At 57.9% G+C, this 55,293-nt stretch carries 58 protein-coding genes and 2 pseudogenes (1 of these 60 only partly in view); 31 read left to right on the top strand and 29 right to left on the bottom strand.

From position 1 onward, the window contains the following. The 3 genes in view from AC2FH8_RS18630 to AC2FH8_RS18620 are tightly spaced (at most 3 nt apart) and all read right to left on the bottom strand, a layout consistent with a single transcriptional unit that may run on beyond the window. Positions 1–99: the beginning of a metal ABC transporter permease gene (locus AC2FH8_RS18630; protein ID WP_496690441.1), read on the bottom strand. 1,107 nt of this gene lie to the left of the window's left edge; only the first 99 of its 1,206 coding nucleotides appear in the window; its start codon is at positions 97–99; its stop codon lies off the left edge, out of view. Between the two features lie 3 nt (positions 100–102). After that, positions 103–906 carry a metal ABC transporter ATP-binding protein gene (locus AC2FH8_RS18625; protein ID WP_281996044.1) on the bottom strand — a complete coding sequence of 268 codons (804 nt, stop codon included), beginning with the start codon at positions 904–906 and terminating at the stop codon, positions 103–105. Between the two features lie 3 nt (positions 907–909). Then, positions 910–1,863 (bottom strand): metal ABC transporter solute-binding protein, Zn/Mn family, encoded by a 954-nt coding sequence (locus AC2FH8_RS18620; protein WP_271952144.1) that lies wholly within the window; start codon positions 1,861–1,863, stop codon positions 910–912. Positions 1,864–2,061: 198 nt separating this feature from the next. On the opposite strand from AC2FH8_RS18620, the gene deoC reads away from it, so the two are divergent. The 3 genes from deoC (at position 2,062) to AC2FH8_RS18605 (ending at position 6,313) form a co-directional block, all read left to right on the top strand. Continuing rightward, positions 2,062–3,060, top strand: a complete 999-nt coding sequence (deoC, locus tag AC2FH8_RS18615; RefSeq protein WP_271952143.1) for a deoxyribose-phosphate aldolase — start codon at positions 2,062–2,064, stop codon at positions 3,058–3,060. A gap of 11 nt (positions 3,061–3,071) precedes the next feature. Beyond that, entirely contained in the window at positions 3,072–5,405 is a 2,334-nt protein-coding gene (locus AC2FH8_RS18610) for an aldehyde dehydrogenase family protein (protein WP_496690440.1), read from the top strand. 176 nt (positions 5,406–5,581) lie between these two features. Beyond that, complete coding sequence (locus AC2FH8_RS18605; protein ID WP_281996041.1) at positions 5,582–6,313, top strand: Crp/Fnr family transcriptional regulator; 732 nt, start codon at positions 5,582–5,584, stop codon at positions 6,311–6,313. Positions 6,314–6,316: 3 nt separating this feature from the next. Here the strand turns inward: AC2FH8_RS18605 and AC2FH8_RS18600 are convergent, their stop codons facing one another. The 7 genes from AC2FH8_RS18600 to AC2FH8_RS18570 form a co-directional block, all read right to left on the bottom strand. Continuing rightward, entirely contained in the window at positions 6,317–7,621 is a 1,305-nt protein-coding gene (locus AC2FH8_RS18600) for a M16 family metallopeptidase (RefSeq protein ID WP_142640051.1), read from the bottom strand. Continuing rightward, positions 7,618–8,958 (bottom strand): M16 family metallopeptidase, encoded by a 1,341-nt coding sequence (locus AC2FH8_RS18595; RefSeq protein WP_496690439.1) that lies wholly within the window; start codon positions 8,956–8,958, stop codon positions 7,618–7,620. The genes AC2FH8_RS18600 and AC2FH8_RS18595 overlap by 4 nt, the downstream gene beginning before the upstream one ends. Positions 8,959–9,039: 81 nt before the next feature. Next, positions 9,040–9,558: a DUF3035 domain-containing protein gene (locus AC2FH8_RS18590; protein WP_271952136.1), complete on the bottom strand. Its 519-nt coding sequence runs from the start codon at positions 9,556–9,558 to the stop codon at positions 9,040–9,042. Positions 9,559–9,608: 50 nt separating this feature from the next. After that, positions 9,609–10,079, bottom strand: coding sequence for a signal peptidase II (gene lspA, locus AC2FH8_RS18585; protein ID WP_282022380.1), 471 nt, complete (start codon positions 10,077–10,079; stop codon positions 9,609–9,611). Beyond that, complete coding sequence (purH, locus tag AC2FH8_RS18580; protein ID WP_496690438.1) at positions 10,079–11,668, bottom strand: bifunctional phosphoribosylaminoimidazolecarboxamide formyltransferase/IMP cyclohydrolase; 1,590 nt, start codon at positions 11,666–11,668, stop codon at positions 10,079–10,081. Before purH ends, lspA begins: the two co-directional genes overlap by 1 nt. 22 nt (positions 11,669–11,690) lie before the next feature. Continuing rightward, the gene (locus AC2FH8_RS18575) at positions 11,691–13,430 is read right to left on the bottom strand and encodes a heparinase II/III family protein (protein WP_496690437.1); all 1,740 of its coding nucleotides are present in this window, start codon (positions 13,428–13,430) and stop codon (positions 11,691–11,693) included. A gap of 90 nt (positions 13,431–13,520) precedes the next feature. Further along, positions 13,521–14,777 carry an RsmB/NOP family class I SAM-dependent RNA methyltransferase gene (locus AC2FH8_RS18570; RefSeq protein WP_496690436.1) on the bottom strand — a complete coding sequence of 419 codons (1,257 nt, stop codon included), beginning with the start codon at positions 14,775–14,777 and terminating at the stop codon, positions 13,521–13,523. 89 nt (positions 14,778–14,866) lie between these two features. Between AC2FH8_RS18570 and AC2FH8_RS18565 the strand changes: the two genes are divergently transcribed. Further along, a complete protein-coding gene (locus AC2FH8_RS18565) occupies positions 14,867–15,049 on the top strand; it encodes a DUF1674 domain-containing protein (protein WP_142640036.1) in 183 nt (60 codons plus the stop codon). On the opposite strand, the gene AC2FH8_RS18560 is transcribed toward AC2FH8_RS18565, so the two are convergent. Beyond that, positions 15,050–15,907, bottom strand: coding sequence for a LysR family transcriptional regulator (locus AC2FH8_RS18560; protein WP_496690435.1), 858 nt, complete (start codon positions 15,905–15,907; stop codon positions 15,050–15,052). Between the two features lie 98 nt (positions 15,908–16,005). Between AC2FH8_RS18560 and tmpA the strand changes: the two genes are divergently transcribed. From tmpA to AC2FH8_RS18545, 3 genes are read left to right on the top strand one after another with little or no spacing between them, the layout of a single operon-like run. Beyond that, positions 16,006–17,142, top strand: coding sequence for a 2-trimethylaminoethylphosphonate dioxygenase (gene tmpA / locus AC2FH8_RS18555; RefSeq protein WP_496690434.1), 1,137 nt, complete (start codon positions 16,006–16,008; stop codon positions 17,140–17,142). Continuing rightward, on the top strand, positions 17,139–17,729 hold the full coding sequence (tmpB, locus tag AC2FH8_RS18550; protein ID WP_142640030.1) for a (R)-1-hydroxy-2-trimethylaminoethylphosphonate oxygenase: 591 nt from the start codon (positions 17,139–17,141) through the stop codon (positions 17,727–17,729). The genes tmpA and tmpB overlap by 4 nt, the downstream gene beginning before the upstream one ends. Next, entirely contained in the window at positions 17,726–18,394 is a 669-nt protein-coding gene (locus AC2FH8_RS18545) for an ureidoglycolate lyase (RefSeq protein ID WP_281996035.1), read from the top strand. The genes tmpB and AC2FH8_RS18545 overlap by 4 nt, the downstream gene beginning before the upstream one ends. Positions 18,395–18,419: 25 nt before the next feature. Here the strand turns inward: AC2FH8_RS18545 and dapB are convergent, their stop codons facing one another. Further along, entirely contained in the window at positions 18,420–19,229 is an 810-nt protein-coding gene (gene dapB, locus AC2FH8_RS18540; RefSeq protein WP_142640026.1) for a 4-hydroxy-tetrahydrodipicolinate reductase, read from the bottom strand. Between the two features lie 91 nt (positions 19,230–19,320). On the opposite strand from dapB, the gene rbfA reads away from it, so the two are divergent. The 14 genes from rbfA to AC2FH8_RS18470 all read left to right on the top strand — a co-directional run bounded on the left by rbfA (position 19,321) and on the right by AC2FH8_RS18470 (position 29,894). Further along, complete coding sequence (gene rbfA / locus AC2FH8_RS18535) at positions 19,321–19,716, top strand: 30S ribosome-binding factor RbfA (protein ID WP_142640024.1); 396 nt, start codon at positions 19,321–19,323, stop codon at positions 19,714–19,716. After that, positions 19,713–20,450 carry a phosphodiester glycosidase family protein gene (locus AC2FH8_RS18530; RefSeq protein WP_496690433.1) on the top strand — a complete coding sequence of 246 codons (738 nt, stop codon included), beginning with the start codon at positions 19,713–19,715 and terminating at the stop codon, positions 20,448–20,450. Before rbfA ends, AC2FH8_RS18530 begins: the two co-directional genes overlap by 4 nt. A 60-nt stretch (positions 20,451–20,510) precedes the next feature. Beyond that, the gene (gene truB, locus AC2FH8_RS18525) at positions 20,511–21,416 is read left to right on the top strand and encodes a tRNA pseudouridine(55) synthase TruB (protein ID WP_142640021.1); all 906 of its coding nucleotides are present in this window, start codon (positions 20,511–20,513) and stop codon (positions 21,414–21,416) included. A 21-nt stretch (positions 21,417–21,437) separates the two neighbouring features. Continuing rightward, positions 21,438–21,941, top strand: a complete 504-nt coding sequence (locus AC2FH8_RS18520) for a DUF1643 domain-containing protein (protein WP_142640019.1) — start codon at positions 21,438–21,440, stop codon at positions 21,939–21,941. Positions 21,942–22,035: 94 nt separating this feature from the next. Then, entirely contained in the window at positions 22,036–23,049 is a 1,014-nt protein-coding gene (locus AC2FH8_RS18515; RefSeq protein WP_496690431.1) for a calcium-binding protein, read from the top strand. A gap of 145 nt (positions 23,050–23,194) precedes the next feature. Continuing rightward, the gene (rpsO, locus tag AC2FH8_RS18510; protein WP_142640015.1) at positions 23,195–23,464 is read left to right on the top strand and encodes a 30S ribosomal protein S15; all 270 of its coding nucleotides are present in this window, start codon (positions 23,195–23,197) and stop codon (positions 23,462–23,464) included. A gap of 689 nt (positions 23,465–24,153) precedes the next feature. Continuing rightward, positions 24,154–24,363 (top strand): hypothetical protein, encoded by a 210-nt coding sequence (locus tag AC2FH8_RS18505; protein WP_281996033.1) that lies wholly within the window; start codon positions 24,154–24,156, stop codon positions 24,361–24,363. A gap of 316 nt (positions 24,364–24,679) precedes the next feature. Beyond that, positions 24,680–25,033, top strand: coding sequence for an ArsR/SmtB family transcription factor (locus AC2FH8_RS18500; RefSeq protein WP_142640011.1), 354 nt, complete (start codon positions 24,680–24,682; stop codon positions 25,031–25,033). Then, positions 25,014–25,436, top strand: a complete 423-nt coding sequence (locus AC2FH8_RS18495) for an SRPBCC family protein (RefSeq protein ID WP_281973782.1) — start codon at positions 25,014–25,016, stop codon at positions 25,434–25,436. The genes AC2FH8_RS18500 and AC2FH8_RS18495 overlap by 20 nt, the downstream gene beginning before the upstream one ends. Continuing rightward, a complete protein-coding gene (locus AC2FH8_RS18490) occupies positions 25,433–25,801 on the top strand; it encodes a DUF1761 family protein (RefSeq protein ID WP_142640007.1) in 369 nt (122 codons plus the stop codon). Before AC2FH8_RS18495 ends, AC2FH8_RS18490 begins: the two co-directional genes overlap by 4 nt. A 236-nt stretch (positions 25,802–26,037) precedes the next feature. Continuing rightward, positions 26,038–28,188, top strand: coding sequence for a polyribonucleotide nucleotidyltransferase (gene pnp, locus AC2FH8_RS18485; protein WP_281973783.1), 2,151 nt, complete (start codon positions 26,038–26,040; stop codon positions 28,186–28,188). Between the two features lie 173 nt (positions 28,189–28,361). Then, entirely contained in the window at positions 28,362–28,634 is a 273-nt protein-coding gene (locus AC2FH8_RS18480; protein ID WP_142640003.1) for a PepSY domain-containing protein, read from the top strand. Between the two features lie 99 nt (positions 28,635–28,733). Beyond that, positions 28,734–29,114 carry a helix-turn-helix transcriptional regulator gene (locus AC2FH8_RS18475; protein WP_496690429.1) on the top strand — a complete coding sequence of 127 codons (381 nt, stop codon included), beginning with the start codon at positions 28,734–28,736 and terminating at the stop codon, positions 29,112–29,114. A gap of 48 nt (positions 29,115–29,162) precedes the next feature. Next, entirely contained in the window at positions 29,163–29,894 is a 732-nt protein-coding gene (locus tag AC2FH8_RS18470) for a glycosyltransferase family 25 protein (RefSeq protein ID WP_271952096.1), read from the top strand. 71 nt (positions 29,895–29,965) lie between these two features. Here AC2FH8_RS18470 and AC2FH8_RS18465 read toward each other — a convergent pair whose 3' ends face one another. Continuing rightward, positions 29,966–30,616, bottom strand: a complete 651-nt coding sequence (locus tag AC2FH8_RS18465) for a peroxiredoxin (protein WP_281996032.1) — start codon at positions 30,614–30,616, stop codon at positions 29,966–29,968. Positions 30,617–30,823: 207 nt separating this feature from the next. Here AC2FH8_RS18465 and AC2FH8_RS18460 point away from each other — a divergent pair, with 207 nt between their 5' ends. Continuing rightward, on the top strand, positions 30,824–32,263 hold the full coding sequence (locus tag AC2FH8_RS18460; RefSeq protein ID WP_142639996.1) for an aldehyde dehydrogenase family protein: 1,440 nt from the start codon (positions 30,824–30,826) through the stop codon (positions 32,261–32,263). Between the two features lie 12 nt (positions 32,264–32,275). Here the strand turns inward: AC2FH8_RS18460 and AC2FH8_RS18455 are convergent, their stop codons facing one another. The 3 genes from AC2FH8_RS18455 to AC2FH8_RS18445 form a co-directional block, all read right to left on the bottom strand. Then, positions 32,276–33,175, bottom strand: a complete 900-nt coding sequence (locus AC2FH8_RS18455) for a cation diffusion facilitator family transporter (RefSeq protein WP_496690428.1) — start codon at positions 33,173–33,175, stop codon at positions 32,276–32,278. A gap of 76 nt (positions 33,176–33,251) precedes the next feature. Beyond that, positions 33,252–34,103 carry a bifunctional helix-turn-helix domain-containing protein/methylated-DNA--[protein]-cysteine S-methyltransferase gene (locus AC2FH8_RS18450; protein WP_496690427.1) on the bottom strand — a complete coding sequence of 284 codons (852 nt, stop codon included), beginning with the start codon at positions 34,101–34,103 and terminating at the stop codon, positions 33,252–33,254. A 77-nt stretch (positions 34,104–34,180) separates the two neighbouring features. Further along, positions 34,181–35,224, bottom strand: a complete 1,044-nt coding sequence (locus AC2FH8_RS18445; RefSeq protein ID WP_142639991.1) for a heme-binding protein — start codon at positions 35,222–35,224, stop codon at positions 34,181–34,183. A gap of 210 nt (positions 35,225–35,434) precedes the next feature. On the opposite strand from AC2FH8_RS18445, the gene nth reads away from it, so the two are divergent. Beyond that, on the top strand, positions 35,435–36,079 hold the full coding sequence (gene nth / locus AC2FH8_RS18440; protein WP_271952085.1) for an endonuclease III: 645 nt from the start codon (positions 35,435–35,437) through the stop codon (positions 36,077–36,079). After that, on the top strand, positions 36,076–37,065 hold the full coding sequence (locus AC2FH8_RS18435; RefSeq protein WP_271952078.1) for an adenosine kinase: 990 nt from the start codon (positions 36,076–36,078) through the stop codon (positions 37,063–37,065). Before nth ends, AC2FH8_RS18435 begins: the two co-directional genes overlap by 4 nt. Before the next feature lie 55 nt (positions 37,066–37,120). Here AC2FH8_RS18435 and trhA read toward each other — a convergent pair whose 3' ends face one another. After that, positions 37,121–37,768 carry a PAQR family membrane homeostasis protein TrhA gene (gene trhA, locus AC2FH8_RS18430; RefSeq protein WP_281996029.1) on the bottom strand — a complete coding sequence of 216 codons (648 nt, stop codon included), beginning with the start codon at positions 37,766–37,768 and terminating at the stop codon, positions 37,121–37,123. A 1-nt stretch (position 37,769) separates the two neighbouring features. Continuing rightward, positions 37,770–38,255, bottom strand: coding sequence for an RNA pyrophosphohydrolase (locus tag AC2FH8_RS18425; RefSeq protein ID WP_496690426.1), 486 nt, complete (start codon positions 38,253–38,255; stop codon positions 37,770–37,772). Positions 38,256–38,393: 138 nt separating this feature from the next. Here AC2FH8_RS18425 and AC2FH8_RS18420 point away from each other — a divergent pair, with 138 nt between their 5' ends. Next, positions 38,394–40,421 (top strand): FAD-dependent oxidoreductase, encoded by a 2,028-nt coding sequence (locus AC2FH8_RS18420; protein WP_496690425.1) that lies wholly within the window; start codon positions 38,394–38,396, stop codon positions 40,419–40,421. 51 nt (positions 40,422–40,472) lie between these two features. Here the strand turns inward: AC2FH8_RS18420 and AC2FH8_RS18415 are convergent, their stop codons facing one another. Both AC2FH8_RS18415 and AC2FH8_RS18410 read right to left on the bottom strand, forming a co-directional pair. After that, on the bottom strand, positions 40,473–41,081 hold the full coding sequence (locus AC2FH8_RS18415) for a LysE family translocator (RefSeq protein ID WP_142639979.1): 609 nt from the start codon (positions 41,079–41,081) through the stop codon (positions 40,473–40,475). Positions 41,082–41,208: 127 nt separating this feature from the next. Next, on the bottom strand, positions 41,209–41,649 hold the full coding sequence (locus AC2FH8_RS18410) for a DUF4399 domain-containing protein (RefSeq protein WP_281973795.1): 441 nt from the start codon (positions 41,647–41,649) through the stop codon (positions 41,209–41,211). Positions 41,650–41,877: 228 nt separating this feature from the next. Here AC2FH8_RS18410 and AC2FH8_RS18405 point away from each other — a divergent pair, with 228 nt between their 5' ends. Further along, a complete protein-coding gene (locus tag AC2FH8_RS18405; protein WP_142639975.1) occupies positions 41,878–42,783 on the top strand; it encodes a LysR family transcriptional regulator in 906 nt (301 codons plus the stop codon). A 50-nt stretch (positions 42,784–42,833) separates the two neighbouring features. On the opposite strand, the gene AC2FH8_RS18400 is transcribed toward AC2FH8_RS18405, so the two are convergent. After that, positions 42,834–43,751 carry a hydrogen peroxide-inducible genes activator gene (locus AC2FH8_RS18400; RefSeq protein ID WP_281996024.1) on the bottom strand — a complete coding sequence of 306 codons (918 nt, stop codon included), beginning with the start codon at positions 43,749–43,751 and terminating at the stop codon, positions 42,834–42,836. Positions 43,752–43,847: 96 nt separating this feature from the next. Here AC2FH8_RS18400 and AC2FH8_RS18395 point away from each other — a divergent pair, with 96 nt between their 5' ends. Then, positions 43,848–44,810 (top strand): sodium-dependent bicarbonate transport family permease, encoded by a 963-nt coding sequence (locus tag AC2FH8_RS18395; protein ID WP_281996023.1) that lies wholly within the window; start codon positions 43,848–43,850, stop codon positions 44,808–44,810. 3 nt (positions 44,811–44,813) lie between these two features. Here the strand turns inward: AC2FH8_RS18395 and AC2FH8_RS18390 are convergent, their stop codons facing one another. Genes AC2FH8_RS18390 through AC2FH8_RS18375 form a run of 4 tightly spaced genes read right to left on the bottom strand, consistent with a single transcriptional unit; the run spans position 44,814 to position 47,729 of the window. After that, positions 44,814–45,716 carry an OmpA family protein gene (locus AC2FH8_RS18390; protein ID WP_496690424.1) on the bottom strand — a complete coding sequence of 301 codons (903 nt, stop codon included), beginning with the start codon at positions 45,714–45,716 and terminating at the stop codon, positions 44,814–44,816. Continuing rightward, complete coding sequence (locus tag AC2FH8_RS18385) at positions 45,713–46,285, bottom strand: peroxidase-related enzyme (RefSeq protein ID WP_281973798.1); 573 nt, start codon at positions 46,283–46,285, stop codon at positions 45,713–45,715. The genes AC2FH8_RS18390 and AC2FH8_RS18385 overlap by 4 nt, the downstream gene beginning before the upstream one ends. Then, positions 46,282–47,010, bottom strand: a complete 729-nt coding sequence (locus tag AC2FH8_RS18380) for a GNAT family N-acetyltransferase (protein ID WP_271952061.1) — start codon at positions 47,008–47,010, stop codon at positions 46,282–46,284. Before AC2FH8_RS18380 ends, AC2FH8_RS18385 begins: the two co-directional genes overlap by 4 nt. Continuing rightward, positions 47,007–47,729 (bottom strand): competence/damage-inducible protein A, encoded by a 723-nt coding sequence (locus tag AC2FH8_RS18375; RefSeq protein ID WP_142640091.1) that lies wholly within the window; start codon positions 47,727–47,729, stop codon positions 47,007–47,009. Before AC2FH8_RS18375 ends, AC2FH8_RS18380 begins: the two co-directional genes overlap by 4 nt. A gap of 49 nt (positions 47,730–47,778) precedes the next feature. On the opposite strand from AC2FH8_RS18375, the gene sfsA reads away from it, so the two are divergent. Further along, positions 47,779–48,495 carry a DNA/RNA nuclease SfsA gene (sfsA, locus tag AC2FH8_RS18370; protein WP_281973799.1) on the top strand — a complete coding sequence of 239 codons (717 nt, stop codon included), beginning with the start codon at positions 47,779–47,781 and terminating at the stop codon, positions 48,493–48,495. On the opposite strand, the pseudogene AC2FH8_RS18365 reads toward sfsA, so the two are convergent. From AC2FH8_RS18365 to AC2FH8_RS18355, 3 genes and pseudogenes are all read right to left on the bottom strand, one after another. Beyond that, a pseudogene (locus AC2FH8_RS18365) lies at positions 48,420–49,426 on the bottom strand (DUF3604 domain-containing protein). The gene sfsA and the pseudogene AC2FH8_RS18365 overlap by 76 nt on opposite strands. 291 nt (positions 49,427–49,717) lie before the next feature. Continuing rightward, positions 49,718–50,482, bottom strand: a complete 765-nt coding sequence (locus AC2FH8_RS18360; protein ID WP_281973800.1) for a hypothetical protein — start codon at positions 50,480–50,482, stop codon at positions 49,718–49,720. Then, positions 50,479–51,351 carry a hypothetical protein gene (locus AC2FH8_RS18355; protein WP_281973801.1) on the bottom strand — a complete coding sequence of 291 codons (873 nt, stop codon included), beginning with the start codon at positions 51,349–51,351 and terminating at the stop codon, positions 50,479–50,481. The genes AC2FH8_RS18360 and AC2FH8_RS18355 overlap by 4 nt, the downstream gene beginning before the upstream one ends. 369 nt (positions 51,352–51,720) lie before the next feature. On the opposite strand from AC2FH8_RS18355, the gene AC2FH8_RS18350 reads away from it, so the two are divergent. From AC2FH8_RS18350 to AC2FH8_RS18340, 3 genes are all read left to right on the top strand, one after another. Next, complete coding sequence (locus AC2FH8_RS18350) at positions 51,721–52,557, top strand: amino acid ABC transporter substrate-binding protein (protein ID WP_185956747.1); 837 nt, start codon at positions 51,721–51,723, stop codon at positions 52,555–52,557. Between the two features lie 190 nt (positions 52,558–52,747). After that, entirely contained in the window at positions 52,748–54,076 is a 1,329-nt protein-coding gene (locus AC2FH8_RS18345; protein WP_142639955.1) for a DUF3300 domain-containing protein, read from the top strand. Between the two features lies 1 nt (position 54,077). Then, positions 54,078–54,968: a DUF2950 family protein gene (locus tag AC2FH8_RS18340; protein WP_496690423.1), complete on the top strand. Its 891-nt coding sequence runs from the start codon at positions 54,078–54,080 to the stop codon at positions 54,966–54,968. Positions 54,969–55,194: 226 nt separating this feature from the next. Here AC2FH8_RS18340 and AC2FH8_RS18335 read toward each other — a convergent pair. Beyond that, positions 55,195–55,293 (bottom strand): annotated as a pseudogene (locus AC2FH8_RS18335) (IS5/IS1182 family transposase); the annotation flags it as partial.

The raw sequence follows: 55,293 nt of genomic DNA, 5'->3' as shown, positions 1-55,293 counted from the left end.
TGTGCCGGTCACCCCGGCGGAAATGCCCAGCAGGCTTGCGCCGATTGCGACAAGCGTGGCGTTATAGCCAAGCTGAAGGGTCAGAGCATCCCAAAGCATGACTCACCCCAGCGCGCGTGAGATCTGGTCGATCTGCGCCGTAGCCAGACGGCCGCCATAGGCAGATTGCAATGTCTTGGCCGTAAAAGCCTCGGCCACGGGCCCCTCGGCGACTTTGCGCGTGTTGATCAGGAAAACATGGTCGAAATAGTCGGTGACGGTCGCCAGATCATGATGCACCGCAACCACGGTCTTGCCCGCCTCTTTCAGGGATTTCAGGACCGAAATGATGGCCTTTTCCGTTGCCGCATCAACCCCGGCAAAAGGTTCGTCCAGCAAATACAGATCGGCGGCCTGCGCCAAGGCGCGCGCCAGAAAGACCCTCTGCTGCTGGCCGCCTGATAACTGGCCGATCTGCCGGTCGGCAAAGTCACGCATCCCTACACGGTGCAGACAATCCATCGCCCGCGCCTTATGCCGGGCGCGCACCCGTCCCAACAGCCCCAGCTCGCGCGACAAGCCCATCAGAACCACGTCAATCACGCGCGTCGGGAAGTCCCAGTCCACGCTGGCCCGTTGCGGTACATATGCAATCCGGGACCGCTGCCGGTCCAGCCGATCACCATACACTGTCACCTGCCCGGACAGGGGTGACACAATCCCCAACGCAGCCTTCAACAGGGTCGATTTACCAGCACCGTTTGGCCCGATGATCGCTGTCATGGCACCCGGTTGCACGGTCATATCAACCGAGAAAACTGCCGGCTTCTGCCCGTACGAGACGGTCAGGCCACGAATGGCCAGCGGGCTTTTTCCAATGTCGTTTTCCGGAAGGGGGATGCCCTGATGTGCCGCCAGTTCCAGCATCTCTTAAAACCCCGCCGACAGATTGCCGCTCATGCCAGTTTTGGGAATATCAGCCCCCAGAGCGCCTGCGATTACTGTGATATTGTGATCCAGCATCCCGATGTAGGTACCCTCATAGGTGCCGGGCTCGCCCATCGCGTCCGAATAAAGCTGTCCACCGACTTCGACCTGATGTCCCCTGGCCGCTGCACCCTCGATCAGCGCACGCATCGACCGATCCGAGACCGAGCTTTCCACGAAAACTGCCGTCAGTTGCCGGTCAACCAGCGTATCGACCAATTCGCTAATCCGGTTCAGTCCCGCCTCGGATTGGGTTGAAATACCCTGAATTCCAAGCACATCGTACCCGTATTCAGCACCGAAATACCCAAAGGCATCATGTGCCGTCACCAGAACACGGTTGTTTTCCGGGACCGCTGCAAGCACTTGCTTGCCATAAGTCTCCAGTTCCGCGATCTGCGCAAGAAAGGCCTCTGCGTTTGCCGCAAAGGTGTCCGCGGCCTCGGGGCGCGCTTGTGTCAGGGCTTTTTGCACCTCGACCACGACATCGCGCCACAGGGCCGGGCTCATCCAAAGATGGGGATCGTATTTGTCAGCATAATTGTCATGCGCGTGCAGCTTTGACTTATCAACGCCTTCGGCTACCGCAACAACCATGCGTTTACGCCCTAGGTCATGGAAGAACTCTTCCATCTGCGCCTCAAGATACAGACCATGCCACAGGATCAGATCGGACCTGGTCATAGCGACGATATCACTGCGGGTCTGACGATAGGCATGCGGGTCGACGCCGGGGCCCATAAGGCCCTTCACCTCGACCTGATCACCTCCGACCTGACGGGCGGCATCGGCAATCATACCGGTCGTGGCCACCACTTTCAGCGGCGCATCGGCCCAGGCCGAGAATGGGAATACAGCGGCGAATGCCAGCGCTGCAAGGAAACTACGACGAATCATGTCAGACCCCGGAATTGGTATCTTGCTAAGATGAATATGAGAACCGCTCGCAACTAAGTCAATGCTATTGAGAATTATTCGCAAGAAAACGCCTATTTTGTCCATTTGGTCAAAAAATTTACCCTTCCAATGCCGGATGGCCTTCCATTTGCATCTTACCCGTGCGAATTTGATACAAACCTCCCAAAGGATGTGAAAATGGAAACGCAGAGCTCAGAAAGCCCCGTGCGCACCGCGCATCTGCCGCAAGTGACCGAGCCCCGGAACCCTGGAATGGAGCTTGATCTGGATTGGGTGCGGGCCGTACAGGTCAACACCTCGGCCGTTGAGCGCCGCGCAGCCACCCTGCCGGGTCGGCGCTCGGTGAAAAAGGACTACCAGGCGGCGTGGCTGCTCAAGGCGATCACCCTGATCGACCTGACCACCCTATCGGGAGACGATACCGTCGGCCGTGTCCGGCGCCTGTGCGCCAAAGCGCGGCAACCCGTGGCTTCTGCAACACTTCAGACGTTGGACATGCCACCGATCACCACCGGCGCGGTCTGTGTCTATCACGACATGATCGAAACCGCTGTGGATGCGCTGAAGGGCACCGGGATTCCGGTGGCCGCCGTATCGACCGGATTCCCTGCAGGCTTGTCCCCGTTCCACCTGCGCGTGGCCGAGATCGAAGAAAGCGTCAAAGCCGGAGCCGAGGAAATCGACATCGTAATCTCTCGGCGTCATGTGCTGTCGGGCGACTGGCAGGCCTTGTATGACGAGATGAAAGCGTTCCGCGTGGCTTGTGGCGACGCGCATGTCAAAGCCATCCTTGCAACCGGCGAACTGGGCAGCCTACGCAACGTGGCGCGCGCCTCGCTGGTCTGCATGATGGCGGGGGCGGATTTCATCAAGACTTCGACCGGTAAGGAAAGCGTCAACGCCACGCTGCCCGTGTCGCTGGTGATGATCCGGGCGATCCGCGATTACTATGACCGCACCGGGTATCGTGTCGGATATAAACCCGCAGGCGGGATTTCCAAAGCCAAGGACGCACTAGTTTACCTGTCGCTGATCAAGGATGAGCTGGGCGACCGTTGGCTGGAGCCGGACCTGTTTCGCTTTGGCGCGTCGTCGCTTTTGGGCGATATCGAACGGCAGCTAGAACATTTCGTAACGGGTGCTTATTCCGCCGGTTACAGGCACTCGATGGGCTGAGGACGAAAACAATGACAGTCAAAGAGATTTTCGAGACCATGGATTACGGCCCTGCCCCCGAAAGCTCAGCCGAAGCGCTGGCCTGGCTGGTCGATCAGGGTGACAAATTTGGTCACTATATCGACGGGACCTTCACCAAACCGGGCAAGGGGTTCGACAGCCGCAACCCGGCGACCGGAGAGGTTTTGGCCAAGCTGACCCAGGCCAAGCAAGCCGATGTCGACGCCGCCGTATCCGCCGCCCGCAAGGCGCAGCCAAAATGGGAGAAGATGGGCGGTGCGGGTCGTGCGCGCTACCTCTATGCCATCGCGCGCCTGCTGCAAAAGCACTCGCGCCTGTTTGCAGTGCTGGAAAGCTTGGATAACGGCAAGCCGATCCGTGAATCGCGCGACATCGACATCCCTCTGGTACAGCGTCACTTTTACTACCACGCCGGCATGGCGCAGTTGATGGAAAGCGAACTACCCAACGCCGAAGCGCTGGGAGTGTGTGGACAAATCGTTCCTTGGAACTTCCCGCTGCTGATGCTGGCTTGGAAGATTGCTCCGGCGCTGGCCATGGGTAACACGGTCGTTCTGAAACCTGCCGAATATACCTCTCTGACCGCGCTGCTGTTTGCCGATATCTGCTCACAGGCCGGGCTGCCCAAGGGTGTGGTCAACATCGTCACGGGCGATGGCGCGGTAGGTGAGATGATCGTGGCCTCGGAGGTGGACAAGATCGCCTTTACCGGCTCAACCGCAGTGGGGCGGCGCATCCGTGAGGCGACCGCCGGTTCGGGTAAGGCGCTGACTTTGGAGCTGGGTGGCAAGTCCGCCTATATCGTCTTTGACGACGCCGATATCGATTCCGCCATCGAAGGGCTGGTCGACGCGATCTGGTTCAATCAGGGTCAGGTTTGTTGCGCGGGTTCGCGTCTGTTGGTTCAGGAAGGCATCGCCGATCGGTTCCACGAGAAACTGCGCGCCCGAATGGACACTCTGCGCATCGGTGATCCATTGGACAAATGCATCGACGTGGGTGCTGTGGTCGACCCGGTCCAGTTGCAGACCATCAAGAGCATGGTCGACAGCAACACCGCGGGTCACGTTTATCAGGCGGCCGGCGCGCTGCCCGAAAATGGCTGTTTCTTCCCGCCAACGCTGATCTCGGGCCTCGAAACCTCCGATCAACTGATGCAGGAGGAAATTTTCGGTCCGGTGCTGGTGTCCTCGACCTTCCGTACTCCGGAAGAGGCGGTTGAGCTGGCCAACAACACCCGTTACGGGCTGGCGGCGACGGTATGGACCGAGAACGTGAACCTTGCACTGGATATCGCACCGAAGCTGGTCGCGGGCGTTGTCTGGGTGAATGCCACCAATCTGTTCGATGCCGCAGCCGGGTTCGGCGGTGTGCGCGAAAGCGGCTTTGGCCGCGAAGGTGGCTGGGAAGGTCTGACCGCCTACACCAAGCCCAAAGGCAAAGGCAAACCATTGGCCAAGGCCGAGGCCGCGATGGGCGAAGGTGCCCCGGTCGATCCGATTGACCGTACTGCCAAAATGTATGTCGGCGGCAAACAGGCCCGTCCTGACAGCGGATATTCGAAACCCGTCTGGGGCAAGCCTGGCCTGCTGGGCCATGTGGGTCTGGCCAACCGCAAAGACGTCCGCAACGCGGTCGAGGCCGCAGCGGGGGCCAAGGGTTGGTCAAAGACCACCGGCCATCTACGGGCACAGATCTTGTATTACATCGGCGAAAACCTCTCGGCCCGCGCGGGTGAATTCGCTGCGCGCCTTGATGCCATGACCGGCAGGAAAGACGGCGCGAAAGAGGTCGAAGCCTCGATCCAGCGCCTGTTCACCGCCGCTGCCTGGGCCGACAAGTATGACGGCCAGGTGCACGGCGTTCCGATCCGGGGCGTGGCCATTGCCATGAAAGAACCTGTCGGCGTGATCGGCGCGCTCTGTGCTGACGAGGCGCCGCTGCTGGGTCTGGTCTCGGCCATGGCGCCTGCGATTGCGATGGGCAACCGGGTGGTTCTTGCGGCAAGCGAGCCTTACCCGCTGGCGGCGACGGATTTCTACCAAATCCTCGAAACCTCGGACGTGCCCGCTGGCGTGGTCAACATCCTGACTGGCAGCCACACGGAACTGGCGAAGCCGCTGGCTTCGCATCTGAATGTGGATGCAGTTTGGTCATTCTCGTCTACCGATCTGTCGGCCGAGATCGAGCGGGCTTCGGCCGGGAACCTGAAACGGAGTTGGGTGAATAACGCCATGGCAACCGAATGGCACGAGGATCAGACTCGCCGTTTCTTGCAGGCTGCGACCGAGGTTAAAAACATCTGGGTGCCCTACGGTGAGTAGGGACCCAGCCCTGGAGAACCCAGGGGTGCAAACAGTTTGTTCGGGTACAGATGGCGCGCGCTGCATAGAGTGATCATTGAATGAACATAACGATGATTAACATGTGACATTGTTCATATACAGCGCCGCCACTATCCCTCAGCTTGGACCCAGTCTTAACAAGGTTGGATCGGTCCATGCTGAGTTTTCCATACGAGTTTCCTGAACTGGTACAGGTCGCCACGATGATCGGCGTCTTTGGCGCGGGCCTCTACATCACCAGCTATTTTCTGCTGCAGATGGGGATCATCCGGGGCAACGGCAGCCTCTACCCCCTGCTTGTGATCGCCGCAGCCGGATGTGTTCTGTTCAGCATGTCGGAAGAATTCAACCTCGCGGGCTCGATCATTCAGCTGGCATATATCTCGATCTCGATCCTGGGCCTGCTGCGCGGGTTTCTGTCCCGGCATTTGCTTCGGTTTTCAGATGACGAACGTCAGTTCATCGCCCTGCACCTTGAATCGCTGAAACCCCACCAAGCCCGGAAACTGTTGAACACCGCCGCCGTCAAGACCTATGAAAACGGTGACATCCTGATCGAAGAAGGCAAGACAACCGACTTTTTGGGCTTTGTCTTAAAGGGGCGGACCACGATCCTGAAAAACGGCCGGGTCATCAACCAATGTGGAGAAGATGAGATTTTGGGAGAGCTGACCTTTGGCCTTGGGCTGCCTGCCACAGCCACGGTAATAGCCACCGAACCCACCAAATGCCTGGTCTTCGACAATATCAGCCTGATGCGCTTGCTGCGGCGGAGCCGCCATATCGACGATGCATTGAAAGCAGCGCATTTCCGACATACACGGCAAAAGCTGTTGAACAGCAACAAGCACACGCTGCAGGCCCAGAGAAGACCTGCAGCGGCCTAAGGGTCAGCCGTCCAGACCTTCGGGTTTGCCAACGATGGTAAAGTGTAAACCATCTGGGTCCAGCAGTTCGGACGCCACCCGGTTCACATCCTCAAGCGTCACTGCATTCACCTTGTCATTGCGAGTGGCGATATAGTCGATAGGCAAATCCTCCATCTGCATACCCACCATGATCCCGGCGATCTGGCTGTTGCCATCAAAGCGCAGCGGATAGGCACCGGTCAGATAGGTCTTGGCGTCGTCCAACTCTTTCTGAGTGACCCCTTCGGATGCGGCGCGCGCCCATTCGCTGCGGATCACATCAACGGCTTCGGCGATACGGTCATTGGCCGAGGACACCGACCCAAGATACACAGAGGCCAGATCCTTTGGCACCAGATAGGTCGCCACGCCATAGGTCAGACCGCGTTTTTCGCGCACTTCCTGCATCAGGCGGCTTTCGAAACCTCCGCCGCCAAGAATGTGGTTCAACAGATAGGCGGAAAAGAAATCCGGGTCGTCGCGGTCGATCCCGGCATGGCCGAACAGAGCCACCGATTGCGGCGTATCGAACTCGATCACACTCACTCCGCCAGTGATCGTCACATCGGCCCGCTTAGGGATCGGTTTGCCGGTATCCGGCAGATCAAGCAAGAGCTCGTCCAGCACCGCGCCCAGTTCCTCTGGGGTGATATCGCCGACCGCGCCTACATACAGACGATCCTTGGTAAACACGTTCTCATATGCCGTGACCACATCATCGCGGGTCAAGGCGCTGACACTTTCGATCGTGCCCTTGCCTTCGGAACCGTAGGGGTGATCGCCATAGGCCATTTCCGCGAAGCTGCGCCCGGCAATGTCACTGGGGCTGGTCTGATCTGACCGCAGACCCGACAGAACCTGAGCGCGAACACGGTCTACGGCATCCTGATCGAAACGCGGTTCGTGAATCGTGGTCCGCAGCAGGTCAATCACCTCATCCCTGTTTTCGGTCAGAAACTGTGCCGAGATCGACACTGAATCGTCCGAGGCGCTATACCCGAACGACGCGGCCAGAGATTCCAGCTCGCGCGCATAGGTGCGGGCATCCATTTCGCCAGCGCCTTCTTCTATCAGGCCGCTCATCAGATACACCGCGCCGCGCTTTGTCGGGTCGTCCAGCGACGTGCCACCGCGGAACCGCAGCTCCAGGGCGGTGAAGGGGATCGAGTGATCCTCGACCAGCCATGCGGTGATGCCACCCGGCGAGGTGACCTCTTCAATCTCGATCTCGGCCCATGCAGGAACTGCGATGACCAAAGCTATCAGAGTTACAAATATCCGCTTCATTGCGTTACCTCATCGTCTCGCATCAGCCAGCCCGTGACCGAGGTTTCAGGCTGCAGCACCTCGCGCGCGGCGGCGATGATCTGATCACCGGTCACCGCCTGCAGGACATCAGGCCAAGCCTGTACATCTTCGACCGTCAGCCCGCTGGTCAGGGCACGGCCATAGCGATTGCCGATCCCGTCCACATTGTCACGCGCATAGGTCTGCGCGGCGCGCAGCTGCATTTTGATCCGATCCAGATCCTCTTCGTTCACACCTACGGCGATGAAATCGGTCACGGCCTGATCCATCGCATCCTCGGCCTCTTGCAGCGACACGCCTTCGGCCGGAACAACCAGCAGATCAAATGTGGTATCGTCAAGCGACACGCCTCGGTAGAACGCACCGGTATAGACGACCTTTTGCTGCTCGAACTGCAGTTTTTCATTCAGGTACGACGTCGTGCTGCCCCCCAGTAATTCAGCCAGAAGGAACAGGGCGGCGGCTTTTTCCTGCGCACCTGCGTCCCGTTCGGGTGCAAGATAGCTGCGCTGAACATAAGGCTGCGATACGCGCGCATCCTTAAAGGTCAGACGGCGTTCAGCGGTTTGTGGCGGCTCCTGTGATCGCACCCGTTCGGGCAGGTCCGGGTTTGCCGGGATTACCCCGTAATATTGCTCGGCCAGGGATTTGACCTCGTCTGGCTCAACATCGCCGGTCACCACCAGGATGGCGTTATTTGGCGAATAGTGGATCTGATAGAAGGACAGTGCATCGTCCAGGTCCAGCGTTTCCATCTCATGTTTCCAACCGATAACGGGGACACCATAGCGGTGGTTGAGGTATTGCGCCGCGCTGACCTGTTCACCGAACAGGGCGCGCGGGTTGTTTTCGGTACGCTGGTTACGTTCTTCCAGGATCACGTCGCGCTCGGTGGCGATGTCATCATCGGACAGGCGGATATTGCGCATCCTGTCTGACTCCATCCGCATCATCAGCTCAAGCCGGTCGGCAGCAACACGCTGAAAATAGGCGGTGTAATCATACGAGGTGAACGCGTTGTCATTGCCGCCATTGGCCGCGACGGTGGCAGAAAACTCGCCCGCCTCCAGCGTGTCGGTGGCCTTGAACAACAGGTGTTCCAGAAAATGCGCCACACCGGACGAACCAACCGGCTCATCCGCCGATCCGGCGCGATACCAGACCATGTGCTGCACGACTGGGGCGCGGTGATCCTCGATCACGACAACGTCCATACCGTTATCCAGCGTAAAGGTGGTGACCGCCTCGTGCCCATCTTCGGCAAAAACCGGGGTGGCGGCGATCAGAGCAGCCGACAGTGCCAGAGCCCGAACCATGGGGCATCCTCCGTTTCGTTTCTGGTGTTCAAACTACGGTGGTGCCGCCCGGGTTCAACCCCGATGACGGAAAGTTAAGAATTATTCATTGACCGGCGGCGCCGATGGCGTTTCGATCCCAGCGTTCCGCGCAGCCTGGGTTTGCTTGTTCGGGTCGATAGCCCAGCGACGGTAAACCTGCGAATATCGATCTACGTTGAACAGCCGCAAACGGGTCCAGCGCCCCTGACGCTTGCGGAAATCCGCATCTTCTTGGTTGACGACCTGCCGTGTGTTTGACGGAACGCCATATCGGCTGGAGGCCGTGACAAGCGCGCCATCAGAGGCAGGCACAGCGGTATTTGGATTCGAAGCAGCCGGATTCCCGCCCAGCGCGGCAATAGCATCCCCTGTGGGATTGGCATCGGTCAGGTTGGTGCCACCCGGTGTCGGTGCGGGCAAAGAGTTGTAGTTCTCGGGCTGGGTCAGAGGTTTGACCGGCAGAATCGCAAACTCGTCCGGGCCCGGGCCCGGCGGCTCGAGGTGGCGCAGACCGATATCCGAACATCCCGCAACCGCAAGACTCATAGTCACAACAAATATGGAACGCGGCAACCGCATGAAAGTCTCCAGCCTGTTTCAGGCGCTTTTATCGTATTTCCAAACCCGCGTCACGAGGGCTTTTTCCTATCAAACAGCACCAACCCGAACGCACCTGCGAATATGAATACATCGGCCATATTGAACACATAGGGGTTGTCGAAACCACAGCAGGACATGTTCAGAAAATCCAGCACATATCCGTACAACACGCGGTCCACCACATTGCCAATCGCACCGCCGATCAGCAGGCCGCCACAGACCAACATGAGCTTTGAGGGGGCCGTGCGCTTCAACCAAATCAACACGCCCACTGAAATCACCAGTGAAACTCCGATCAGAGCCCAGCGCGCGGCGTCGCCATTGCCCTGAAACAGGCCGAAATTGATGCCGCGATTCTCGCCATATCTGAACACCAGAAAGGGCGGCAGAACGCTGATCGGCCCTTCGGCCACGCGCATCACATGAACGACCAGGTACTTGCTGATCTGGTCGATCAGAAACGCGGTCAGCGCCGCCCAGAGGAGCAATCGGGCACGCATCAGTGACGGAAATGCCGCATGCCGGTAAAGACCATGGCCAGACCGGCCTCATCCGCGGCGGCGATCACGTCGTCATCGCGCATCGAGCCGCCCGGTTGGATCACACAAGTGGCGCCTGCCTCTGCGGCCTCCATCAAACCGTCGGGGAAGGGGAAGAACGCGTCTGACGCCACCGCCGAGCCGATGGTCAGCGGTTGGGCCAAGCCCAGCACATCGGCCATACGCTCGGCCTTTTTGGCCGCGATCAGGGCGGAATCCACACGGCTCATCTGACCCGCGCCGACACCCACGGTCGCGCCGTCCTTCACATAGACGATGGCGTTGGATTTGACGTGTTTGGCGACTTTCCAGGCAAACAGCAAGTCGCGCATCTGTTCCTCGGATGGGGCCTTCTTGGTGACAACCTTCAGGTCATCCAGGCCGACGAAACCGTTATCCTTGTCTTGCACCAACAGACCGCCCGCGACCTGACGCACGGTTTTGCCACCTGCGGTCACATCCGGCAGGCCTTCGGTCGTTAGCAGACGCAGGTTTTTCTTGGCGGCAAAGATCGCCTTGGCCTCATCCGATGCGCCCGGCGCGATCACGACCTCGGTGAAGATGCCGGTGATTTCCTGCGCGGTTTCAGCGTCCAGCGGCTGGTTCAGCGCCACGATCCCGCCAAAGGCCGAAGTGCGGTCACAGTCAAACGCGGCCTTATAGGCCTCTAACAGAGTGCCGCCGGTCGCAACGCCACACGGGTTGGCATGTTTGATGATGGCACAGGCCGCACCCTTGACGGGATCGAATTCCGCAACCAGCTCAAACGCCGCATCAGTGTCGTTGATGTTGTTATAGCTCAGTTCCTTGCCCTGATGCTGAAGGGCGGTCGCCACACCGGGTCGGTTGGTACCGTCGGTATAAAATGCAGCGGTCTGATGGCTGTTCTCGCCATAGCGCAGTGTCTGTTTCAACTCGCCCGCAAAAGCGCGGCGCTTGGGGGCCTCAAGCTGCAGCGCATCGGCCATCCAGTTCGACACTGCGGTATCGTAAGCAGCGGTGCGGGCATAGGCCTTTTGGGCCAACCACTGACGGAAACCATATGAGGTCTTGCCATAATTCTCGTCCAGCTGATCCAACAGCGACGAGTAATCCTCGACATCGACCACGACATTGACAAACGCGTGGTTCTTGGAGGCGGCACGGATCATCGCCGGGCCGCCGATGTCGATATTCTCGATACATTCGTCATAGCCAGCGCCTTTAGCCACGGTCGCCTCGAACGGATAGAGGTTCACTACCAGCAGGTCGATCGCGTCGATGCCGTGTTCGTTCATCGCGGCGACATGGGTGTCATTGTCACGCAAGGCCAGCAAGCCGCCATGCACCATCGGGTGCAGCGTCTTGACCCGGCCATCCATCATCTCGGGGAAACCGGTGATCTCGCTGACATCCTTCACCTCCAACCCCGCATCGCGCAACGCTTTTGCTGTGCCGCCGGTCGACAACAACTCGACCCCGCGGTCGGCCAGCGCCTTACCCAGCTCGATCAGCCCGGTCTTGTCGGATACGGAAAGCAACGCGCGGCGCACGGGGTGAAGATCGGTCATGGGTCCAAAGGTCCTTTTGGCGTCAGTCAAACTCGGGCTCGTCCCGGTGCAAGTCGCGCACGGCAAAGGCTGTATCCTGCGCCTTGCTCAACGTCCACCGGATGCGCGTCGCATACTCCATTGCGCGGCCAGATAGAACGATCTGTTTTGTCGCGCGTGGCTTCAAACGGCCCTTTTCAAGATAAACACTTGGCTCGATTGACAATTTCCCCACACCATCATGGCGGAACACCCAAATCTCACCGCTTTTGAGCGCCATGGACACCGCCGCACCGCCCAAATCTATCGCCGCATCCACGTCCGGATGCAGATGGAACCGTATGTCAAAGCCGATACCAGTCAGGCTCGACGCATCCAGCGCCTTGTCAAATTGCCGCTTGGCCCTGTCACTTGTGGTAAGCAGAATATCTTCGCCGGTCAGCTCCCGCCCGTCAAAGCGCAGCTCGAACGTTCGGGCATGGGTCAGGCCGAACACTTTGGTATAGCCATCATGCCCGGCCATAAAACGGGTTCCCTCGAACGCGTCTTCGAACTCGACCGGAACATCCTTTGGCGCGTCCACCAGCCCTTCACGTTCCGTACCAGGAACAGCTGAGGTCAGACGCGCACTTGAAAAGCCGTCAAGACAAAGTGTCGAATGCGACGGCGTGGCGCGCCCGGCCCGACGCCATTCCAACCCAAAGGTTTCCCCAGACCCACAATTCACAATCAGAGGTCGGCGGCCCGAGGTCAGCTCGAATGCCAAGGTCGACGCATGTGCGTTATATGACGCATCCCCTTTGGGCGGCGAACTGGCGTCAATTACCACACTGGTCCGTGCCGCATAGAGACGGGCAAATCCCATGGACAGGCCGTTCTCGCTTTGCGGTCTGACGCCGCTTTGCGCCAGAGCCTGATCCAGACGCCCCTCGACCCCGCGCCCGCCCCCGTGGAAACGGGCCAGTGCACCATCCGAATGACGCAGATTACGCATGGTCGGGGCCATCCGTTTAATCGCATTCGCCTGCGCCCCAGGTGTACCCCGCCCCAGATCGCTAAGTGCTGCCGATGTCCAGGCGAGCAGCGTGAAGACTTCCAGCAGCTCCTCGGGGTTGCGCGTGGAGATACCACCTTTTTGATCTATCTGACTGTCACATTCCCGCGCCAGAGCGCGCAGGGCGGGCTCTGCCATCTGCTCAAGCCCTTCCAAAGCCAAACCAGCCTGCACCAGACCGGCTAGCGCCTCGAACCGGGGCAGGCCAGGCGTCGCAGCATGCCAGCGTTTCGACAGGAACCAGGCCTGCTGAGATAGCGAACTGAAAAAGACCTTGCTTTGTTGCTCATCCACACCGCGCAGCAAAAAGATCGCGTGATTGATCCAACGCATCACTCGCCGGCCTGTCAGATCAGGTGCCCAACCGGGCCCGTGCCCGCGCCCATGTGCTTCGATCCAGCCCCAGACCCAGCGTTGCGCCTTTTCGCGCGCCCGGATGTCGCCAACAGCCGCCAGATCATCCAGCCAGGCAAAACCGTGGCGTTCATCGTCGAATCCGGTGCTGGGCGCAGTGACATCCCATAAGCCTGTATCCTGCGCCTCTACCAGATAGCCCGAGAACAGCAGGTTCCCAGCCACCAACTGACGCCCGCGCGCAAATGATCCAACCGTGCGTGGTTCCGGATCGCCCACAAATCCGGTAACGGCCTTGCGCCGCTGACTGAGCCGCGCATAAAGCCGGTTCTGAAATCGCGACCATCGGTTTGCCATGGTGTCCGAATTTGACATGACGCTCGTTACTCTGCCCCTTGCGCTCTGCTGGCGCCTGAGACCCAACGATAGACCGGAGCAATCGTCAAGTCATCGAAAAGCGTGCCTTCAGGTCGATTTCGTCAGGCAGGCGATATAGAAGCCGTCCATGCCGCCTGTCCCCGGCCAATAGTCAGGCCGCAGACGCAAACCGCCCTCTTCGGTGATCCAGCCCGTTTCGATCCCTACGACCTGTAAAGCGGCCCGGTCCGCTTGCATATCAGGATACATCTGTAGCGCCTCTTCAACCTGCACCTCGCCCTCATCGGGCAGCAACGAGCAGGTGCAGTACACCAACCGCCCGCCCGGTTTCAGAAGGGTCCAGGCATGGGCAAGCATCTGCGTTTGCAGCTCGATCAGCGCGCCGAATTCCGACCCGTCCTTGGCAAAGGGCAGATCAGGATGGCGGCGGATCGTGCCGGTGGCGGAACAGGGCGCATCCAGAAGGATGGCGTCATACTGGCCTTGATATTCAAGCGCGTCAGCCGCGATGACCGTAGCCATCAGGCCCGTCCGCGTCAGGTTCTCGCGGACTCGTTCCAGCCGCGATTCCGAGATATCCAGCGCAGTCACATCGGCCCCCGCAGCCGCCAACTGCAACGACTTGCCACCGGGCGCAGCGCAAAGGTCCAGAATTTTCTCTCCGGCCTTAGGCGCCAGAACTCGGACAGGCAGTGCGGCGGCGGCATCCTGAACCCACCAGTCACCGCGATCATATCCCGGCAGAGCGGACACCTGCCCCGCATCCCGAACCCGCATCGAACCGGTCGGAAGCATCTCACCCGGCGCTGTTGCCCCGGGCTTGACCGAAAGATCCAGCGGCGCGCCCTCGAAATGCGCCAGCTCCATGCCGGTCACGGCCTCGGCACCCCAGGCCATGATCAATGGATCGCGCAGCCACTCGGGTAGGCGTGGCACGCGCATTTTCGGCCAAGCCTCTGGCCCTTCCGCCGCTACCTTGCGCAGAACCGCGTTCACCAACCCCTTGAGCCGCCCATGCTTGCGCGAGCGACCGACAATCTCAACCATGGAATTTACGACGCCATGCGCTGCCTCGCCATGGCACAGCTCAACCGCTCCCAGACGCAGGGCATTATGCACGGTCAGGGCGGGAGTGCGGTTCAGGTGATTGTCCAACAGACGGTCGGCGCGTTCGAGCCCACGCAGCGTTTGCAACGCCAGCCGCTGTGCCCGCGCCCGGTCTTCTGGTGCCAATCGCTCCAGCGCACCTGCAGCCAGACATTCTGACATCAGCCGCCCCTCACCCAAGATCTGATCCAGAAGGTAGATTGCGCTGCGTCGCGCGGCCGTTGCGTTATCGGACATTGAATCGCCTTTGATGTGACCCTCGTCCGCATTGCCAAGGGCGGACGGGGGCGTATATCAAGCCAATGCACTGAAAGGAACCCGATGTCATGAGTGACGAGCCCAAAGACCTGCCGCCTGCCGCACAACGCGCGCTGGCCGAGGCGGAGGACCGCCGTCGCAAGGCCGAAGCCGACGCAAAAGCGCGACCCAAAGAGCTGGGCGGACGCGACGGCCCCGATCCTGCACGTTATGGCGATTGGGAAAAGAAAGGCATCGCGATAGATTTCTGATCAATCCCCGCGCAGGGCCTGCAGAAAATCCGCGATGAGCGCCCGTTGCTTATTGGATTTCGCACGCTCTTCGGGCCAGGTCAGCCAATAGCCATCTTTTGCGTTCAATTCGGGCAAATCCAGTCGACGCAACCGCCCCGCTCGCAAGTCCGATTGCGCCAAGGGCATGGATCCCAACACAACGCCCAAACCCTGCCGAGCCGCCGAAATCGCATGTTCCATCGAATCGAAGCTCATTTTCGAGGTTGGCAGGTCGGTCTGAGTGGTGTTTTTCGCCCAATCACGCCAGCCGGGCCTTTCACCGCGCAGATCAATCAAGGGCGCGGACCAATCCACACCCGGCGCTGCCATCGGCACCAGCACTTCGGCGGCAATCAGTTCGGCATCTCGCCCGGGCCACGCCCCACGCCCATAGCGGATTTGAAGCCAAGTCCTCTCTTCATCCAGCGAAGACCGTCGCGCCACGGAATCTGTCAGCACCCGCACTTTGGGGCGCAGGTCGTGAAAACGTGCAAGAGCGGGTATGACGAGGGCCTTAATATGGGAAGACAGGCCAGCCACCCGCAATTCGCGCGGGGATTTTCCGAAAAGGTCTTCGGTATTGCGCTCGAGCGCCTGCAAGCTGTCCTGAACCAGCGGCAGATAGCTTTCGCCCTCGACGGTCAGCGATACACCGCGCGCCTCGCGCACAAACAGCGTGCGGCCCAACCAGGCCTCAAGGTTGCCGATGCGCTGACTGACGGCAGCCTGCGTTAGACCGAACTCGCGCGCCGCTGCCGAGAATCCACCCAACCGCCCCGCCGCTTCGAATACGCGCAACCAGTCCAGAGGGGGCAAGCCGATCTTCTTTTTATCCATAAGTTTTTCCAGGCCTCAGCAGCAACAAGGATTAATTGTCGTAATGCCACAGGGGGCGTATATCCTCAAGCAAAGCCCGCGCGAACAGGAGAAACCCCATGCTGCGCTCTGCCACCCATACTACGTCAATCGTCACCGTGGAATTCGATACAGGCCCAAGTGCCCGCTTTCACGCCATCTGGCTACGCGACAACGCGCTTGATCCTGACACACGGGCACCGGGCAACGGACAGCGCCTGATCACCATTGGCGATATCCCCGCCGATACCATGGTCAGCGCTGCCTCAGTGGCCAACGGCGACCTCACTGTCACATTTCAACCCGAAAACAAGACTGTCACTTTCCCCGCCGATTGGCTGGCTGCGCATAGCTATGACCAAGAGGACAGCCGCACCTTTGGCCGCACCGCGCCCGGGATCACCACCTGGGAGCAAGGGCTCGACGCGCCCAGCGCCGACTGGAGCGACGTCCACGCCAACCCCGCAGCCAAGCGCGGCTGGCTGGCAATGGTCGCCGAATACGGGTTTGCCAAACTGACCAGTGGCCCGACCGAACCGGAATCCCTGTTGAAGGTGGCTGATCTGTTCGGATACGTCCGTCAGACCAACTATGGCCCCTATTTCGAGGTTCGAACCGAAGTGAACCCGACCAACCTGGCCTTTACAGGGCTTGGCCTTCAGGCGCACACGGACAACCCCTATCGCGACCCGGTACCGACATTGCAGATCCTGTACTGCCTAGAAAACAGCGCCGAGGGTGGCGATTCCATTGTTGTGGACGGGTTCCGGGCGGCGGAAAAACTGCGCGATCAGGACCCCGATGGATTTGCCCTGTTGGCAGGTTTCCCGGCGCGGTTCGAATACAAGGGCTCGGACGGGGTCTGCCTGCGGTCGCGCCGCCCAATGATTGAGCTATCGCCCGACGGCGAGTTGATCGGTATCCGCTTTAACAACCGCTCGTCGGCTCCGTTTGTGGACATCCCCTTCGATCTGATGGAGGCCTATTACGCCGCCTATCGCCAGTTGGGTGAGATAATCGACGATCCGGCCATGAGCGTGTCGTTCAAGCTGGAGCCGGGCGAAAGCTTCATCGTTGACAACACCCGCGTCCTGCACGCGCGTCTGGGCTATTCCGGCGCCGGGTCGCGGTGGTTGCAAGGCTGCTATGCCGACAAGGACGGCTTACTGTCAACGCTGGCGGCGATGGAACTGGCGACACTGGAGGCGGCGGAATGAAACCTGATTTCTCGACCCTGACCCCCGACAATATCGTGGCCTTCATCGGGGATATCTTTGACCGCCGCGGAGGCGAGGAATATCTGGGCGAACCCGTCACCATGGCAGAACACATGCTGCAGGGCGCGACCATTGCCGAACAGAACGGCATGCCCGAAGAGATCATCGTAGGGGCATTGCTGCACGATATCGGTCATTTCACATCCGAATTCGGCACGTACCACCCCGACGACACCGAAGACCGCCATCACGAAGATGCAGGCGCCGAGGTGCTGGAACAGTTCTTTCCGTCTGTTATCACCGATTGCTGCCGCTATCACGTGGCGGCCAAACGGTATCTTTGCGCTACCAAGCCCGAATATTTCAACCGCCTGTCCACGGCTTCGGTTCATACACTGGAACTGCAAGGCGGGCCGATGAGTGCCAGAGAAGTTGCCGAATTCGAGCAGAACCCGAACCTGAAAGAGATCATTCAGGTGCGTTATCTGGACGAAGCAGGTAAACGTGCAGACATGGAAACCCCCGATTTCAACCATTTTGCGCCGATGGTGCAGCGAATGGTCGAAAAATATCAGGAGCTCACATGAACGCCCCAGAATACATTTTTGAGGCCAACACCAAACCATCCCTGCCTTGGCACGAGGTCCCCTTGATCCGTGCTACAGACAAGTCGGTCAAGGGCTATGGCTGTCTGGTCGACGACCCCGAAGAATTCGAAATTGAAATCGTCCGTTGGCCACAGCAAGGCTGGCGGCCCATCGACGAAGGCACCGGCGATGAAGCCGGTTGGGTCGAAGGCACATTTCATGGTGAGTGGAAAGGGGACGTCCTTTACGGCGAGAACGAAGCGGTCAACGGCCACTATGTCCTCGGCTGGTCCACTGATCCGCAACAGGCCAACGCCAACCGGCAAACTGCTCCGCGCGATCAGGTTCTGCTTTGGCACATGAACTATCACCCCGATGGCGGACAGATGTTCTGGCCGATCGACAACAAGCCTTTCATCATCCCTGCCGCATTGCCGGGCGACAATCTGACACCGGAAAAGGTGGTGGCCTTCTGGTGTGATGGGTCACGCGGGCTGTATATCCATCCTGGCATCTGGCACGAGGGGATATTCCCGGTCGAGGACAATCAGCGTTTTCTGGATCGGCAGGGCAAGGTTCACGCGCGGGTCAGTGCGGATATCGGCAAAGAATTCGGCGTCTATCTCGCCTGCCCTTTGCGCGCAGATAAGATCCGAGAGTTGTAGTCGGTCTGTCGGCTCCCGGGCGGTGTCAAAGCCCCAGAACGTCCACCATGTCATATTGGCCAGGCGCTTTACCCTGCCCCCAAAGTGCGGCTTTCAGGGCGCCGCGCGCGAAAATGGCGCGGTCAGTGGCCAGGTGGCGCAGCACGATGCGTTCGCCCGGTGCCGCGAATAGCACGTCATGCTCACCCACGATGTCGCCGCCGCGAATGGCATGGAACCCGATATCGCCCCGTTTGCGCGCGCCGGTCATACCATCGCGGCCCCGATCGGACACCTCAGCCAGATCTACACCACGCCCTTCTGCAGCAGCCTCGCCCAGCATCAGCGCGGTGCCCGAGGGCGCATCGACCTTGTGGTGGTGATGCCCTTCGATCACCTCAATATCGAAATCTTCATCCAACGCGGCAGCGACCTTTTTGGTCAGCTGTACCAGCAGGTTCACACCCAGGCTCATATTTCCCGCCCGCACGATCACCGCATGACGTGAGGCCGGCTCCAGAGCGGCAATCTGCTCGTCACTCATCCCGGTAGTGCCGATCACATGCACACAGCGCGCCTGCGCCGCCAACGCGGCGAATTCCAGCGTCGCCTCGGGTGCGGTGAAATCAATCACGGCCTGCGCCTGGGCAAAGGCCTCCAGCGGATCGTCGGTCACCGTGACGCCCAGCGCTGCACCGCCCATGGCCACGCCCACATCCTGCCCAACCCAATCATGACCCGTGCGCTCGACCACGCCGACCAGACGGGCCTGATCACTGTCGGTCACGGTCCTGATCAACATCTGACCCATACGGCCCGAAGCCCCTGTGATGACGATCCCCGGAATATGGGTCATTGCGCTGGTCCTTTTGCATTGATTGGCTCAATGCCTCCTACCCGGTTCGCACCCGCTTGGCAAAGCCCCGCTTTGCGCTTAGATCGGGGATATGGCTAAGAACAAATTCCACGATGGCCCCGGCCCGTCCCAACGACAGCTGCGTGTCGGCGAACTGATCCGCCGCACCCTGTCCGAGGTTCTGGCGCGCGGAGATGTCCACGATCCCGACCTGAATCGCATGTCAATCACTGTGGGTGAGGTGCGCACCTCGCCCGATCTGAAGATCGCCACCGCCTTTGTGCTGCCCCTGGGCGGCAAAGGGCAGGAGGATGTAATCGAACTGCTGGCCCGCAACAAACACGAGCTGCGGCGCATGGTTGGTAAAAAGGTCGGGCTGAAATTCTCCCCCGATCTGCGGTTCCGGCTGGATGACACATTCGACCGTTTGGATGACACCCGCCGCATGTTCGATCAGGACGCGGTGCGCCGCGATCTAGACGAGTGATCCGGACATTTGTCACTTTGGGCGCTTTCCTGTGGGCGGCGCAAGCCGGGGCAGTGACATGCGAAAAGGTCACGCATAGTGACAAACGCTACACTGTCTGCGAGGTGGATGCCGCGAATGAGGACATGCGCTTGTTCCTCAATGACGAGAATGGCGACCTGCTAGGGCATTTCTCGGCGGTGAATGAGGCGCTGGAGCCCGTTGGCAAGCGTCTGGCCTTTGCGATGAACGCAGGCATGTATCACGACGACCGCTCTCCCGTTGGCCATTATGTCGAAGACGGGCAGGAGCAGATGCGTGTGATCCCGAACCCCGGTCCCGGAAACTTCGGCCTTCTGCCCAACGGGGTGTTCTGCATCCGCGAGGGCCGCGCCGACGTGTTCGAGACGCTGGACTTTATAGATCAAGCCCCGGATTGCCGCTTTGCCAGCCAATCCGGCCCGATGCTTGTCATCGACGGAGAGCTGCACCCAAGGTTCCTGCCTGATTCGACGTCGGTTTACGTCCGCAATGGCGTGGGCACCAGCGATGATGGCACCCGCGCGGTGTTTGCCATTTCCGAAGATTACGTAACCTTCCACCAATTCGGCAGCCTGTTCCGCGATGTGCTGGAAACGCCGAATGCGCTGTTCTTCGACGGCAATATCTCTCGCATGTATGACCGAGCGAACAGCCGATCCGATGTCGGGTTCTCGCTGGGGCCGATTGTCGGTGTGGTTGAAGACACGCCCTGAAATTGACAGGGCCAGACCGATCCGCTAACTCGCGCGCCTCGGCATAGAACAAGGTGCACAATGGGACGCAAACGCAAGGGTCGCGACATTTCCGGTTGGCTGGTGGTGGACAAGCCCGCAGGCATGACCTCGACCGCCGTGGTCAACAAGGTGCGTTGGGCGATGGACGCTAAAAAAGCGGGCCATGCGGGCACGCTGGACCCCGAGGCTACCGGAGTTCTGGCCGTGGCTTTGGGTGAGGCAACCAAGACCGTTCCCTATATCACCGACGCACTCAAGGCCTATACCTTCACCGTGCGACTGGGTCAGGCCACCAATACCGATGACGCCGAGGGCGAGGTAATCGCAAGCAGCGATGCGCGCCCTTCGGATGAGGATATCAAAGACGCCCTCGCCCCCTTTATCGGTGAAATCATGCAAGTCCCGCCGAAATTCTCGGCGGTGAAGATCGACGGGCAGCGTGCCTATAAGCTGGCCCGCGATGGCGAGGATGTGGAACTGGCTGCGCGCCCTCTGTGGGTCGAAGAGCTGGTTCTAGTCGACCGCCCCGACGACGACCACGTCATGCTGGAAATGACTTGCGGCAAGGGTGGTTATGTCCGATCGATCGCCCGCGATCTGGGGGCCGCGCTGGGGTGCTACGGCCATGTCCGCGAGCTGCGCCGTATCTGGTCCGGCCCATTCGAGACCAAAGACGGGCTGAGCATTGAACAGATCGACGAGATGGCCAAAACCACCGCGCTGGATGATTTCCTGCACCCGCTGGAAACTGGCCTATCGGACCTGCCCGAACTGAAATGCACCCCCGAAGGTGCGACCCGTCTGCGTAACGGCAACCCTGGTATGGTTCTGGCGTCCGATGTGGAATACGGGGATGAGGCCTGGGCCTCGCTGGATGGTCAGGCGGTGGCGGTCGGCATCTATAAATCCGGCGAATTGCATCCCAGCCGGGTGTTCGTCACGTAATCTGCGTGCTAGTCGAAACCCATGATCACGCGCACACATACCAAGGGCGACGCGCCCTCGACCGCTGTTTATTCAGATTGCGAGAGATACCGCTATAGCCTGACGCGCATCTGGGATCCGACCGGGCGCAAGGCGCTGTTTGTGATGCTGAACCCGTCCACCGCGACCGAGGTGCAGAACGATCCCACGGTTGAACGCTGCGAACGCCGGGCGCGCGCGCTGGGGTTCGGCGCATTTCAGGTCACCAATATCTTTGCATGGCGCGATACTGATCCACGCAAAATGCGGGCCGCTGCCGATCCGGTGGGGCCAGAGAATGACATGGCCATTCTGAATGGCGTGGACTGGGCCGATCAGGTCATCGCTGCCTGGGGCACCCATGGCGCGCATTTGGATCGAGGCACCACCGTCGAAACCCTGCTGCGCGGCACCGGTCAGCCGATGTACCACCTTGGGCTTACCAAGGACGGCCACCCCAAGCATCCGCTCTATATCGCTTACACGCAAAACCCCGAACCCTGGTGACAAAGGGTTAACCACAAGCTCAGCTAGGCTTTGACCAAAGCCCTGATCGCATGGGACATTTCACCCTCGAAGCAATGCGTTCAAGGAGGTTGTCATGTTTCTGATCGGATTGCTTAGTCTGGCGGCTGTCGGCGGGGTGGCCTATGCCATCGGCGATGTCTTTGACATAGATGAAGATCCCGGTGAGGACGATGTCGTCGACGACCAGCCTCCTGCGGTCGAAACCGGCGAATTCCTTGACGTCGGTGAGAATGTCGAGGAACCCGAAGCGCCCGAGATTTCGACCGGGACGATCATATCCGAAATCGAGGGCGACATGATCATCGCTGGTACCGAGGATCTGGACATCCTGACCGGCCAGGACGGCGACGATCAGATCAATGGATATGCGGGGGATGACACGATTTATGGTGGCGAAGGCGATGACACCCTGCATGGGGGAGGAGGCGCTGATACGATCTTTGGCGGCGCTGGCCAGGATGTCCTTCACGGAGAGGCGGGCGACGATCAAATCTCGGGCGATGAGGGGGATGATGCACTTTACGGGCATTTCGGCGCAGATCACCTGGACGGCGGGATGGGCGAGGATGAGCTGTATGGCGGGCAGGATGACGACATTCTGATCGGCGGTGAGGGCGATGACGCACTGCATGGCGGGTTTGGTGATGACCGGTTGAGCGGTGGCGAAGGCGAGGACGTGCTGTTCGGCGGTGATGGCGACGATATTCTGGACGGTCAGGATGGAGAGGACACCAACGCGCTGGATTTCCTGAACGGTGGCGCCGGGGATGATACGATCCTTGCCGAAGGCGGTGATATCGTAACCGGGGGCGAAGGTGACGATGACATCGTGGTTTCGCCCGAATCGGATGATGACGCCGTCACCGTCATGGATTTTCAGCCCGGTCAAGACAAGCTGCTGATCTCATGGGAAGGTCAGGAAAACCCGGACATTCAGATCAAGACAGACACCGAAGACGAGAACCTGACCCATGTAATTGTCGACGGGCAGAACGTGGTGCAGCTGATCGGGGCAGACGGAGTCAGCGCCGATGACATTCAACTGATATCCTCAGGCGATCTGGCGCAGCTCTGCGCGCTGGGCTGAATTTCCAGAATCCCTTTGCCATTGACCGCAAATGCGCCTATACGCGCGCATCCGTGTCGGAATCGATGCGGTTTTCTCCATGGGCCTGCGCTGGACGACATCCCGGCCTGTGCCATCAACCCTAACCTTTTCAAAGGAGACCCCGATGTCGATTACTGCCGCTGAAAAAGATCGCGTCATGAAAGAATTCGCAACCAAGGACGGCGATACCGGTTCGCCAGAAGTCCAGGTTGCCATCCTGACCTCGCGTATCACCACCCTGACCGAGCACTTCAAGACCCACAAGAAAGACAACCACGGTCGCCGTGGTCTTCTGAAGATGGTTGCCCAGCGCCGTAAGCTGCTGGACTATCTGAAAGGCAAAGAAGAAGCACGGTACCAGGACCTGATCAAAAAGCTGGGCATCCGCCGCTAAGCGCGCGCTGCTGTTTTTGATACAGACGCTGAAAAGCCTATAGATCATGATACGCTCGCCATTCGGCGGGCGTATTTGGTTTTGGGGTTCTCTCCGACCTTGAAGCAAAGCCTTTCGCTGCCTTCTCGATGACCGATCACGACAACATCTAGGACGATGGAAACTTTTTTCGCGCCGTGTGATCCACTTCACCGACAAGCTGCTCAAATCGCTGCAGTCTAGGAACTGTAGTGAGTAGGCGCTTATTTTTTTTCGAGCGTTAGGTTTTTCATAGTCCTCCCTTTTCAAGGCGCGCCCACAATGGGCGCGCCCGTTTTTATTGGGAGCCACGGTTCCGCCTGCTTGCACGATAGAATCGCCCCTAAAGACGGCCGCTTTTTTGCCTTCAGGACCGTTGAATTTGCCCGTGATGAACAGGTGTCAAATTGTGACGTTGCGTCGCAGATTCTGAGCGCTGGTTTAGAAAGTTGACGTAAACGTAAGCAACGTCGTGTTTTTTTATCAGAGAGTCAAAAAATGACGCGAAAGGCCAATATCTTCCCCCTTTGCACAGGATCGGTCGGTTCCTAAATGCCGCCTGTCGCTGCGGGTACACACTCACGGCAAACGGTCTTTGAGCCCTCCCACCCTCGTGGTTCGGACTGGCCCGCAGCGACAGTGTCCGACGACTATTTTACTGGAGTTTAACAATGCCTCTAAAATCAGTTTTGAACCGCGTTTTTGCAGCTAACCTTTCCCAGGCTCCTAAATCAGAAAAAAAGTCAACAACAGTCTCTGGCACAGATGGCATCGTAAAAAAAATGTCCGAGGTGGAAACTGCCGCAATCCTCCGCGGCATATTGAAAGAAGAAGAATTGGGGTCTCCCCAACCGCGTAGCAAAGAAGATTCGTTGCAATAGGCCCAGACCCGCTTTGATCCCGGATATATGAAATCCGCTTTCTGCACGATCATAATAGAATGGATCATCTTCTTTAAGCTGGAGACGGGGCCAATACGGTCCGATCTCACCTGTAGTCAGTAGCTCCACCAAAATCGTTTGCCACACATGTCCTCCCCAAATTTTACCTGACTCAGACTGTATTCGGACACATCTGCACCGATCAGGGCCAAACCCTTATCCAACAGGGTGCATTTGGCGACTGGTCAATCAGGGTTTCAACATGTTATTCACCCAAATGGTTGACTGAAGCAGAATAAGGTTGTAATTCATCCAAATGGTTGAACGAGAGAGTCGATATGACCTCAATGCAATATTGAAGGCCGCGTCCGACCCGACCCGCCGCGCTATTCTAACGATGCTTGCGCAGCAGGGACCATTGCGGGTGACGGACATTGCGCGGCAATTCGATATGAGCCTCAACTCGGTCTCCAAGCACATCAAGGTGCTGGAAAACGCCGAGCTGGTGCAGCGCCGGACCGAATGGCGCGAACATCTGATCGAGGTTCAGATGGCTCCTTTATCAGCCGTTGATTCTTGGTTTGCCGGGTTGCGTTCGATTTGGGCGCTTCGGCTGGACGCCTTGGAAACTGCTTTGGAGGACCCAGAAGATGACGGACCTGTCACTTGAAATAACGCGCGCCATTCCACATCCACCCGAAAAGGTGTTTGATGCCTGGCTCAACCCCGAGATGCTGGCAAAATTCATGCTGCCGGCACCGGGCATGACCGTGCCCGAAGCGCATTCCGACGCCAAGGTCGGCGGCAGGTTCAAAATCATCATGCGCGCGCCCGAGGCTGGCGATCTGCCGCATGAGGGCGAATACAAGGTCATCGACCGCCCCAACCGTCTGCAATTCACCTGGAATTCGCCCTACAGCCAAGACGATTCCACGGTCACACTGGATTTCACACCCACCGAAAAGGGCACCGAGCTGCGGCTGCACCACATCCGCTTTCCCTCGCAGGAAAGCCGGGACAATCACGAGGGCGGCTGGACCGCTATCCTTGCGGCGCTGGAGACGGCACTATGATCAACTGGCTGGCTCTCGGTGCAGGGGTGGTCGCTGCCTTTTTGTTGGGCTGGCTGGTCTACGGCCCTATGGGCTTTCAGAAACGCTGGGCAGAAGGCACCCGCATCGACCCGACGCCGCCCGAAACCCCGCCACTGGGCGCGATGGCCACACAGATCGTGTTCCTGATCCTGCTGGCTGCGGTAATCGCGGTGACCGAGACTACCAATAGCCTGGGCGTCGCCCTGCTTGCAATCCTTGCGGTGGCGGCGCAGACAGCCTCGGTCGGGACATGGGCGCAAAAAAGCGGCTTCGCCATTGCGGTCGACACCGGCTATGCGCTGGGCTGTGGTATCGTCATGATCCTGGCCCACGCGATCCTGTAGGATCGCCGCGTCTGCCCGATCCTCGATGGATCGGGCATGCGCCCTTTATACCCTTACCCTTCCTCGGAACTCCTGCCTTTCCAAAGCCCCCAAACTGCTGTATGGGCGGTCCATCTGAGACGTTGTGCTCTGACCCCGGCACTCGAATGGAAGATAAAGTGGGGTCGGCGGCAATGGGGCCGCCACGCAAACGGGAGACCCGCAGGGGCGGGAGTGCTCCCTTCTAGGATACGCAAATGTTTGATGTAACAAAGAAATCAATTCAGTGGGGCGAAGAGACGCTGACACTGGAAACCGGCAAGGTTGCCCGTCAGGCGGACGGCAGTGTGATTGCCACGCTGGGCGAGACCAGCGTGATGGCAAACGTGACCTTTGCGCGGAAGCAAAAACCCGGTCAGGACTTTTTCCCGCTGACCGTCCACTACCAAGAGAAATATTATGCCGCCGGTAAAGTTCCGGGTGGCTTTTTCAAGCGCGAGGCGCGCCCGACTGAAAAAGAGACGCTGACCGCGCGTCTGATCGACCGGCCGATCCGCCCGCTGTTTGTTGACGGCTTCAAAAACGAAGTTCTGGTGATGTGCACCGTGCTGAGCCACGATCTGGTCAACGACCCTGACATGGTGGCGATGATCGCAGCCTCTGCCGCGCTGACCATTTCCGGCGCACCGTTCAGAGGCCCGATTGCTGGTTGCCGCGTTGGTTTCGAGGATGGCGAATACATTCTGAACCCGACTGTGGACGACATGCAGGACCTGCGTCTGAACCCTGAACAGCGTCTGGATCTGGTTGTTGCCGGCACCAAAGACGCCGTGATGATGGTTGAATCGGAAGCCTACGAGCTGTCCGAGGCCGAGATGTTGGGTGCGGTCAAATTCGCACATGAGCAGATTCAGCCGGTGATCGACCTGATCATTTCACTGGCCGAAGACGCGGCAAAAGAGCCGTTTGATTTCCAAGCGCCCGATTATTCTGAGCTGTCTGCTGCCGTTAAGGCCGCAGGTGAAGAGCAGATGCGCGCCGCCTTCGCAATCACCGACAAGCAAGAGCGCACTGCCGCTGTTTCCGCTGCCCGCGATGCGATCAAGGAAGCCCTGACTGAGGAACAGCTGGAAGACGCGAACCTTGGCTCGGCGATGAAAAAGCTGGAAGCAGGCATCCTGCGCGGCGACGTCGTCAAAGGCGGCAAGCGGATCGACGGTCGTTCGACCACCGATATCCGTTCGATCGTTGCAGAAACCTCGATGCTGCCGCGGACACACGGCTCGGCCCTGTTCACCCGTGGTGAAACACAGGCGCTGGCTGTAACCACGCTGGGCACCGGTGATGATGAGCAGTTCATCGACGCCCTGCACGGCAACTTCAAATCGAACTTCCTGCTGCATTACAACTTCCCTCCTTATTCGGTTGGTGAAGCGGGTCGCGTGGGCCCTCCGGGACGTCGTGAGATTGGTCACGGCAAACTGGCATGGCGCGCGTTGCAGGCGGTTCTGCCTGCGGCAACCGACTTCCCCTACACGATCCGCATCGTGTCCGAGATCACCGAATCCAACGGATCAAGCTCGATGGCTTCTGTTTGCGGCGGTTCGCTGTCGATGATGGATGCGGGCGTTCCGCTGAAAGCACCGGTTGCCGGTGTTGCCATGGGTCTGATCCTGGAAGATGACGGCGATTACGCGATCCTGTCGGACATTCTGGGTGACGAAGACCACCTGGGCGACATGGACTTCAAGGTTGCGGGTACCGAAAACGGCATCACCTCTCTGCAGATGGACATCAAGGTTGCGGGTATCACGCCCGAGATCATGGAGAAAGCCCTGGCGCAAGCCAAGGACGGCCGGATGCACATCCTGGGCGAGATGGGCAAAGCCCTGTCCGAGACCAATGATTTCTCGGTCCACGCACCGCGCATCGAGACCATGAACATCCCCACCGACAAGATCCGTGAAGTGATCGGTTCCGGCGGCAAAGTCATCCGCGAAATCGTCGAAGTCTCGGGTGCCAAGGTCGACATCAACGACGATGGCGTGATCAAGATCGCCTCGCCCGATGGGGAATCGATCAAGAAGGCCTATGAGATGATCCATTCGATCGTTGCCGAACCCGAAGAAGGCCAGATCTACACCGGTAAAGTGGTCAAGATCGTCGACTTTGGTGCTTTCGTGAACTTCTTTGGCAAGCGCGACGGTCTGGTCCATGTGTCCCAGATCGAAAACCGTCGCCTGAACCATCCGTCGGATGTTCTGAAGGAAGGCCAGGAAGTGAAGGTCAAGCTGCTGGGCTTTGACGACCGCGGCAAGGTGCGCCTGTCGATGAAAATCGTCGATCAGGAAACCGGCGAAGAGATCGCACCTGAGAAGAAAGAAAAGAAAGAGGAAGGCGCAGAATAATCTGCTCGCCCCTCTGATTTCTCGAAAGACCCCGGCTTTGTCCGGGGTCTTTTTTTGTTCTGTCAGCATAAACCTTGGACCAATTCCGCCCAATTCAACCGAAATCCAATCGCACCACCGGCCAGGTGAACCCACGTCTCCTACATCGACGCAACAAATCTAGGAGATGCGAAATGGAGACTTTCAAAATGCTGACTCTGACCGGACTGATCGCGACCGCCCCGGTGCTGGCTTTTGCCAACGTGACAGTCGGGGACAAGCTGGGCACCACCGAGACCGATATCCGCACCACTCTCGAGGCGCAGGGATACCAGATCGAAGAGATCGAATTCGAAGATGGCGAGATCGAGGTTGAACTCGTCAAGGATGGCGTGGAAACTGAACTGGTCCTGAACAAGACCGATGGCGTTGTCACCGCGATCGAGCTTGAAGAGGACGACGACTGACCAGACAATCTTAAAGGAGCGCTATGAAGATTTCACAGACGTCTTTACTCTGGCTCCTTCTGGTGGTGCAGGCTGTCTGCGCCACCTTTTTCCTAACCGATGCAGCGCTCGATTGGTTTGGTGGCGACAATCACCCTGATCCGGGCTCAGAGCTTGCGCGTGCAGGACATGCAGCGTCAACTGGGCGTGGCGCAGGGCGCGTTTTCGCAGGTCATCGAAAATCAATTCACGCAGTGGCAGCTCAGCAATGCGGAACGCGATGTCGCAATATTGTCCATCAAGGGTTTGTCGATCGCAGAAATCGCCGAGCTGAGACAGACGAAAGAAGGGACTATCAAGGCACAAAGCGCTGCGATTTACCGCAAGGCGGGTGTCTCAGGGCGGCTCCAACTGCTCAGCTTTTTTGTCGAAGAGCTTTTGTCCGAACCCCTGGTCAACACGTCCTCGTCGTCAGAACCCGCCGACCAGGGCCAGGCTTGATCCACGGTTGCTCTTTCCCCGCCTGACGCGGTGTTCTATGCACGGGGTATGCGATCCTTTGTCATCCATATGTCCTCGAGCACCGCGCGCCGTCCCAATGCTGATCAGCTCTGCGCGGCCCTGCCCAATGCTGAACTGTTTGAGGCCGTAAATGGCCGCGACCCTGACCAGATTTCCGGTGTCGAACTGCATTCCGGAAATCTGCACCGCCCGCATTACCCATTCCCCTTGCGACCCGCAGAAATCGGCGTGTTCGAAAGCCATCGACGCATCTGGCGCAAGCTGGTCGAGGACGATATCGACCTGGCCATCATCTCCGAGGATGACCTGCGCATAGATCGGGCGCGAATGGAACAGGCGCTTGGGTTGCTGGCCTCAATCGCCACCCCCGATCACTATATCCGCATCCCCGTAAAACAGCGCGAAGTACCGGCACAGGTCCTAGCAGAACAAGACGGCCTGCGGCTGATCCTACCCAAGGTGATCGGCCTGCAATGCGTATGTCAGATGGTGGGGAAAAACGCCGCCGAACGCCTTTTGGCGACCACCGACCAAATCGACCGCCCTGTCGATACCTTCTTGCAGATGCACTGGCTGACAGACCAGCCGGTTCACGCCTTGCAAGGCAGCGGAAATCAGGAAGTGGCCCAGGAAATCGGCGGCTCGACCATTCAGACAAAACCGCCCCTGTCAGACAAATTAACCCGAGAGTTCAAGCGCGCAGCCTACCGCGCCAAGCTGCACCTGCACCCGCAGCGCCCGCCTGCTTCATCTGGCTGAAAATACCTTCCGGGGGGAATCGCGCCGCGAGGCGCGATGGGGGGCAGACAGCCCCCCTGACCTTGGTCGTCTTACGACGGCGCCTTGGTCTTGCGCAGATAGGGGAAGATGGTCTCGAACTCGCCAAACTTTGCTTTGGCGTCGTCGTTTGAGACAGCAGGCGGAATGATTACGTCTTCGCCAGGCACCCAGTTCGCCGGGGTAGCCACGCCTTTCGACGACATCTGCAACCCGTCCAGTGCACGCAAAATCTCGGCAAAGTTACGTCCCACAGTCATAGGATAGGTCATCGAAAGCTTCAGTTGCTTGTCCGGCCCGATGATAAAAACCGACCGCACGGTCGCGCTGTCGGCCGGGGTACGCCCGTCCGGCAAATAGGCCTCGGCGGGCAGCATGTCGAAGGCCTTTGAAACGGCCAGACCATCATCGGCAATGATTGGAAAACCGGGACGCGCGTTGCCATAGGCCTCGATATCCTTTTTCCACTTCTTGTGGTCTTCGACGCCGTCAACCGAAACGCCCAGGACCTTGGTGTTGCGCGCGGCCCACTCATCGCTTAGCTGCGCGACGGCCGAAAACTCGGTGGTGCAGACAGGAGTGAAATCCTTTGGGTGCGAGAACAGAATGGCCCAGCTATCCCCAATCCAGTCGTGGAACTGAATGGTGCCCTGATCCGTTTCTGCAGTGAAATTGGGGACTGTGTCGTTGATGCGCAAACCCATGAAGCATCTCCTTTGCTAATTACAAAACCGAGTCGGTTGTCCAGAACCTAATCACTTTGCGCCGATGTTAAACAGTCAGCAAGTCACTTTAGCCCTAGGCCAGACCTCAAAATTCCATTTGATCAAATCGCGCTTGCCGGTTTCCTGAAGGCCTGACACAGTGGCGCCGAACCAAGAATCCCCGTCGCATGGTCAGGAGGATGCACCATGATCGAGAAACGCAATTTTTACATCAACGGTCAGTGGGTTGCCCCATCGGTTACGCATGATTTTCAGGTCATCAACCCCTCGACCGAAGAACCATGTGCCGTGATTTCGCTGGGCGATCAGGCCGATACGGACGCGGCTGTTGCAGCGGCCAAGGCGGCGTTGCCCGGCTGGATGGAAACCCCGGCGGAAACCCGCATCGCGATGGTCGAAAAGCTGATCGCGCTTTATGCCGAACGGTCCGAGGATCTTGCCCAGGCAATGTCGTTAGAGATGGGCGCCCCGATCGACATGGCGCGTAGCCAGCAAGTCGGAGCAGGCAGTTGGCACCTGGCAAATTTCATCCGCGCCGCCAAAGCGTTTCCTTTCGAGCGGCCGCTGGGCGATCACGCTCCCAACGACCAGATCATCTATGAGGCCGTCGGTGTCGCCGCCCTGATCACACCGTGGAATTGGCCAATGAACCAGGTCACGCTGAAGGTCGGTGCGGCTGCGATTGCGGGCTGCACAATGGTTCTGAAACCCTCGGAGCAAAGCCCGCTGAACGCGATGATCTTTGCTGAGCTGATGGATGAGGCCGGATTCCCGCCCGGTGTCTTCAACCTTGTCAACGGTGACGGGGTTGGCGTCGGATCTCAGCTGTCCACGCACCCCGATGTGGATATGGTCAGCTTTACTGGATCCACCCGCGCGGGCACGGCGATTTCCAAAGCCGCAGCCGATACACTGAAGAAGGTGCATTTGGAACTGGGCGGCAAGGGTGCAAATGTGGTCTTTGCCGATGCGGATGAAAAGGCCGTCAAACGTGGCGTGCTGCACATGATGAACAACACCGGTCAAAGCTGTAACGCCCCTAGCCGGATGCTGGTCCAGCGTCCCATCTATGACGCGGCGGTGGAAACCGCAGCTGAGGTTGCCAAAGGTGTCACCGTTGGCCCGGCGATGGAAGAAGGTCGCCATATCGGCCCGGTTGTGAACGAGCTGCAATGGGGCAAGATTCAGGACCTGATCCAAAAGGGTATCGACGAAGGCGCGCGCCTTGTCGCTGGTGGCACTGGCAGGCCCGAAGGGCTGAACAAGGGCTATTACGTGCGGCCCACGGTCTTTGCCGACGTCAACAACCAGATGACCGTCGCCCGCGAAGAGATCTTTGGACCGGTTCTGACCATGATCCCCTTCGATACTGAGGAAGAGGCCATCGAAATCGCCAATGACACACCTTATGGGCTGACCAACTATGTCCAGACACAGGATAACGTCCGTGCCAACCGCATGGCCCGCGCTCTGCGGTCGGGTATGGTCGAGATGAATGGCAAATCCCGCAGCGCGGGTTCCCCGTTCGGCGGCATGAAACAATCCGGCAACGGGCGCGAAGGCGGCGTCTGGGGGCTGGAGGATTTCCTTGAGGTTAAGGCCGTCGGCGGCTGGGCTGCCGAGTAACCCACCTGCCGTCTAACCTGTTTTCGGGGCCCGTGCGCTATCTGCGCCGGGCCCTTTAGACTCTGAATCCGGCTCGAGATGAATCACAAAAACCGATCCGGGGTACTGATCGGTCAAAGCGTCTTCGATATCGTCACAGATATCATGGGCCGTCGCAACGCTCATGCCACCGTCAACGACCAGATGGAACTCGACAAAGATCATGCTGGCGGATCGACGGCCCCGCAGGTCGTGATATTCCAGCGCCCGGCCCAGATTTGCATCGATGATGCTCCGCACTTCATCCAGTTCGGGATCAGTAAGGGACACGTCCATTAGACCGTCAATCGACTTGCGAATGACCTTCCATCCCTCCCACAGAATGTTCAGGGCGACCAGAATGGCCAGGATCGGGTCCAGGATCAGCCAGCCGGTGGCAAGGGCCAAAACCAATCCGATGACAACGCCCACCGAGGTGAACACATCGGTAAAGATATGCTTTGCGCTGGCCTCAAGCGCCGGAGAGGCGTACTGCCGCCCGACCCGCAGCAACATATAGGCCCAGGCACCGTTCAGAGCGGTTGCCAGCACATTGATTGCCACCCCGGTCAGCGGGGCCTGGTCCAGATGCGACGATGACAGCGCGGCAACGGCCTCTCGCAGGATTAGAAGCGCCGCCAGCACGATCAGCACACCTTCGACAACAGCAGACAGGTATTCGGCTTTCTTGTGCCCAAAGGGGTGATTATCGTCAGGAGGTTTGCCGCCGATCGAAACCGCAAAGAACGCCAGCAAGGCCGCGACCACATTGACCACGGATTCCATCGCATCGGACAACAAGGCGACCGATCCCGTCAACCACCAGGCCAACAGTTTCAAGGCCAGAACCGCGATGGAAATCGGGATCGACCACAGGGCAAATTTCTGGATCATCGCATTGGTGTCCTGCAACCTTGGGACAGGTCTATCACTTTGTTCGATGATCCCTATGGCTTTTTCTGATCAGAAATCAAGCGTCTGCTTGTGCCGCCTCATAGGCCAGCATGGCGCGTTTCACCGGCAGGCCCCAATGATACCCACCCAGCCCTCCGGATTTTCGCAGCGCGCGGTGGCAAGGGATCAGCCAACTGACCGGGTTTCGACCCACGGCCGTCCCGACGGCGCGCACAGCTTGCGGTGATCCCACCCGTTGCGCGATCTCGGAATAGGTTGTGACCTGCCCCGAAGGGATATGCATCAGCGCTTCCCACACTTTGATCTGTAGGGGCGAGCCAATCAAATACAGAGGCGTTGGTTCCAATCGGTCGCTCACCGCGCCAAATGCACTGAGCGCCCAGGGCCGCAGGCGCATCGGGTCCTCGACGAAATTTGCATTGGGCCAACGCGACAACATATCCGCCATGGCATTTTCTTCGCCGGTTTCGGCCCCAAAGGCCATTCCGCAGATGCCCTTGTCGGTGCCCATCACCAAAGCAGGACCAAAAGGACATTCAAACCATCCCCAATAGATGGTCAAACCGGCACCCCTACGGGCGTATTCGCCGGGGCTCATGGATTCCCATTTCAGGAACAGATCATGCAGGCGACCGCTGCCGGACAGGCCCACATTCAGGGCGGTTTCCAGTGTCGTGAACCGCTCGTGCAGCAACGCCTTGGCATGGCCCAGCGTCAGATATTGCTGATACCGCTTGGGCGATACCCCGGTCCAACGTGAGAACAGGCGCTGGAAATGCGCGGGACTCATATCCATCTGCTGTGCCAGTTCATCAAGACTCAGGGCCTCTCCGCCCTGATCAATCAGGTCAATCGCCCGGCGCATGACATTATAATGATAGCCGTTTTCTGGGGTCTGGACATTCATGGTCGCACTCCTTCCATAGACAGAAGATGGCCTGTTACCGACCAGAGTGCGACCCGATTCTTGCGCTATCTGCGCCCTCAGACCTGCGGGATAACGGTATAAGGTGCCGCCTCTTCCGGGGGTGCAACCTTTTCCATGACGTTGATGCTGACATGCGGCCAGCGGATCAGACCGGGCTTCCCGTCAAAGCGTGGGAAGAAATCCAGACCAACATTCTGCAGATACATCATCAGCAGCTTGGGTTCACCGCCAATTCCCGGCTCGTCCAGTTCCATGATCCAAAAGATCGAATCCATCACCGCCGCGTTGGCTTGTTTGACAACAAACGGAATGTTGACGATCCCGGCATCCTCAAGCGCGGTGTTGAACGGCAATATCGTGGTTTTTTTCACATTGTTCGGTATTCCAGCTGCCAACAACAGATGCGGATGCACAGGGTCGAAGCCTGGGAACCCCGGGGCGGTCACAACGCCGTTGAACGGATTATCGTGATAATGTTTGTAGGGCGAAAGATATCCGCTGTTCAGGTCCTTTGTGGCCCCTTCGGGCAGCCCGTCCACCACCGGAATCGTCGGCGGTCCATCGATCTCGCTCGCTTCTCCAAGACCTAACAACGAGTCGCCATGTGGCACCGTTCCCAAACGTGCAACGTTCAGATTGTTTGTGGTCAGATTGGTCATATGCAGGAAAAGACCGGGCTCGTGATGGATGGCCAGATCGGCAGGTCCAGCCAGTCCGCTGTCGGGGCGATCTTCAGCCGAGAGCTGCGCGATGGACTGCTGATAATCCAGCGTAACCACAAACTGATCGGTGTTAATGGTCGGGTCTCCTGAGGCCGGGTTCGGACGCTCAATCCCGCGGTTTGGAACCGCTTTGTCAACGGTCGTGAATTGAAGCGTTTCCTCGAATTGATTAACCAGCAGACGGTAGTTGAGACGGCTGCCAGGCTCGGTCGCAAACGGAAGCGCGATCATGTTCCAGCCACGTCCGCGCGTGCTGTCGCCGTTCTTCCAAACTCCGGGCAATAATTTCAGGGGGCCGAGGTCTTCGTCGCCTTGATGGGCCAGCTCAACAGACCGATAACGGGACTGCAGTTTTGCGGCAAGATCTGGGTTCGCCATGGATCAACCTTTCAATAATTAAATAAAATATCCGCCAATGCGGGAAAAATGCGCTGAAATAAAAATAGGCTGCGCATCGCGAGAATAACACGAATCAGGCTTACCCTACGTAATCCAAAACCCACAGCTATCCGCTAAGCAGATTCTTGCTTGTGTGGTTACCCGAGCCATCGGCTTGCCCTGCGCCGCAATACGTGCATACGTCGCCGCATGGCCAAGCAACTTGATTACCACACTATCCGAGAGATTTTTACCCGCTTTCAGCAGGCTGACCCGGAACCTGAGGGTGAGCTAGAGCATGTGAATGTCTATACTCTGGTCGTAGCGGTGGCGCTGTCTGCACAGGCCACCGATGTCGGCGTCAACAAGGCTACGCGCGCCCTTTTCAAAACCGCTGACACCCCGCAAAAGATGCTGGATCTGGGCGAAGATGGCCTGATCGAGCATATCAAAACCATCGGTCTATTCCGCCAAAAGGCAAAGAACGTTATCAAGCTCAGCCGTATTCTGGTCGAAGAGTATGACGGCGAAGTTCCCAATTCCCGCGCCGCGTTGCAATCGCTGCCGGGCGTCGGGCGTAAGACCGCCAATGTGGTGTTGAACATGTGGTGGCGCTATCCGGCGCAGGCCGTGGATACGCATATTTTTCGTGTCGGAAACCGAACAGGCATCTGCCCGGGAAAACATGTGGATGCGGTTGAACGCGCAATCGAAGATAACATCCCGACCGACTTCCAACTGCACGCACATCACTGGCTTATCTTGCATGGCCGGTATCACTGCAAAGCACGCAAACCTATGTGCGGAACCTGTATCATCCGCGATCTCTGCCAATTCGAGGACAAGAACCTATGAAAACCTACCAGCTCACCGGTATTGGAAACGCCGTTGTGGACGTGATCTCTCAGGCCGATGACAGTTTTCTGGAACTGATGGGCATCGAGAAGGGCATCATGCAGCTGATAGAACAGGAGCGGGGTGAACTTCTTTACGCCGCTATGGAAGGCCGCGTGCAAACGCCGGGCGGATCCGTTGCGAACACGATTGCCGGTGCCGGCGCACTGGGACTGAGCGCAGCCTTTATCGGACGCGTACATGATGATGCGTTGGGACGATTCTACGCAGAGGCGATGCACGAGGACGGTGTGGATTTCGTGAACCCGCCCGTACCGGGTGGAGAGCTTCCGACCTCGCGCTCGATGATTTTTGTCTCACCCGACGGTGAACGGTCGATGAACACCTATCTGGGGATTTCCTCGGAGCTTTCCTCGGCGGATGTGTCAGCCGGGGTCGCGGGTAACAGCCAGATCATGTTCCTTGAAGGCTATTTGTTCGACAAGGAAAAAGGCAAAGCTGCGTTCCTTCAGGCCGCACGGGATTGCCACAAGGGCGGCGGCAAGGCCGGGATCGCCATTTCTGACCCGTTCTGCGTTGAACGGCACCGGGTCGATTTCCTGCTGCTGATCGAAAATGAACTGGATTTTGTGATCGGCAACGAGGCCGAGATCAAATCCCTGTTCGAAACCGACGATCTTGAGGATGCACTGGCGAAAACCGCCGATATCTGCCCTCTGGTGGTCTGCACCCGGTCAGGCGACGGGGTAACTGTGCTGAATGAAGGTCAGCGCTTTGACATTCCGGTGGAAAAAATCGTTCCCGTCGACGCCACCGGCGCAGGCGACCAATTCGCAGCCGGGTTCCTGTTTGGCATGGCCACCGGGCGCGACTATGAGACCTGCGCCAAGATGGGCAATGTCTGCGCCCGAGAGGTGATCAGCCATATCGGCCCGCGCCCCAAGGCGGATATGATCGATTTGCTCAAGCAGGGCGGCTTGCTTTAATCGGATCAGGACTGGCCTATAGTTTGTGGGAGGGGCAGAGCCCCTCCCCTCACGGTTATCTCTGCACGAACAGGGCGATCCAGACGCCTACGAACATGAATATGCCACCAAGATTGACCCAAGTGTGCCAAATCGCATAGCGGAAAGGCAGTGTCTTGCGGGCATAAAAGACTGTGCCGATCACGTAGCTTGCCGCCCCGGCCAGAATGCACCACAGGACTGAAACGGGGACATCTTTCAGATCGGGTATGGCGCACAGCCCCAGCGCGCCCAGACCCAGATAGGATGCTGTTGACCATCGGGACTTGACCGTCTTGTTGGCGATCTTGTTCCAGATGGCCACCACAGTCAGCCCCCAGCACAACCAGAGCAAAGTCATGGTCCAGCCGGTACCGGCCAGCAGGAAAAAGGGTGTGAAGGTGCCGCAGATACTGGAATAGATTGCGGCATGGTCTATGCGTCGCAGCAGCTGCCGACGCTGGTGCCAGCGGGAAAAGTGATAAAAACACGAGGCCAGATTAGAGCCCAACGCACAGGCTACATAAACCAGAACCGCAAGAATAAGCCCGCTGTCGAGCATCAGGTACGATTTGCGGATCAGCGCTCCGCCAGCGGTCAAAATCAACGCCAGACCGATAAGATGCACGACCAGATCGGCGCGGCGGTGGCATGGGTCCGGACTGGGATAGGTCTGTGGGATCATGTCAGTTCAGGTGATCCGAAAACGCTGCAACCACGCGTTCATACACGTCGCGTTTGAACGGCACGATTTCGGCAACCAGCTGGTCCGGTTCCTGCCATTTCCAGCGGGTGAATTCGGGATGCTCAGTCTGAATGTTGATCTGATCGTCGCGGCCAGAGAACCGCATCAGATACCATTTCTGCTCTTGACCCCGATACCGACCTTTCCAGATCTTCGGCACGATGTCATGCGGCAGATCATAGGGCAACCACCCCTCGGTCTCGGCGATGATCTCGACCAGATCTGCCGTGACGCCGGTTTCTTCCCACAGCTCGCGCAGCGCCGCATCGCGCGGGTCTTCACCCTGGTCCACACCACCCTGAGGCATCTGCCAGGCGTCCTTGTGGCGGTCGTTGCGCTGGCCGACGAATATCTTACCCTCGGCATTCATCAACATCAGCCCGACGCAGGGGCGGTAGGGCAGTTTGGCAATCTCTTCGGGGGTCATACGCGGCCTCGTGAACATGCTTTGGAGCGTCTGTAACAAGCAGCGGGCCCAAGGCAAAGGGTATGACGTTAGGTTTCGCGTGACAAAGATGACGCGAAGGTCAATCTGGCAGCCAAATTCTATAAGGGAGAGTTCTGGATGACTGCATACCCAAACATGCTGGCCCCGCTGGATCTGGGCTTTACCACGCTGAAGAACCGCGTGCTGATGGGCTCGATGCATACCGGGCTTGAGGAGACCGGCGATTGGAATCGGGTGGCCGAGTTCTATGCCGACCGCGCGCGCGGTGGCGTGGCGCTGATGGTGACTGGAGGGATTGGACCAAATCTTGAAGGTTCGGTACTGCCGGGGGCATCAATGATGACCAACGACAAAGAAGTGGCAAACCACTCAATCGTCACCCAACGGGTGCATGAGGCCGGTGGCAAGATCGCGATGCAGATCCTGCATGCGGGGCGCTATGCCTACGGGCCGAAATGTGTCGCACCCAGCCCAGTGAAATCTCCGATCTCTCCTTTCCCGCCGACCGAGCTGGACGAAGGGGGTATCGAGAAACAGATCAGCGATATCGTGAACGCCGCGGTCCTGGCCCAGAAAGCGGGCTATGACGGGGTCGAGATCATGGGGTCCGAAGGGTATTTCCTCAACCAGTTTCTGGTGACTCACACCAACAAGCGCGAGGACCGTTGGGGTGGCTCTTACGAGAACCGGATGCGCCTGCCGATCGAGGTCGTGCGCCGCACGCGCGAGGCCGTCGGCACGGAATTCATCATCATCTACCGCTTGTCGATGATTGACCTGGTTCCCAACGGATCTACTCATGATGAGGTTGTGGAACTGGCGCAGCGGATCGAAGAGGCTGGCGCCACGATCATCAATACCGGCATCGGCTGGCACGAGGCGCGGATTCCCACCATTGCCACCAGCGTTCCGCGCGCGGCCTTTGCTTGGGTGACCAAAAAGCTGATGGGCAAGGTCTCGATCCCGGTCATTACGTCAAACCGGATTAACACGCCGGAGGTCGCCGAAGAAGTTCTTGCCACGGGGTGCGCCGACATGGTCTCGCTGGCCCGCCCGATGCTGGCAGATGCGGATTTCGTTAACAAAGCCATCGCTGCTGAGGCGGCGACGATTGCACCCTGCATCGCTTGCAACCAGGCCTGTCTGGATCACACATTCCAGGGCAAACTGACCTCGTGCCTGGTAAACCCGCGCGCTTGTCACGAAACCGAACTGGTGATCACACAGGCCGACAGCGTGAAGAAAATCGCCATCGTAGGGGCGGGCCCGGCAGGCCTGTCCACCGCAATGACCGCCGCGCAGCGTGGCCATGACGTGACCATTTTTGACCGTGCCCGTGAGATCGGCGGCCAGTTGAACATGGCCAAGCAGGTTCCGGGCAAAGAGGAATTCTGGGGTCTGGTCGAATGGTACCGCACCATGATTGCCGATTTGGGCATTAAGGTAGAGCTTGAGCGCGAAGTGGGCGCCGACGATCTGACTGGTTATGACGAGGTGGTAATTGCCACCGGTGTCGTTCCGCGTGATCCGAAAATCCCTGGTCAGGACCGAGACAATGTCGTCGATTATATCGACGTCCTGCGCCACAAGACCCCGGTTGGCCAATCAGTGGCCGTGATCGGAGCAGGTGGGATCGGCTTTGACGTGTCCGAATTCCTGCTGGAAGAAGGCCACAGCATCACCACCGACTTGCCTGCCTGGATGAAGGAATGGGGCGTTACCGACCCGGCCGAGCATCGCTCGGGGCTGGCACCTGAAGGGCCACAACCTGCCGCCCCCGCGCGCCAGGTGACTTTGCTGCAGCGCAAGGCGCAAGCCCATGGCAAAGGGTTGGGCAAGACCACCGGCTGGATTCATCGCGCAACGCTGAAGATGAAAAACGTCAATTTCGTCGGTGGCGTGAATTATGAGCGGATCGACGATGACGGGCTGCATGTGAGTTTCGGCGAAGCACGCGAGAACCCGACAGTAATTGCGGTGGATACGATTGTTCTGTGCTCGGGCCAGATCTCGGACCGCAGCCTGGCCGATACGTTGATCGAACGTGGCATCACCCCACATGTGATCGGCGGCGCGGATGTTGCAGCCGAATTGGACGCCAAACGGGCCATCAATCAGGGCACGCGGCTGGCAACCAGTTTCTGATATGCCTTGGCCCGGTCCAGAACCGGGCCAATCGCTCTGCTGGTATTGGGGTCAGTCGGCCAGCGCCAGCTTTGCACCCAATGCCCCAAAGGCCCCGGCGAAACAGCGCCTGACCCAAGCCATGACAGTGGGCCGCTGGATCACATAGTCGCGTGCCACCGCAGCGAAAGCGCCATAGCCAACAAAGACGACAAAGGTCATGGCCATGAAGGACAAGGCCAACTTGATCAGCTCTGCTTCGGCGGCACCTGTACCGGCGGGAATGAATTGCGGCAGAAAGGCCAGAAAGAACAAAGATAGCTTGGGGTTCAACACATTGATCAAGGTGCCCGTGATTGCAATCTTCACATACCCTTTTGCGGGTTTCTGGCTCTGTACATCCAATGCTCCGCCTTGCCGGACGATCCCCCAGGCCATGTAAAACAGATACAGCACCCCAAGGTATTTTAGCACCAGAAAGGCCAGCGCGCTGGTATGCAGCAGGGCCGCAAGACCGACGATACTGGCCAGCGCAGCAGGTACGATCCCTATGGTACAGCCAATCGCCGCCGCAAAACTGGCCCAAAAGCCACGCCCCAACCCAACCGCAAGCGTATAGATCACGCCGGTGCCTGGTAAAAGCACAACGATCAGAGACGTCAGTAGGAACTCTGTCGACATCCCAGCCCTCCCTTTCCTAGCACGCAGAATTTCCGGTTCGAAAGGAAAAGTAAACGCCATACATCACTGTGGCCCGGCGACATTCCTGAAAGCCCGCCGGATACCAACAGCAGAAGTCCCTTATCGCTTATTCAACGGTTATCGTAATCACCTCAGACACGATGGGCGTGGAATGCGGTACATGACCTGCATCGCCCAGCACTAGCTGAAGCGTATGTTCGCCTGCAGCCATTTCCAGCGTCACCTCGGTCTGACCGCCGCCAAAATGGATATGATTGTCATCCGCGGGCAGACCATAAGACAACTCATCCGCACCGTCCTCTCCCTGCCCCAAAGGCGGTCGGTCGATCAGCAGATGATGATGCCCGGTGTTTTCCTTTTCAGTACCCGCCGGCGCGACCCCCATGCCGCTGAGGCCAAAGACCACGGTGACCGGAGATTGGACAACGTCGCCGTCAGACAATTTCACAAAATAGACCTGCGCTTCGGGGTTTGATGGTGTTTCACCCCCGGCCAGAGCAAATGTCGCCGACAGGCAGGTTGCGGCAATAGCTAAAACAGCTTTCATAATCTTCTCCGTTGTCACAAATTTGCCATCCTCATGGTAGCATGTTTCGGCCCGAAATCGAGGATACCCGTTGTCAAAAGGCTTGTGGCCCATATGGAAACCACTGTTTCAGAGTTTCCCCAGCGCAAACGATCCGATTCAAATCCCTGATATTATCCCATGTCCGCCCTGTTTCCGCCCAGATTTGACGTAAAGATCAGTTAAAGAACCTACACCTGGGGAACAAGAATGGACCGACTGACCGAAATGGAAGCCTTCGCCAACGTGGTGGACCAAGGCGGTTTCACCGACGCGGCCAAGAAAATGGGCATCTCAAAATCGGCTGTGTCCAAGCACGTTTCCAGCCTGGAAGCACGCCTGGGCGCAAGACTTCTGAACCGCACGACGCGCCGCGTGTCACCAACCGAAATCGGGCTGGCCTATTATGACCGGGCCCGCCGCGTTCTGAATGACGCGGGCGAGGCTGATGCGCTGGTCACCTCGATGCAATCTGCCCCCTCTGGTCTGCTGCGGATCAGTGTGGCGACAGATTTCGGCGTGAATCACCTATCTCCGGTTCTGTCGGGATTTCTAGCTGCCTATCCCGACATCACGGTGAATATGGTGCTGAACAATCGCTATGTTGAGCTGATCTCGGAAGGGTTCGACGTTGCCGTGCGGATTGGTGAGCTGGAAGACAGCACATTGCGCGCCCGCAAGCTGACCGAAACCGTCAAGCGGATGGTCGCCGCGCCCACCTATATCGAGAAATTCGGGCGTCCGCAAAAGATCGACGACCTGAACGAACACAAGCTGTTACATTATTCCAGCCAGTCTTCGGGCAATGTGTGGAAACTGACCGCACCTTCGGGTGAAAAACGTCAGGTTCGCACCGCCGGGTGGCTCAGCGTGAATGATGGGCAATCCTTGTTGAACGCTGCGGTCTCAGGGCTTGGGATCGCGCATCTGCCCAGCTATCTCTATTCCGACGCGCTGAAGTCGGGCGAAGTTGTCGACGCAATGCCGTCGCTGCCCGATGAAGTGCAAGGCGTTTATGCCGTCTACCCGCCCGGTCGCTTTACGCAGCCCAAGGTGCGGGCATTCATTGATTTCCTCGTCGATGCCTTCAACGAAAAAGGCCCGATGGACTGGTAATTTCTCCCGGTGGAAACTGAACGGCCCGCACAAGTAGTGTGGGCCTTTTTTTATTCGCTGAACACGGCCAGCCCCATACTCTGCGCGACCGTACGCAAGGATTGGATCAGGATATTCTGTCCGGGCAGATCAGCTTCTTTTCTGCGAGAAAGAAGCGCGATATCGCGGTTGGCATTTGTTATAGTCAACGGGCGCAAATGGACCTCATCGCGGTAAATCCCCTGACGTCTTGCATACAGGTCCGGCAACACCGCAACCCCAACCCCCGAGGCCGCCATCAGTACAATGGAATCAAGCGTGGTCCCCTCGTATTCATCCGACACAACCCCACCGCATTCCGCCGCCAGCGCATAGACGATCCGGGACAGACGGTGGCTTTGGTCCAAGGTCAGGATCAGCCGGTCGCGCAAGTCTTGAGCCGTAACACCATACGTATCATTTGACAGCACATCGTCTACGGCAACTCCAATCCACAGAGTCTCGTTGAACAAGCGCTGCTGGATTGTGTTCGGGTGATCCTCGGGCGTGGAAAGGATCAGATCAAACCGACCAGATTTAAGTCCTTGTTCCAGATCACGGGTGTTTTCCTCGCGCACGACAATGCGCAGACCGGGGCGGTCCTGATGGACCTTTTTGATGACCTGAGGCAGCAGGTAGGGCCCGATTGAGGGCAACACGCCCAGCCTTAGCCGTCCTGAGACCGGTGTCTCGCTGCTCATCGCGTGGCGCAGATCCCGGACTTCGGCAAGGATCTTCTGGGCGCGTTCGATGAACTCTTCGCCTTTGGCAGTCACCTGAACACCACCCCGGTTACGATCAAAGATGCGCAGGCCAAGTTCTTGTTCTACAGAGGCAATTTGCGCCGAGAGGCTGGGCTGGCTGACATTCAGAACCTCAGCTGCCAATCCAAATCGACCCAGTCGGCTGACCGTAACGATATATTCCAGTTGCCTTAGTGTTGGGCGCATTTCATAGCTTTAAACTATCCAAAAATTAGAAAGATAATATTTGGATAACAAAAATAGGCAAGGCACTTAGCCCGTGAAATCGGGACAGGAGCCAAAATGCCCAGCGTAATCGAAACCCTTTCCAGCAACTTGCTGGTCCCAACCATCCTTTTCTTCGTCCTCGGGCTGCTCGCGGCTTTTGCCCGCAGCGATCTGTCGATCCCCGGTGGGGCAGCCAAGTTCATGTCGCTGTATCTGCTGCTGGCCATCGGCTTCAAAGGCGGCAGCAGCCTGGCCGAGCATGGCATCCCCATGGATCTGTTCCTGACTTTGCTAGGCGGTGTGGCGTTGTCTTTTGTCATCCCCTTTGTGGCATTCGGCCTGCTCCGGGTCATGACACGGCTGGACGCGTTGAATGCGGCGGCTGTTGCCGGGCATTATGGGTCAATCTCAATCGTGACCTTCGTCACCGCAACCAGCCTGCTGGATTTGGTGGGTCTTGATCATGACGGCTTCATGGTTGCTGTCGCCGCCGCGATGGAGGTTCCCGCCATCCTTTCGGCCCTTTGGCTGGCGCATAAAACCAGCAGCAAGGGCGTCAATGACAATGGGCTGTGGCGCGATCTGTTGGCAAACGGGTCGATTGTCCTGTTGACCGGGGCCTTTCTAATTGGCGCTATTACGGGTGGCGAAGGGATGCAGATGATTGCGCCCTTCATCGTCACACCCTTCACCGGCATCCTGTGCCTTTTCCTTCTGGATATGGGCATTTCCGCAGGGCGCAGCCTGATCAAGAACCGCGACAAGCTCTCGCTGGGTCTGTTTGCCTTTGGAATGCTGATGCCCCTGATCGGCGCTGCGATGGCCTGGGTGGTCGGGGCGGTGATCGGCCTGCCCGAAGGCAGCCTGTTCCTGTTCATGGTCCTGTCTGCATCCGCCTCGTATATCGCTGTGCCCGCGGCGATGAAGATCGCGCTGCCAAAGGCCGAGGCCGGGATTTATCTGACCCTGTCGCTGGGTGTGTCCTTCCCGTTCAACATCACGATCGGGCTGCCGCTGTACCTGTGGTGGGTGATGTAGGGATCAGTTGATCAGCAGAACCGCCTCGACCCGGCGGTTCAAATCGCGACCTTCGGGCGTTGCATTCGAGGTGATCGGGGCCAGATAACCAATCCCCCGCGCCTCGACCCGGTCGGCGGCCACGCCGTATTTCTCGATCAGCCGGGCGCGCACGGTTTGCGCCCGGCCCGTGCTGACCGAAATATTGGCCTCGAGTGCGCCGGTATCATCCGTGTGCCCGACCAGAGCCAGCCGCGTTCCGGGATTGTTCGACAAATACTGCGCAATCTCATTCAGAGAGCCGAAAGGCCCCTCACCCAGGGTTATTTCGCCCGTGCGGAAATGCAGATCGCCCAGAATCACGTGGCCCTCTTGGGCAAGCTCTGCCAACAGCCCCTGCGCCTGATCGACCTCTTCTTCGATCACCAGCGGAGGCGCGGCCTCGGCCCCCTCAGGTGACACGCGGATCATCTGCACATAGCCATCGGGCGGGTTTCGGCTGACCAAAAGGCTCAGGACTTCGTCGCCCTTGGCAGCGGACAAAAAGCGATAGTCCTGGATGGCCACATACATGTCAGGCGTCGGGACAACCTCGGTTCCAAAGCGAAAATCGAAGCCACCGCAACTGCGGGCGTCGCAGTCAAAGATAACCTCATACCCCTGGGCTTTGATCTGTTCCCGCAACGGGGCGAGCAGCTGCAAAGTGGTGCTGGACCCGGCCTGCAGCCGCCAGGTATAGCGCTCGACCCGCCCTTCGACCCGGCGCGCTGGGACTGTTCCGTCGACGTAGGGGCCGGTGGGCAGGTCATAGCTGTCGAGCGGGCTTGTGCGGTCGCTGACCAGACGCGCGCCCGAAGGCAGCGTCAGCTCTTGGCCGACAACGGGCGACGCAATGAGCAACAGGAATATGGCGAGGCGGCGGATCATCTTGATTGGGCGTGATACTCGGGGTTGGGGGACATCGCGGTCGCGCTTGCAACACGGTTCGACATGTTGAAAAAGCCGGTCACATTGGCAATGTCCCAGATATCGCGGTCGCTAAACCCGGCATCGCGCAGGACCTGCCGGTCAGGCTCTTCGATCTTGGTGCTTTCGGTGGTCATTTTAGACGCAAAATCCAGCATGGCACGCTGCCGCTGATCCAAAGGCGCAACCCGGTAGTTCATGATCAACATTTCACCCAGCTGCGGATCACCGGACAACTGCCTGACAGCCGCACCATGTGCGACAAGGCAATAGAAACACTTGTTTATTGCCGACACGACCACCGCGATCATCTCACGCTCGAGCTTGGACAGCCCGCTATCGGCCAGCATCAGATCGTTATACATCGCGGTGAACGCGTTCAGCTTGTCGATGTCAAAGGCATAGGCCCGCAGGACATTGGGCACAAACCCCAGCTTTTCGACGCAAATGTCGAAGTATTTCTGCGTCTCGGGCGGCAGCGGATCAGCCATCGGAAGGTTCAGCGCGGTGGGCAGGGCAAGATCGGTCACTTTGGGTTCTCTCCTTCAACCAGCTGACGGTAATGGTATTCTCCGGCAAGCTCCATCCCAAGCGCGCGATAAAGGCCATTGGCCCCCGCATTCGCCTTGGTGCAAATCACGCTGAGCGTCCCGGCGCCCTGATCCTGTGCCCAGAGCGCAGCCGCGCGCATCGCCCATTGGCCCAGGCCCTGACGGCGATGAGCGGGCAAAATCTCAAGTGCGTGGACCATGGCCACGTCCCCATGCATCGCAACAAATCCAGTACCAGCAGGTTGGTCACTATAGCGAAGCAGCAGGCCGGTCTTTGGACCCGGGGCTCGCTCCATCACGGCCAGCCGCTCTGGTCCAATCCCGCCCTCGGCCCAGATCTCACGCATGATTGCCAGCGGCTCCCATATCGAGAACACCGTTACGCGGGGGAGCGGAAGATCAGTCAGATGCTCAACCGGGCAGGTGTAAATATTGACCGGATCCAACACGGAATAGCCCCGGCCTTCAAGCTGCGTATCCAGCGCCTCGTCCCCTGGCCACAGGCAAAAGATGCGCTTTTGTCCCAGTGCCTGCATCGCGACCTCGGCCGCCGCAATATCCTCATCCGAGGCAGGCCCCAGCGCATTGGCCGCACTTACCCGCGATCCGCCGCCCAGACCCTGACGCACCAGAAACGGCCCCAGCTTTTGGCGCTGCGCAGATGGCCATGTACCCTCGACGACGTCAGGCCAGGTAACGCTCACAGACCAAGCTCTTTCGCCAACCGGGTTGAGGCCGCGTCGATCCGGGCACCTTCGGTTCCGCGAATGACCACATTGGCGCCAAACACACCGTTGATCTGAAACGGATAACACCCGATGGACAGATCCTGAAAATCCGCTGCGAGTGCCGCAAGGGGGGCGGCGATATCGCCTTCGCCGCGATCCACCCGTAAGGTTTGGGACAGCAGAGGAACACCGCCGGTCAGACCCGGCAATACACTCGCCACCATCGCCTGAAAGACCGAGGGCACCCCAGCCATCACATGAACATTGCCGATGGTAAAGCCTGGCGCAGTCGACACCGGATTGTCGATCAGCGTGGCACCATCAGGGATGCGCGCCATGCGCAAACGGGCAGCGTTCAGTTCCAGCCCGGATTTCTCGTAATGCGCTTCAAGCAAAGCGCGGGCATCGTCGCGGATGTCGATATGCGCGCCAAAGGCACGGGCGATGCAATCGGCGGTGATATCATCATGGGTCGGTCCAATCCCGCCGCTGGTGAAGACATGATCAAACTTTGCCGACAACGCCTGAACGGCGGCTTCGATTGTAGCGGCGTCATCGCTGACCACACGGACCTCTTTCAGGTCGATCCCCTGCTTGGTCAGCTCCTGCGCGAGATAATGCATGTTTGCATCGCGGGTGCGACCCGACAGGATTTCATCCCCGATCACCAGCATGGCTGCGGTTGGATTTTGCATGGCCTGCGCCCCCTTGATCGACCCTTTCCGCAGGTATAGGCCCTGAAGCATGCGATTTGAAACCCCTCTTGTCCCCGCCCACCTGATCCGCCGCTATAAACGCTTTCTGGCCGATTGCAGGCTTGAGGACGGGCGCGAGGTGACAGCGCATTGCGCCAATCCCGGCTCGATGATGGGACTGGCCGAACCGGGCGAGAAAATATGGTTGGAGCCCAATGACGACCCGAAGAAAAAGCTGAAATATGGCTGGCGGCTGGTCGATCACGAAAACGGGCATTTCACCGGGGTCGATACATCAGTTCCGAACCGAGCCTTGCGCGCATCCCTGATGGCGCGAGAAATCCCCGAGCTGGCAATGTATGAAACCGTGCGCCCCGAGGTGAAATACGGCGAGAACAGCCGCGTTGATTTCCTGCTGACCCAGCCGGGCCTTCAGGACGCTTATGTCGAGGTAAAATGCGTGACCCTGTCTCGCGAACCCGGTCTGGCCGAATTCCCCGACAGCGTCACAGCGCGCGGAACCAAACATCTAGGGGAACTGACAGCTATGGTGGACCAGGGGCATCGCGCAATCCTGCTGTATCTGGTTCAGCGCACCGATTGTGAGCGAATTGCATTGGCCGCGGATATCGACCCGACCTATGCAACGGCGTTCGAGTTGGCGCAAGCTAGGGGTGTCGAGAAACTGGTCTATGGCACACGGATATCGCCTGAAGGGGTTTGGGTAAACGTGACCGAAAGCCAATTGTTCATGCAGAAGCGTTGAAGGGGTAGTTTGAGCCCAAAGCGGACTAAGTAAATTCTGGTTTCAGCCTTATAACAATCGTCCCTGCCAGATTGACGATGTGTATGCCTCTCTTGTATCGACCGTGGGGCTTCGTCAGGGATCTCCGTTCCGAGCACTTTGGCATCGTATGTTGTCCAACGTGGCGTTAGTATTGCCAACACTCTGGCATAGTAGAAAGAGCTTTGTTCCGGATCGTAATCGGGGTCTTTCCAATACTCGGATAGAATTGCCTGACCAATATCGTTTGTCCAAGTTGCACTCTCAACGTCAACGGTGTCGCCAACGGGCCCGTCACACTTCGCGTTCACTAGTTCGCGCCCGCCGCAAGAAATATCGTAAACGTGTTCCGAAGTTGTCCCGTCGCTATTTAACCACCCTTTGACGATTTGAATGCGGTCTAAATTGGCTCCATCGGGACGCCTCCTTCATATCCATACGCGGCAAAATCAGCACGCGGCAGGTCCGTTTCTTCAAAATCGTATCCGGCAAAAACGCGAACGCGCATGCGCGGACCTTTGGTTGCGTAGACTTCTTTCCGAGCAAGAGAGTGCCAAATGGCCTCGCGTGTGTTTTCTCTTGCCCAAACTGCCGCCATTCCCGACGCCGAAGTTTGCCATGCATATTGGGCAACCTTCTCGTCGCCACCGATGCCGCCCACGACTTCTTCGAAACGGATCGGGTTCGCAGTGGGTTCAACGGCAGCGTTAAGTTGTTGCCCAAACTCAGTCATGAGAAGTGTGGCGTCTTTCGCTGCCAACAGCGGCACGAGACCCAAGTTCTCAGCGTGATCGGCAACCACCAAAAAGTCCAATGGTCAGCGCAGCCTAGCTTCGACACCGGTGCTGGATATCACCACCTCGCCCTTGGCAAAGCGGTAGGCTTCTTCAGGGCCTAGCACATTGTCGATCATACCGGCATCTGCAGAGTCGGACGTATCCAAATGAGTGTCGCCAAAAAAGACCTGATTGGGAAAGCTCTGCCGTGGATAAGGTGAATACTGCCTGTCGCCGCGTTGAGTGCTCGGGATGTCCTCGGCATGGGCGCAAAAAGCAAGCAAAATGGTAAGAACAGATGCAAAACGGATCATTTTTGACCTCATCTATTGCACGAATGATGCTACGTTAAATGCACATTTCTACGACTCGTTCTTGTTCTTCGAAATAATTAGATTCTATCTACCGCACTAAGCCGTTGGCTAGGTTCACCGGGGCGGAGGTGGAAGCACCTTCTTCGACTGGAGTACCTGAAGGATGTCAATAATTGCCTCAGTACTCGTTTCGATTGAACCTCGGAAGAACAGTCCGACGCCACCTTCCCCTAACTCCCGTGTGCCACCGGCGTCGTAAGTTGGTGAGAGAGAGACAAGTTCGGGAGGTAGTTCTGGGCATACCGGGTTTCTTTGAAGTATTGCGTTCGCGGTCTCGATGAATACCTGCCGAACCTTTTCGACATTGCCCTTTGCATCGGACGACTCGGTGAGTTGATCCGGAGCAAGTCTCAGGTCATCCAAACGGAAAAAAAGGCAGTCATCTTTGAATTCGGCCGAAGCGGAAGCACCCACCGTCAAGCCACCAGCGAAAGTGTTCTCGCCGCGTATAGATCCACCGTCGCTGCGGCTTTCGCATCGGAAAAGCTCTGCTTCGATCCTCCCACTTAGCGAAATCACTGTATCGTCGGCACGGGCCGTTGCTTCGGTCACGCCGATCAGTGCGTTGCAGACATCTACAAACGCGGCTCGTTTGAGTTCCTCTACAAGTATTTCTTTTGCCCGGCGAAGGTCTACGACACTTTCGATTGAGATCCTTGTCGCGTTCACATCTTTTAGTCTCAATGCCAGATCAACGGGAAACTCACGATCTCCTAGCATGACGTCCCCGTTTGCTTCGAAGGTAACCTCTTCAGCCAGCAGCGCGGATCCGAAAAGCCCGGCAGTAGCTAGTATCAGAAGAAAGATCCGATCCATCATCCTGCCCCCCCAACAATACCGCGAGATTGCATAACCGCCAGGAGTTCCATCATCGTCATCGCACTGGTGTCGATTGAGCCGCTCAACGCAACACCGATGCCACCGTCACCAATTTCTCGTGTACCGCCGGCGTCGAAAACCGGATTCAACGAAGAAAGCTCCGAAGGCATCTCCGGACAAATCACATTCTCTTCGGTGAACTCCTTTGCCTTGGTGAGAACGACCTCCTCGACGCGCTCTGTGAGGCCAATTAGGTTAACCAACCCGCCGACAAACCCGGTAGGTTGAAGCACGACGTCGGCAAGATCAAAGTGAACGCATTGATCTTGAACATTGGCGCGTGCCGCTGCGGCGATCCCAACAGTCGTCGAGATAAAGCGTACTCCACGCCCGTTGGTTCCCTCGGATTCTTCGTTTCGACAACGATAAAGCTCGACGTCCACTGAGCCAACGAGTTCAATGAGATCACCGCTGGCGCGGGCGTCGTCGAGTTCAAAGTCAACATTCAAAGAGCAACTTTGTTCCAGAGTACCCGACAGAAGCGCGGGCGCTTGGACTTGGATTTCTCGCAGATCTAAGAGCCCCCGGAAACCTAGGCGCGTTGACGTCGCACTGCTGATGCCCGCGTTAAATGTGTAAGGTAGGTTTTTCCCACGAGCGGGAATCTTGTTTGAGATGCTAAATTGAACTTCCCCGGCGTAGTCGCTTGGCGACGCATTCTGTGCACTGGGTCGAGCGTTCAACTCGGACTTCAAAAGTTCTGGGTTCGTGGTTGCACAGGATGCGAAGAACAGCAAACACACAAAGGCAAAAGGTACGGTTTTACGCGCCCCAAGTTCCGCCAAACTCCGTTGTAGTTCTATTCCCATTACCCTTCGCTCAACCTCACCGTTGAATATCAACCCTACCGTACAGCGTCACGGCGAAGGTCAACAGTTTGCACCACGAAAATATACTGGTGCGGTGTTGTGTTGTCGCAACGACTTGCAGTTGACGCGGGTCCTTTGAAACTTCGAGCATAAGCTCTGCCCACAAGACTTTTCTCTCGCGTTAAGCCCAGAGAAGGAGCAGATGCATTCGGGCATCTGCCAATATTGCGAGGGTATGCTTTCGATTCGTCCCCATGCCAGCACCTCTCATCAACAAACCGACTCCTAGGCGACACAATGTGTTTTACTCTCGACACAGGGTGCTTTTCACCTCCACAAGGGTGTTACGCCACTAAAGAGGGAAAAACCATGCGCTTGCTTTCTATACTTATTGTGACGGTTCTATTCACAACCGGCGCGGTTGCCCAAACAATCGACAGGATAACAAAAAACAACGAAATCCGATTTGGTTTTCGAACAGATGCTGCTCCGTTGTCTTACATTAACGACCAAGGTCGCCCGTTTGGTCTGTCGCCGTTGATTTGCGATCAAGTAGCGAAGGTAATTGCGCAGAAACTGGAATTGAAGGATTTGAATGTTCAGTTCATTCCGGTCGACTCTAAGGATCGTTTCGACAAAGTTGCTTCCGGAGAGGTGGATATGCTCTGCGGGGCAGCGTCGATTACACTTTCCCGACGCGAAATTGTTGATTTCTCAATTCCAACTTATGTCGATGGCACGTCCATATTGTTACCAATCGAGGCTGAAGGCACCATGGGTGCACTCGCGGGAAAGAAGGTTGGAATGAGAAGCAGCACAACAACAGAGGCGTCCGTTCTGAATTCATTTGAAGCTGCAGGTATCGACGCAGAAATGGTGCGGTTCGCTTCACACCCAGACGGTATCAAAGCACTTCGAGACGGTGAAATTGACGCCTATTTTGCAGATCAGTCGATATTGCTGGTCAACTACATTGCTGCGGGACTAAAGGGCAAATTCAAACTATCCCAGGAAATACTGACGATAGAAAAGCAAGGATTGGCCATCGCGAGGGGTGACGATAACTTTCGACTCGTTGTCGATAGTATTCTGTCAGAAATGTATGCTCAGGGCACAATGGAAGAGATATTTCGTCTCGCTTTGCCGGGGGTGGAGCCGAGCGAAGCACTAAAGGCTCTGTATGTTTTCGCCCCCATTAATCCCTGAAGCTTGTCGCGCAAAACAGTTTTGTCGGGAGTTAATCGCCCTGCGCAATAGAAGCTGGCCTTGTAAGTAAATTGACGGCTCAAGCCAGCTTGACCAATGACCGTGTTTTACTAAATGATCCTCCATTTGGCAGGCCAGTTGCCAGAATCACGGTCTTAGGCGATCCTTCGATAAATTGAAGGATCGCAATATGTTTAGATATATAATATTTGCTCTCAGTTTAAGCGCATCTAACGCCCTGTTTGCACAAGAGGCGTCCGATACTGTTGCAACGGAAGTTACGTCTGAGACTTCATCCGACCTTCTATCTGATGCTGAGTTGCAAACTTTGGTCGCCCCGGTGGCTCTTTTTCCCGACACTCTACTCATACAGATATTTGTTGCGGCCACTCAGCCACTGGAGATTGTTAAGGCAGAACGGTATTTGTTGGATAACGCCGACCGCGACCCCGTAGAGCTCGAGCCGGAAATCGAAGCTATGGGCTGGGATCCGTCTGTAAGTGTATTGGCCACGGCGTTCCCCGAAGTCGTCGGTCAAATGGCCACCCACATCGATTGGACCGAGACAGTCGGCACCGCCATGCTGGCCCAGTCCGACGATGTACTGGATGCGGTGCAGGTAATGCGGGATCAGGCAATTGACAGCGGAGCTCTTGTTTCCGGGCCCGAGCAAACTGTCGAGGTATCTGATGAAGAAACGGTTGTAATTACTCCGACACAACCCGAAACAGTGTACGTCCCGCAATATAATCCCGAGACTGTCTATACCGGCCCGTCGACCGGGGACGTAGTGGGCGCGGCCTTGCTGACATTTGGCACCGTGGCGCTGATCGACGAGATTTTCGACGATGACGACGATTGGTATGACTATTGGGGGTGCCGGAATTGCGGCGGATGGGGCGGTGGCCCGATATACAGAAACCCGGACATCGACATAGACGTCGACGGCAACGTCAATATCGGTAACGATATAGATCTTGGTGACCGAACTGATATCGGATGGAAACCCGATCCTGACCGAAAAAAGGAAGCCCGGGACAAGATCGCTGATCACAAAAGGCCGGAAGGTGGTCGCGGCGACCTGCCTGTCAACCGCCCCGAGGGTCGCACGGACGAACTCCGCGCAAAACTGAGCCGTGAATCCGGTGCTGCAGACATTAGCAGGGGAGGCGCGGCAGCAGTTGCAGCTGGTGCAGGGGCGGGGGCTATCGCGAGCGGTGCTCTGGCCAATCGAGGTAGTGGGGGCAAGTCCTTGCCGCAGGTGAATCGCGGTAATGTTGATCGGGACAAGGCTGCTGCCAAGCAGCAGGCCATCGATCGGACTAAACGGCCAGATGCGGCGAAGAAGCCTGTCAAAAAGAAACCGCAAGCAGCTAAGAAACCTCAGGTAAAAAAGGCCACGGCTCAGCAAAAACCCGCTGCGTCCAAAGGTAAGGCTATGAAGAAAAAATCTTCAGGCGGCAAAGCTCACAAGGCGTCCAAACGGGGACATGCTGCCAAAGGCAAGGGGAGGCGGTAACATGCGTAAATCTGTTTTTTCTATTTTAGTGATCGCAGTGGCTACAGGACCGGCGTTTTCCGACGGTGCCCTGTTCGAAACTCCGCAAACCGCGCTGGACGCTTTTGTCGAAGCGTTAAGGGCCGATGATCAGAACAAGCTGCTCGAGATTTTCGGACCAGAGGCAGAAGATCTAATCGGAACGGGTGATCCGGTGGAAGATCAGCAAAGAAGGCAGGAAGTGCTTGGCATGTATGCTAAAGGATACCGCTTTCAGCCCGAGGATGATGGGGTTTTTCTTCTGCTTGGCGAAGATAGTTGGCCCTTTCCGATCCCAATTCTGCAAGCTGAGAATGGTTGGAAGTTTGATTTAGAAGCCGGGGTAGAGGAGCTTTCCGCCCGTGAAATCGGACTGAATGAATTGGAAGTAATCGAAACGCTTGAGGCCTATGTTGATCTTCAGGCGGCGTTTCGTCTTGTGGACCACAATGGCGATGGCGTCATGGAATTTGCCCAAACGATCATATCGGATCCCGGCGCACGAAATGGCCTCTTCTGGCCAGAAGAAGACAGTTTTGTCGGTGAAGCCCTTGCCCGCGCCACCGCCTCGGGGTGGAGCGACGGTGCGGATGATTTCGAACCCGAACCTTTCCTCGGTTACTACTTCGCAATTTTGCAGGGGCAGGGACCAAATGCTCCGGGTGGTGCCTATTCCTATTTTGTCGGCGATCGGTTCGTGGCGGGTCACGCCTTGCTTGCGGTGCCTGCGGACTACGGAGAAACGGGTATCCATTCTTTTCTCGTGGGTGAAAACGGCACCGTGTTCGAAGCGGACTTTGGGCCGGATACGCTTGAAATAACAGCTGAGATATCGACCTATGATCCCGGCCCAAATTGGTCACCAGCCGAGTAAATTTAGATTGGCGGCGACGCTTTGTTGCCGGGCTTTGGTTTGACCGCTTTGTTGCCGCGTGCAGGTGTAGATTGAATGCAATTCTCGACTTAAGTGGCAATGGTTCGGGAAGGATCGATTTTGGGAAATCTAATTATTCGATGAAATAATTGCCCTTGATTCAATTCGACCCAATTTGCCCGCTATGGTTTGACCGAATGGCCGTTTTGTCCGCTAGGGTCAGGACTCATAGCCAATAGATGACGAGGGCTGCGATGGCGATTGCTGAGAGGAAGACCTTCGGGCACCTGTCGTAACGGGTTGCCACACGGCGCCAATCCTTGAG

The sequence above is a fragment of the Ruegeria sp. CDSC025 genome, from assembly GCF_059610805.1.
The sequence above is the reverse complement of the archived record's forward strand: the minus strand, read 5'-3'. Positions and strand labels throughout refer to the sequence as shown.

Bases quoted from the DNA above. Each gene is read 5' to 3' on its own strand.
- AC2FH8_RS18625 (WP_281996044.1), bottom strand. From the start codon at position 906: ATGCTGGAACTGGCGGCACATCAGGGCATCCCCCTTCCGGAAAACGAC.
- AC2FH8_RS18620 (WP_271952144.1), bottom strand. From the start codon at position 1,863: ATGATTCGTCGTAGTTTCCTTGCAGCGCTGGCATTCGCCGCTGTATTC.
- deoC (WP_271952143.1), top strand. From the start codon at position 2,062: ATGGAAACGCAGAGCTCAGAAAGCCCCGTGCGCACCGCGCATCTGCCG.
- AC2FH8_RS18610 (WP_496690440.1), top strand. From the start codon at position 3,072: ATGACAGTCAAAGAGATTTTCGAGACCATGGATTACGGCCCTGCCCCC.
- AC2FH8_RS18605 (WP_281996041.1), top strand. From the start codon at position 5,582: ATGCTGAGTTTTCCATACGAGTTTCCTGAACTGGTACAGGTCGCCACG.
- AC2FH8_RS18600 (WP_142640051.1), bottom strand. From the start codon at position 7,621: ATGAAGCGGATATTTGTAACTCTGATAGCTTTGGTCATCGCAGTTCCT.
- AC2FH8_RS18595 (WP_496690439.1), bottom strand. From the start codon at position 8,958: ATGGTTCGGGCTCTGGCACTGTCGGCTGCTCTGATCGCCGCCACCCCG.
- AC2FH8_RS18590 (WP_271952136.1), bottom strand. From the start codon at position 9,558: ATGCGGTTGCCGCGTTCCATATTTGTTGTGACTATGAGTCTTGCGGTT.
- lspA (WP_282022380.1), bottom strand. From the start codon at position 10,079: ATGCGTGCCCGATTGCTCCTCTGGGCGGCGCTGACCGCGTTTCTGATC.
- purH (WP_496690438.1), bottom strand. From the start codon at position 11,668: ATGACCGATCTTCACCCCGTGCGCCGCGCGTTGCTTTCCGTATCCGAC.
- AC2FH8_RS18575 (WP_496690437.1), bottom strand. From the start codon at position 13,430: ATGTCAAATTCGGACACCATGGCAAACCGATGGTCGCGATTTCAGAAC.
- AC2FH8_RS18570 (WP_496690436.1), bottom strand. From the start codon at position 14,777: ATGTCCGATAACGCAACGGCCGCGCGACGCAGCGCAATCTACCTTCTG.
- AC2FH8_RS18565 (WP_142640036.1), top strand. From the start codon at position 14,867: ATGAGTGACGAGCCCAAAGACCTGCCGCCTGCCGCACAACGCGCGCTG.
- AC2FH8_RS18560 (WP_496690435.1), bottom strand. From the start codon at position 15,907: ATGGATAAAAAGAAGATCGGCTTGCCCCCTCTGGACTGGTTGCGCGTA.
- tmpA (WP_496690434.1), top strand. From the start codon at position 16,006: ATGCTGCGCTCTGCCACCCATACTACGTCAATCGTCACCGTGGAATTC.
- tmpB (WP_142640030.1), top strand. From the start codon at position 17,139: ATGAAACCTGATTTCTCGACCCTGACCCCCGACAATATCGTGGCCTTC.
- AC2FH8_RS18545 (WP_281996035.1), top strand. From the start codon at position 17,726: ATGAACGCCCCAGAATACATTTTTGAGGCCAACACCAAACCATCCCTG.
- dapB (WP_142640026.1), bottom strand. From the start codon at position 19,229: ATGACCCATATTCCGGGGATCGTCATCACAGGGGCTTCGGGCCGTATG.
- rbfA (WP_142640024.1), top strand. From the start codon at position 19,321: ATGGCTAAGAACAAATTCCACGATGGCCCCGGCCCGTCCCAACGACAG.
- truB (WP_142640021.1), top strand. From the start codon at position 20,511: ATGGGACGCAAACGCAAGGGTCGCGACATTTCCGGTTGGCTGGTGGTG.
- AC2FH8_RS18520 (WP_142640019.1), top strand. From the start codon at position 21,438: ATGATCACGCGCACACATACCAAGGGCGACGCGCCCTCGACCGCTGTT.
- AC2FH8_RS18515 (WP_496690431.1), top strand. From the start codon at position 22,036: ATGTTTCTGATCGGATTGCTTAGTCTGGCGGCTGTCGGCGGGGTGGCC.
- rpsO (WP_142640015.1), top strand. From the start codon at position 23,195: ATGTCGATTACTGCCGCTGAAAAAGATCGCGTCATGAAAGAATTCGCA.
- AC2FH8_RS18505 (WP_281996033.1), top strand. From the start codon at position 24,154: ATGCCTCTAAAATCAGTTTTGAACCGCGTTTTTGCAGCTAACCTTTCC.
- AC2FH8_RS18500 (WP_142640011.1), top strand. From the start codon at position 24,680: ATGGTTGAACGAGAGAGTCGATATGACCTCAATGCAATATTGAAGGCC.
- AC2FH8_RS18495 (WP_281973782.1), top strand. From the start codon at position 25,014: ATGACGGACCTGTCACTTGAAATAACGCGCGCCATTCCACATCCACCC.
- AC2FH8_RS18490 (WP_142640007.1), top strand. From the start codon at position 25,433: ATGATCAACTGGCTGGCTCTCGGTGCAGGGGTGGTCGCTGCCTTTTTG.
- pnp (WP_281973783.1), top strand. From the start codon at position 26,038: ATGTTTGATGTAACAAAGAAATCAATTCAGTGGGGCGAAGAGACGCTG.
- AC2FH8_RS18480 (WP_142640003.1), top strand. From the start codon at position 28,362: ATGGAGACTTTCAAAATGCTGACTCTGACCGGACTGATCGCGACCGCC.
- AC2FH8_RS18475 (WP_496690429.1), top strand. From the start codon at position 28,734: ATGCAGCGCTCGATTGGTTTGGTGGCGACAATCACCCTGATCCGGGCT.
- AC2FH8_RS18470 (WP_271952096.1), top strand. From the start codon at position 29,163: ATGCGATCCTTTGTCATCCATATGTCCTCGAGCACCGCGCGCCGTCCC.
- AC2FH8_RS18465 (WP_281996032.1), bottom strand. From the start codon at position 30,616: ATGGGTTTGCGCATCAACGACACAGTCCCCAATTTCACTGCAGAAACG.
- AC2FH8_RS18460 (WP_142639996.1), top strand. From the start codon at position 30,824: ATGATCGAGAAACGCAATTTTTACATCAACGGTCAGTGGGTTGCCCCA.
- AC2FH8_RS18455 (WP_496690428.1), bottom strand. From the start codon at position 33,175: ATGATCCAGAAATTTGCCCTGTGGTCGATCCCGATTTCCATCGCGGTT.
- AC2FH8_RS18450 (WP_496690427.1), bottom strand. From the start codon at position 34,103: ATGAATGTCCAGACCCCAGAAAACGGCTATCATTATAATGTCATGCGC.
- AC2FH8_RS18445 (WP_142639991.1), bottom strand. From the start codon at position 35,224: ATGGCGAACCCAGATCTTGCCGCAAAACTGCAGTCCCGTTATCGGTCT.
- nth (WP_271952085.1), top strand. From the start codon at position 35,435: ATGGCCAAGCAACTTGATTACCACACTATCCGAGAGATTTTTACCCGC.
- AC2FH8_RS18435 (WP_271952078.1), top strand. From the start codon at position 36,076: ATGAAAACCTACCAGCTCACCGGTATTGGAAACGCCGTTGTGGACGTG.
- trhA (WP_281996029.1), bottom strand. From the start codon at position 37,768: ATGATCCCACAGACCTATCCCAGTCCGGACCCATGCCACCGCCGCGCC.
- AC2FH8_RS18425 (WP_496690426.1), bottom strand. From the start codon at position 38,255: ATGACCCCCGAAGAGATTGCCAAACTGCCCTACCGCCCCTGCGTCGGG.
- AC2FH8_RS18420 (WP_496690425.1), top strand. From the start codon at position 38,394: ATGACTGCATACCCAAACATGCTGGCCCCGCTGGATCTGGGCTTTACC.
- AC2FH8_RS18415 (WP_142639979.1), bottom strand. From the start codon at position 41,081: ATGTCGACAGAGTTCCTACTGACGTCTCTGATCGTTGTGCTTTTACCA.
- AC2FH8_RS18410 (WP_281973795.1), bottom strand. From the start codon at position 41,649: ATGAAAGCTGTTTTAGCTATTGCCGCAACCTGCCTGTCGGCGACATTT.
- AC2FH8_RS18405 (WP_142639975.1), top strand. From the start codon at position 41,878: ATGGACCGACTGACCGAAATGGAAGCCTTCGCCAACGTGGTGGACCAA.
- AC2FH8_RS18400 (WP_281996024.1), bottom strand. From the start codon at position 43,751: ATGCGCCCAACACTAAGGCAACTGGAATATATCGTTACGGTCAGCCGA.
- AC2FH8_RS18395 (WP_281996023.1), top strand. From the start codon at position 43,848: ATGCCCAGCGTAATCGAAACCCTTTCCAGCAACTTGCTGGTCCCAACC.
- AC2FH8_RS18390 (WP_496690424.1), bottom strand. From the start codon at position 45,716: ATGATCCGCCGCCTCGCCATATTCCTGTTGCTCATTGCGTCGCCCGTT.
- AC2FH8_RS18375 (WP_142640091.1), bottom strand. From the start codon at position 47,729: ATGCAAAATCCAACCGCAGCCATGCTGGTGATCGGGGATGAAATCCTG.
- sfsA (WP_281973799.1), top strand. From the start codon at position 47,779: ATGCGATTTGAAACCCCTCTTGTCCCCGCCCACCTGATCCGCCGCTAT.
- AC2FH8_RS18360 (WP_281973800.1), bottom strand. From the start codon at position 50,482: ATGATGGATCGGATCTTTCTTCTGATACTAGCTACTGCCGGGCTTTTC.
- AC2FH8_RS18355 (WP_281973801.1), bottom strand. From the start codon at position 51,351: ATGGGAATAGAACTACAACGGAGTTTGGCGGAACTTGGGGCGCGTAAA.
- AC2FH8_RS18350 (WP_185956747.1), top strand. From the start codon at position 51,721: ATGCGCTTGCTTTCTATACTTATTGTGACGGTTCTATTCACAACCGGC.
- AC2FH8_RS18345 (WP_142639955.1), top strand. From the start codon at position 52,748: ATGTTTAGATATATAATATTTGCTCTCAGTTTAAGCGCATCTAACGCC.
- AC2FH8_RS18340 (WP_496690423.1), top strand. From the start codon at position 54,078: ATGCGTAAATCTGTTTTTTCTATTTTAGTGATCGCAGTGGCTACAGGA.